Consider the following 54,542-nt stretch of genomic DNA (forward strand, 5'->3'; position numbering starts at 1 on the left):
TCGGCCATGCCCCCACACTCACGTGGTGGTCGAACCCAATATCTGGAGAAAGAACATGGCTTACGACACCGCTAACACCTACGAGACCATCGAGCTTTTCGGGCTTACGGAAAAAGGCGCACAGCTTCCGATCCCGGAGGATCACATCCTGACCGACCGCATCATCCGCGAAAGCTTCGAGGCTCTCCTCGGTCCGCTGCGTGGGACCGGGCTCGAAGCGGAAATCGAACCGTTGGCCCATGGGCTCGCGACAATCCTGCAGCGCCGCAAGGTAGCGCTTGGCAAGGAGGTTGACCGCACCGCCGACAAGATCGGTGCCCTGGCAAAATCTCACGACGGATCGGAGATCGCCGAGACCGCCATTGAGGAGGCGCAGGCGCGCTTTGTGCAACTGCGCGAGATTGTCAGCGCCATCGAGGTGATGAGCGAGGCAGCGGCGGAATGCTACGAGGTCAAGACGGGCCACGCCTTTATCCCGGCAGCCGGGTCGCGCGCAAGCGTCCGGGCGCAAGAGACCGGGGCGGTCTTCGAAGCGCGGCAACTGCTGGAGCAGCATGACCGTGAAACCGCCGAGAAGTCAAAAGTCGAGGGGGTTCCCCTGATCGTCTCGGGCGCCACCGACTGGACTGATGTCGATGTGATCTTCAACACGCTCGACAAGGTTCGCGAACGGATCAAGCAGAACCGCAACCAGGAGATCTTCCTCTGCCACAAGGGTGGCAAGCACGGGGCGGAGATGATTGCGGCTCGGTGGGCCCGGGCACGCGGGATAGCGCAGGCGCGCTTCGATCCGCGCTGGTCCGCGCACGGGCGGGCGGCACCGTTCAAGTGCAACGACGAAATGCTGGACGACAAGTTCGCGGCGACGGGGGTTGTCCTCTTCGGCGGCAACGGGGTCGCGCTGAACCTCGGGCAGAAGGCGGAAGCGAAAGGCCTGACGGTCATGCGGGTTGCGGACCCGGCGAAGAAGGCGTCGCAGGATTGAAGAGAGGGGGTCGCGCTTCGCGCGGCCCTTTCGTCATGTCTCATGGCGCGTGCGGTCGGTCACGCGTGATCGGCAGCTCGCGGCGGCCAGCACCGTTATCGCTCTACCTGGTCCGTCAGAGTGCGGCCCATCCGCATCGGTATGGGCTCGGGATGGTGCGCATCTCACGCACATCGTCAGCAGCGCAAGACGTGTGGGGTCGAGACGTCGCACATGAGGCTGAAGACCTGCACGTCCCTCGGGGCGTGTTTCGGAACATCGCATCCACGCGGGCGGGCTCCGTCCGCACCTCGGCCAGGATCGGCGGGACGAGGACGCGGAGGATGGCGCCGGCGTGATGGCAGGGGTCATTTGGGTTACTCCTTTTTGCTCATAGATGTGGATCGCACGGGGTCGGCCCGTTCGTGCCCTGCGCTGACGCTCCGGCAAGCACAAATACGGCTTCCACGGCGGGCCGCGGACCCTCCGCATTTGCGCTTGCGACTGGGCCTCTTGCCCCCGTGCCGGGTGATCCCCATCGCAACAAGGAGTAACCCAAATGACCAACCACTACGTCGCCACCGTCCCCGTCAAGTTCACCGATACCGATGGCCAGGAGCGCACCCGTTTTCAGCGCGTGGGTGCGATGTTCCGCAACACCCGCAATGGGGATGGCTCAGAGTTCTTCAGCCTCAAGCTCGACTTCCCGGTCGCGGTATCGGAGCTGGTGATGTTCCCGCCGAGCGCAAAGGACCCCCAGGACTGAATCCTCTGACGCGGCTCTGCGGGCTGCTGGGGAAGCGGACACCAAGGCTGCCTGAGACTGAGTGCGACGTAAGTATATAATTGACATCTAGGTATATTATCGTAAGTTGGGGGCAGCCTTGGTGGAAGGTGGCAGGAAATAGGGGGTCTTTCTTCGCATGTCTCGCTCGAAACGTCTCACCAGTGCGCAACGCATGGAGATCGTTCGCGAAGCTGCGGAAGGCGTTTCCACTTCAGTGCTGGCGGAACGGTTTGGCGTGTCGGTGCGGGCGATCCAGTACACGCTCAAAGCCGATGCCGAGCGCCAGACGGATACCGCAATTCCGGTCTCAGCGATCAGTGTGAAGGTCACGGCTGCGGAGCTTGCGGCGTTCGACGAGGTGCTGGCCGAGGCCGGGATCGAGAGCCGTGCCGAGGGGTTGCGGCGGCTCATTCAGGCGGCGGGTGGGGTGTTTGTCCCGGACGCGCAGATGGCGGCCGAGATGGCGCGTTACCGCGCCTCTCTGCACGAGGTCGGCAATGGGGTCGCGCAAATCGCCAAGCAGATGACGCGGGCCAACCGGATGGGGCAGGGGGCCGTGGGGGGCACGAGTGCCGAGTTCACCGAATTGCGCCTCGCCCAGATGCGTGGGCTGGCGCGGTTCATTCTGGATTCTGCTGACGAGATCGATCTGCTTCTGCGCCGCCGTCGTGACACGATGCAGCTCGAGGCTACGGCCGCTTTGAGGGAGTTTGCCCATGCGGCTGAATGATGCTGTCCATGCCGTCACGGGCGAGGTCTTCCGGGATGGCTGGAGCCGCGTCCGGGGCTCGATGCAGGGGTTGCATGTGGCCAAGCAGACCCAGCTTGTGCGCGCGGCAGCAGGGCACCGGCCAGCAGTCTTCAAGGCGATCCGGGGCGGGGGCACGCATACCAAATCGCAGCTCGCAAACCAGCTCGATTACCTCACCACCAAGTCCACGCATATCGTCGACTCGAGCGGGTTCTTGGATGGCAAGGCGAAGCTCGAGGCGGGTGACATCAAGGACCTGACCGAGCGCTTTGCCAAGCGGTGGGATGCGGGCTTCAAGCCCAAGCTCGGACAGACCACCCACATGCTCATGTCCTTCCCCATCGGCACGCGCGGCGAGGATGTGCGCGATATCGCGGCGGATGTGGCTGAGCGGTTCTTCCAGACCGATGAGGGGCATTTCGACTACATCATCGCGGTGCATGAGGACCGCGATCACCCGCATGCGCATCTGGTGCTGAACCGCCGCTCGCAGGAAGGCGAGTTCTTCTTCCTCGGCCGCAATCATCGCTTCAACTATGACGACTTCCGCCTCGCCATGGTCGAGGAGGCCGAGAAATACGGCGTGCGCTTGGAGGCCACACGGCGGGTGGAGCGCGGCGTCGTGCATTACCCAGCCCGCACCAGCGAGGTTTATGCGGCGAAAGAAGAGGGCCGCGCGCCCCGCGAGCGGGAACGCGTTGGGCAGGACCTCACGCGGACGCTGGCGGAGATCGCCAATACCAGAACCGTCTACCATTCGCTTGCCGCGGAGGCTTCGCGTGAAGCCCGCGAGGATATTGCCGCGGCACTCTTCCGCGCGGGCGAGGTGCTGGCGCATGGCGGACAGGTGGACCGAACAGGAGATGTGTATATGGCCGAGGATCAAAGCTTCGAGGATCTGAGAAGCCTCTATGCGGAAAAGCTCGCGCGGGTGCAGGGTATGATCGCTGAGAAGTCCGATGCGGAACGTCCCGTGCTGGAAAAACGCCTTATCGAGATCCAGACGCAGGTCCAGCACATGCAGCCGCTCGGATTGCGTTCGAGCACGTTGTCCGAGGCGCCGTCGGAAGGTGGGGTCTACTCAGAGGCGAACATACAGGAGGACCAATTGGAGCGCCTCACTGAGCCGCGCCTCCGGTCGCGGATCGACGCAGCCCTGCGCGGAACCGGGGTCAGCACATCGGAAGTGGTGGCCCGAATCGAGACGGGCGCCTCCAATGCAGCGCTCGAGCATCAGTGGATCGCCGATGATCTCTCCAAGGTGGCCGAGGCGCGCGATCTGAACCTCGAACGCCGCGCCGATCTGGAACAGGCGCGCGACATTCTCAACGATGTGCACGTTGAACTCGGCACGCTTCTGGAACGGGAAAACGTGCTGCGCCGGGATGGCGTCGTGGAAGCGGAACCGGTCAGCGAGTGGTTCCATTATCAGGATGACGCAGTGCGGGCGATGGAAGGGACAATCCGTCAGGAGATGCGCGCCGAGGGTCTGACAGCACAGCAGATCGAGGACCGGGATTGGGAGGTGGTCTCAAAGGCAGAGCGCCGGATCGAGGCGGAGCAGCGCGCGTATCTCGAGGCCCATCCGGACCTGCTCGCCCGTCCGGACGATGTGATCGACCGGTCTGAACCCTACAGGGAGACCATCACCGATGTAGCCCGCGCCAGTGCGATCACCCGCGAAGTCGACCGCATCATGGAGGGACGCGACCTCCGTACGCCCGTTGCGGATGCTGTCGCAGATGACTTCAGAGAGCGCTATCCGGACATGCCGACCCACCTCGCCCGTGGGCTCGGCGCGACCTATGCGGCCGTCGTCGAGATACGCGACACGGAGGCCATCAATCAGGTCCGCCGCGAAACCGAGATGCGCGATGGGCTTGGGTCTGGAACGCGCGACGCATTCCTCGCAGCCCGCGGTGAAACTGCGCTGCAGTTTGACCGTGCCGACCGCCTTGCAGACGAGATTACGCGTGTTCTGGAGCATGAGCGGGCGGGGGAGTTGTCCGCGCCCTTCGAGACCGAGGCGGAGCGGGACGCATTTCGCGACGAGATCGCGCGGGTGCTGGACGTGCGCCAAATCGACCGGCTCACATCTGGCGATGCCGATGCGCTGGACAAGGTTCTCGAGGACCGCCTCGACCGGCTCTATGTCGCCAAGGTCTATCTGCAATCCGATGCTGCGACGGCCAACACGGAGGCCTTGCGCCAGGTGGTCGATGATCTTGCCGACACCGAATACGAAAAACACCGCGCGACAGTCGTGGATGGAGAGACCGAGCGGGGACAAATCCATTGAGCGCCTCCATGGGAAAAGCGCGGATCGCCACGGGCGTCTTGCTTGTGACGCTGGTGACCGGGGCCATGGGCTATACCATCGCCTCGGCGGTACTGACCTACCAGGATCTCGGCTTCGGGGCTGAGATCGACTTTGCCTACATCGCGCAGAACTATCTGGCGATCCTCGATCGCCGCCCCGATGATGCCCAACTTATTCACCTGATCATCGGCAGCTTCGCCGCCGCCGGCCTGATGCTGAGCCTCGCTCTCTCAGGGTCCGCCCTCACACGCTTTGGCCAGACCCATTGGCAGACCGCGCGCGAGATGAAGGCCAATGGGTTCTTCGGGGCGCCCGGCACCGGGTTCATCCTCGGCAAGCTGGGGCCGCCGGGCTCCCGCACGAAATACATCTGCTCGAAGGTTTTCCCCCACGCGCTGATCGTGGCCCCCACCGGGCGCGGCAAGACCACGGGTTTCGTCATTCCGAACCTGCTGACCTGGCAGGGCTCCGCCGTCACGCTCGATGTGAAGGGCGAATGCTTTGAGGCCACGGCCCGGCACCGCACTGCCCAGGGCGACAAGGTCTATCGTTTTGCCCCCACCGATTGGGAGGGCAAGCGCACACATCGCTACAACCCGCTCCTGCGCATCTATCAACTGAAAGACCCCGCGCGCCAGCAGATGGAATTGCAGCTCCTGGCGACGCTCTTCCTGCAGAGCGACAACGACCGAGTGCAGGGCCTCCTCAAGGGCGGGATCGATCTCTTCGTGGCGGCAGGCCTGCTGGCCTTCCAGCGCAAGCGCCCCACCTTGGGCGAAATCTACCGCATCGCCGCCTCGGGTGGGAACAAGCAGAAGGAGTATTTCGCACGCGGCCATGAGGTCGACAACCGGGCCGCCAAGCTGATCTTCACGCGGCTGGCCTCGACCAACAACGACACGCTGACCTCCTATGTCTCGCTCCTGATGACCTCGGGGCTCGATCAATGGCAGAACCCGGCCATCGATGAGGCGACGGCGGTGTCAGACTTTGATTTCCGGACGATCCGCAAGAAGCCCTTTTCGGTCTATCTCGTGGTCCAGCCCTTGATGGTGAAGCCGCTCGCGCCGCTGATCCGCCTCTTCTTCTCCGATCTCCTCTCTGCCATGCAGGAAAAGGATCCCGGGCCAGACGAGCCTTGGCCGGTGATGATCATGCTCGACGAGTTCAATCGCCTCGGCAAGATGCCCATCGTGGTCGAGAGCATCGAGACCCTGCGGACCTATCGCGGCCATTTGGCCGTGGTCACCCAAACCATCCCCGCCCTCGATGAAATCTACGGCGAGAACACCCGCCGCGCCCTGCAGGGGAATGCGGGCGTGAAGCTCTACCTGACGCCCTCCGATGAAAAGACCGTCGAGGAGCTGAGCAAGGCTGTCGGCAAGACCACCAAGACTGTCGTCACGCGCTCCCAGTCCATCGGCAAGAACCCCTTTGAGGGACGCAGCCAATCCACACGGACCGAAGAGAGCTCTCTGCTCCCTGAAGACGAAGCGCGCCGCCTGCCGCTCGACGAGATCGTCATGGTCATCGATGCGCAAATGCCTGTCCGTGCTAAACGGATCCAGTATTTTAACGATCGGCTGTTTAAGGCGATTCACGATGCGCAATCAGGCGAATTGCCGTTTCCGGAACTGGGGGGAGGGGGACTGCAAGGCACGCTGCCGCTGAGCATGCGCGCGATGCCGATGACACCGCCGCCGGACGGGCCCAGTGGATCTGAAGCCGATGTGGTGGCCGGACGCCAGGCTGCTGGTGGCAATTCTTCAGGGCAAACCGATGTCGCCAAAAAGAAGACAGCACCTGTAGTTCAAGCTGTCGTCGCAAAGGAACAGCGGCAGATGGAGATGGAGTTTGGGGGCCACGTCGCGGATGCGGAGGCTGCGAGCGCCGCGGGTGAGGCGCAAATGCGCTCTGCAGTCGATGGCTTGGACGACATGGAAGCGATGTTGCGAGAGGGGGATGGCGAAAAGCTGGTTGCTCGATAGGGTGGCGAGGATGGTATGTCTGTAGGGCAGGCGGTAAAGTGTGAATTCGCTGCAAGTGCGAAAGCAAGCGCACCTTTGCAGCAAAGAAGACCCTTAGAAAACTTGGGCGCTTCGATCTCAGCTCGTTGGCCAGCTGCGCAGGAGCAAAACAATAAGTGACATGGCTATCGTCTGAAAGGCTCAGACAACTTATCGAATGCGTCTTCTTCGATCTCATCTGCGTGATGAACAGGTTCTTTGCGCGGAAGATGTAGCAGCGTCATCTCTTGTTCGTACCGTTTTGAAGTAATGCACATCTCCACCACTGGTTCATCAAACCACACACCTGCGGGTTGGCTAATTCCATCGGCTGTCTCTTGTCGAAAGTCTTGAGTTACAGCGGATGCAGAAGCCGGGAGCTCGTACATGGTGTTTCGTGTCTTGATGAAGTGGCCGGTCTTCAACGCTGCCTTACTGGTCTTTGCCCAATGTGCATATCCCTCATTTGAAACAACAAGCAGGGCCCGAGTCTCCGTGTATTCAAGCCACCGAAGTGTCGCAGCAGTGAGAGAAACGCCATATCTTTTTGCGATTGTGCTCAAATCGTCGAAACTCGGGACCGTCTTTGCTGAAATCTGCCTGCGAAAATCATGAAGCGGCATCAATAGATTAGCCGCGAATTCATCTGCTTCTTGCTCAATGTCTACGCCTTCGCGACGCAAGACACTGCTCTCGTCGCACCAGATTCCCCCATCGAAACTTTCGTCCTCATCGATCAGCTTTCTATGGAGAACGTAGTGACCAAATTCATGACCAAGGGTATAGGCCTTGCGTCCGTCAGATTGGCCAGTATGGGATACAATCGTCCATTGGCGCGGTTTGCTCTCGCCGTAGACAAGCGCGCCCATACAGCCTGGGATGTCCAACTCCAAAACCTCACGGATTGGCGACTCTGGCGCGGTGTGAGACGAGAACTCTAGTGCAAGGTTTGCGATGTCGACTGGCCCACGATCAAATCTGTCACTTCCAAGCACCTGGTCCAACATCAGAGTGATTTGGTTGGATTGTTTTATTGCCTGAGACAGCTTTTTTTGCGGCACAATCATTCTTTCTTTGCTGTCAGTGTTTTCGCGATGGCACGCAACTGAATACGCGTCTGCTCAGGCATCTCAGAATATTCTCTAAAGAAGGCCACGTCCTCAGCTTCGGCCTTTGTCTGTTCATCGGCACCGAACAGGTAGTCAACGGTCACGCCAAGCGCCTTTGCGATGGCTGATAGCTTTTCTGCTGATGGTCGCGGTGGGTTCTTGTTTTCGAGTTCCCAAATGTAGCTCTTGGAGGACTCTGTCGCAGCAGCTAACTGGTCCAATGTCATTTTCTTTTCTGTGCGCAATTCTTTGATTCTCGAACCAAATTTGGCTTTGGGGGGCATGGCTCATCCACTCAAAAGGTCTTGTTCGGTGTAGGCGAACCGTAGCACCCTTGACTCTGGATCGCAAGATTGTATATGTTCGGAGTAGCGATATTCGGTATAAATCTATCGTGAATAAACCTAGGGAGGACAACATGAAAATCCGCAGCTCAACTGCCCTTGAATCCGACATGGAGAAGAAAATTGAATATGATGAACCCGCCGCTTGGCATCGACCCCTTTAACGATCCAGTAGATCGTCTTCTTGCTGAGATTGCTTTCAGCATCCAACTTCCACCAAGCCTGCATCAAAAGGCAGTCGACCGCTACGAAGCGGTACGCAATCACCTTGAATCGACGTCCAGCGTCTTCAAGGACCAAATCGAACACTTCTACCCACAAGGTTCGATGTCCATCGACGCCACGATTTCGACCAAAGGCACTGATGACGAATACGACCTCGACATCGTTGCACAGTTAGGTGGTCGATTTCGTTTCATGTCGCCCTTGCAGATCTTGATAGAGTTGGAAGAGGCTCTCAAAGGATATCGAGGACTGAAAGTCGTCCGCCAGACGCGCTGCGTCACGCTGTACTATCAAGATGGCATGCATTTGGACATTTCGCCGTCGATCCGAGAGATAGGCACCTGCGACCGCCAAAGCCATATTTGTCATGCAAAGGGCCCAGTGGCTTCAATTGACGACCACATGGTGCCTATGAACGCTTACGGCTTTGCAGATCACTACCGCGATCGAACACCCATTGAGCAGCGCGTCGTGGACAGCTTTGCCAAGCGTTGGGAAGTATTGAACAAGAGCAACTATCGTGCTGACGCGGATGTCGACGATGTCCCAGAACCAACTGAGTTCGTCGTCAAGAATACCGCTACCCTGGCACTTCAACTCCACAAGCGATTTCGCAACATTCAGTTTGCGGACTATGAAGGACGCGTCGCGCCCTCGATCTTATTGTCGTTCTACGCCGCAGCGGCGGCACGACCGAATACGTCATTGACAGATATGGTCATCCGCCAAGCAAGTTTCATGATCGTTGAGATCGAAAACGCATCCCTTTATGGGCAACTAATCAAAGTGAACAATCCCTGCCATGAGTTGGATGTCTTCACAGATCGCTGGCCCGAGAGCGTCAGTCAGCAAGATGACTATGCCAAAAAACTCAAAGAGTTGGTTGCTGGATTGGAGCAGCTAAAGCGCGGTCAGATGTCGCCTCCGCACATGATGGAATGGATGCGAAGTCAATTTGGGGATCAGGTCGTAACACGCGCCGCCGATGCTATCGCCGATGAGATCGGGTACTCGATCAAAAGCAGTTCTCAGCAATACACACGCACCGGCAAGCTCATCATTCCTGCTGCGGCCACTAGCGCGGCGGTTGTGAGATCTTCAAAAGTAATTGCTTCTGGGCGTGATCATACCTTCTTCGGAAAGAAGATCTGATGGAGCCGCGCCCGATCCTCATCAAGGACCAGATTGCCGCCATGAAGGTAACCTGGCCCTCACTCAAACCACGTCAGCAGTGCTTTGAAAGTGTCCGATGGGTCGGGCAACTTCGCCCACAGTTTCAGCGGTATAAAGTTAGTATCGAATATTGCCTTTTTGACGTACCGAATGTCAGAGTTCTTACTCCTGAGTTGATCCGTCTTCCCGATAATGAAGAGGGACAACTTCCACATGTTTACCCACCTGCCAGCGATCCAACCCTGTGTCTCTACGACCCAAGAACCGATGAGTGGGATGGCTCAATGTTGATCTCACAAACCATCGTGCTTTGGACCTTGGACTGGCTTAGTTGCTACGAACTTTGGCTGATGACGGGGCGTTGGACTGGCGGAGGTCGACACCCAACACCCCCCTCAGAAGGAATTGATCTGGAGGAAGCCCAATGAACCAAATCAAACCGCGCCGCTCAGACGGTACCATTCAACAAAGGCGCATTAAACAGCCATGGCCGCAAGATCGTCTATTCAAGATACTGTCCATCGATGGAGGTGGTATCCGCGGGGTTTTTCCAGCCGCGTACCTTGCAGAACTTGAAAATCGGTTCCTGTCAGGCAGTTCTATCGCGAGCCACTTCGATATGGTTGCAGGCACATCGACAGGCGGGATCATTGCGCTTGCCTTAGCCAAGGGACTGACTGCACAGAATGCACTTCGCATATATCTCGACAAAGGTGAGGAAATCTTTCCACCCTTGATCGGCACCGACAGACTGATCCGCCTGGTCAAATCCGTCAGCAAACCAAAGCATGACCAAGAAATACTGCGTTCTGCGCTCAGCGAGGAATTTGGTGACGAGTTATTTGGCGCAGCGCAGATCCGATGTGTCATACCCTGCTTTGAAGGGCTGCACGGAGAGCCGTTTATCTACAAAACACCGCATCACCCTGATTACACATTGGATCAGCACAAGCGAATGGTAGAAATCGCACTGCATACCAGCGCAGCACCTACAGTGTTTCCCGCGGTTCAAAATGACGGCTATATCATGGTCGATGGTGGTCTCTTTGCAAACAATCCGATCATGAATGCCTTAGTTGATGCAGTTGCTTGCTTTGACGTTCCTTTCGAAAACATACGCATCTTGTCCATTGGAACTGGTGAGGAGACATTTTCCCTGAGTGAGCGTGCGCAGAACGGTGGGCTCAAAGACTGGGCCATTGCGCTTCCATTTCTCGCTGCATTCAGAGCGCAGTCCAAGAACGCACTTGGGCAAGCTTATTTGCTAGCTGGAAAGGAAAACGTTGTCCGCATTGATGTGCCCGAAAGCGCTCAGCAGATCGGGCTGGATGATGTCACCCGTGCTACACAAGAGCTGCCCTTAACGGCCCGCGCTCTCGTCGAAGGATCTGGGCACTATGTGAAAAGTGTTTTCCTAGCTTAGTGATGGCACCCAGAGAACGCTGCTTCACTTCGAAGATACTTCTATTTGGGCTTCTGTCGCACGACCGTCATGACACGTGAATATGGCTTGATCCACTTGGCTTTGTCAGGGCTGAGCCAAGTGATTAGTTCCATGATTTGGCTGTATTCTTTGGTGATGTTGCGATGCAATATCGGCTCATGATGAAACACACGATTGCGGAATTCGCGGACAGCATCACATCTTCTGTAGAGGGCATCATAGGTGACAGCCGCCGGTAGATCAGGGAAGGCAACATGAAGATCTGGCCAAAACACAGGTTCGTGGCGAGGAAGAAGCATATTGACCCAAAAGCCAAAATTGAGTTCGGCTGTCATACCACCTGATGTGACAGCGCCTTGGGTTTTCAGCTTGTCGCGGGCTGTTTTGACAATCCTCGTACCGTTTTTCCTGATCTGGGCCAAAAAAACGGGATCGTCCCACCAAGTTTGCCCATAGAGGGCTACCATCTTCGCGGAGACGATGTTGCGCAGACAAACTTCAGATGCACCAAGCACCGGGAAAAAGGCTTCACTGACTTGAATGTTCCACCCATAGAGTGTCAGTGCTCGGCTTTGGTCGTGTCCGGCTGCCTTCAGGTATTTTGTTAGCCGTTCTTGCGAAATAATATTTGAAACCAATGCCTTACCGCTCCGTACGGTCCTTTTGAGATCTAGACCGTTTTTCTTGACATCTTGGCGTTTTTCGCCATATAAAGTGGCAATCGAAGACAAAGTTAGGTCTTCAACCTCTTAGATGCCCGCGACAGCCGTAAAAGGTCCTCGCGGGTTTTCGCTTTTCATAAACATATGCTTATAGATGCTGCCTGCGAAAGACGACCATATTCCGTAGGAATATCATGAAGTAAGACTGAATCTTAGTTGAACCTAACTTGCAGCGAATGTCTCCTATGCCGAGTTGCAATGCGACATCGAGACTGTAGAACGAACGGCAGCTCTGGTCCGATTGTGTTGAAAAACTCCAATTTTCGCGAAAAAGGATGTAAAACTTGTCCATAGAAGGCCCTCCCAAAAATTCATCGAGGGGGTCGGCCTGACGCCAGCTTTGGCAATGTCCGAGGCTCTCAGAGGCACCATTGGGTGCTCAGTCTAAAGTTGGCCGTCGCCACGGATTCTGGCAGAAAAATGCACGGGTTAGATTTTCGAGTTTTTCAACACAATCGGCCGCTACCGTTTCCCCAGACGACCCAACCTTGAAAGCTGCGCGAGCATTCGAGCGCCTGTTCCGGTTGTGTCGCCGGACGGGGCGGCGGTTGGCCCGCCCGCAGTATTGGGTCGGCTTGGCAACGCTTGCACACCAAAGAATTGACGCGCGCGCAGAGCTGCGTATTCGGCCCCGGTGGCGCCTCCGATGGCGTAGCGGTTGTAGACCTGTTGGCTGCCTGCAAGCCCTCGGGCAAAGGCATAGCTTCCTCCGAAGCCGGCTGAGAGTGCTGGCATCATGATGTTTCCCGAAATCGCCCGAACCAGGAAGGGCGTTGCTATGATGAAGCCCTTTGCCATGAGCACCATCATGAAGAAGGGAATGAGCGCGCCGATATTCGAGGCGCCCTCCGGGTCGCCCAACTCAGCAAGAAGCGCACGCGAGACACCCGTGATGGTTGCGAACACGCCGGCCACGACGATAGGGTACATCGCAAAGGAAATCAGCGCCGAAAGCCAACGCGCGAAGTAATCCTTGGTCACTTCAAAGAGGGTCAGGAAGATCATGATCGGTGCAATCCCGATCAGTAGAGCGATCATGAGCCTTGACGCAACGACGATGAACGCCGCCAAGCCGCCGAGGATCGAAAGCAGCAAAACCCCGAGGGTGTCCAGCAGGGCACCGGCCATCCAGTTCAGTTCAGATCCCGCGGCATTCAGATAGTCTCCGAGCGCTGCAATCAGGTCGTCGAACTCCTCGGCAAAGGTGCCGGATGGGCCCGGTGATCCGCCACCGACAGAGGCCACAAGCGATCCGGCAATGCTGTCGATCCCGCTCAGGATCGCCGCAGCAAGGATGTTGAACTGTACCCAGTTGGTTGCAAATGCGCCTATCAGTCCGATTTTCACAGCGAGCCAGAAGGCCGTGCGCCCGTCCATGGCGCGATACTGGTAGATCGTGTTGATGAAAACCAGAATGACGACGAGTGTGGTGCCGAGGACGAGCATCGTTCCGACTGTTGCGGCGACCGCGCCAAATTGCGTTTCGGCAGCGGCATTGAGATAGCCTTCAGCCGTTTCCACGAAGTAGGTGACGACACTCATGGAACCCTACCAGTTTCCAGCATCTTCGCAGATTGGCATGGCTTCGCGCCGAAGATCATTTGCCTGCCGTCGGTATTCTGACGTCGCTTCCACGATGTCCCAGTATTCAGTTGCGGCGAAATGCTCGACGAAGACGCCTTCAGCTGCCTCCCAAGACGGATATCGCGTCGAACATCCACAGCTTTGGGCTTCAACGATGCGTTGCATGCTCTGCGCCCGATAGATCTGTTGGATCAGGAGCCGTTTGTGGGACTCGCGTACATCGATGTCTTGCATCCACTGTGGCTCTGGAGGCTGGTCGGGACAGACATCCGGATGGTTTTCGAGGGTTGGGATCAGGTTCCGTTCAGCAACGCCAGCGGTCCCGCCGAAAACGACGAGAAAGCCTGCCGTCGCAACGACCCGCATCATTCTGAAGCCACCTTCGTCGCCAAAGATTCTCGCTTCAAGAACGTGGTGTAGCCGTAGTCACCGGCTTCAGCTGTAATGACTTCCCACCCCTCCGCGCCGCGCTCATTCAAGGCGCTTCGCATCGCGTCGTAGTCCTTTTGCTTCTTCACCTGGAAAAACAGGATGTCATATTCAAAAGTCTTCATTGGGAAGCTCCAATCTCGGTTGTGCCAGGGAGGTAGAATTCGGTGATGCCGCGTTTGCCGTCGTGGCGACCGGCCTGGATGATTACATCGATGGAGTTCTCGATGTACTGGATCATGTCGGCATAGGTCATCGGGATCTCAGTCTTGAGTGCCGCGATCGCTAAACGCTGCACGGCAAGTTGCGGGGTTTCGGCGTGCAGGGTGGTCATGGAACCGCCATGGCCGGTATTGATCGCCTCGAGGAAAGTCATCGCCTCCTTGCCGCGCACCTCGCCGAGGATGATCCGGTCCGGGCGCATCCGCAACGTTGCGGTGAGCAGCACATCGGCGGTCTGGAATTCCGCGTCGCGATTGGCGATGAGCGTCACGGCATTGGGCTGGGTCGGCAGAAGCTCGGCGGCTTCTTCGATGGTGATGATGCGTTCTTCGGCAGGCACATGAGAGAGGATCTTGCGCGCGGCGACGGTCTTGCCGGTGGACGTACCCCCGGAAACTATCATGTTGAGCTTGTTGTCGACGCAGAAGGCCAGCGCATCGTCGATGACGCCTGCAGCCACGACCTCTCGAAGTTCGCGGGTTTTCTCGAGGCGGAGTTCTTCTAGCTTGCGTTCCTTGCCATAGAGGAAATCCAGCGCGATCCCATCGAGCGGCAGGCTCGAGAAGAACCGCAGGCTGATCGACATGGCAGAGAGCACGGCGGGCGGGGTGATGACCTGCGCACGGATCGGGCGGCCCTTGTAGGTGATCGAGACCGAGACGATAGGGCGATCCTTGCTCATGGTGGTATTGGCGGAAGAGGCGATCTGGTTGCCCAGGTCTTTGACTTCTGTTGCGGTCAGCGCCTGGTCCAGCTTTCGCATGAAGTGATCGCCCTGGAATTCTCCCCAGCAGCTGCCGTCGGGGTTGATGCAGATCTCGATGACATCGTCGCGTGCGGCGGCGTCGATCCGGTCGAGAGAGGTCTGGAGATAGCTCAGCGACATGCGTTAGAAAATCTCCAGATCACGGTCGACCATTACGGTGACGCGGGCGCCCTGGTCGACATAGATAACGGGGCCGATGGAGAGATAGTCGCCAATCACGCTGTCCGTGGCATCGGCAAGATCATCGCCCACGTCTTCGAGCACATCCGCGGTGGTCTCGTCCTGAACATTTGCAGCGGCGGCGCTCGGCGCGGCGGAGATCAGAGAAATCAGCGCCGCAGAGCCGAAACGCTCATCAAATCGAGTGTCGACAAAGCCGGTGACACCTGAACGGCCAAGCTCGTCTCCCCCGAAGGAGCTGATCTGGATCGTCTGGTTGTCGGGCAGGATGATCCGGTCCCAGGCGATCGTAACGCGGCGCTGCGCGATATCTACGCCTGAGCGATACCGCCCGATCAGGCGTGAGCCGCGCGGGATCAGAAGGCGGGAACCATCGAAGCTGAACACGTCTTCGGAAACGACGGCCCGGGTCTGGCCGGGCAGGGAGCTGTCGAGGGCGGTTTCCATGACGGCCTGGATCATCGTGCCCTGGATGATGGTGTTGGACGGGTTGGCGATGACCTCGGCTTGCGTCACCGACGTGGGCAGTGCGCCGTTCAGCACAAAATCCGTCACCTCGCCGAAGGTGCGTTCGGTCAGCGCGGTTTCATTTGCACCCGAGGTGCCGCCAAAGGCGATGGTGGGCGATGTGATGCGGCGCTCCCGAAACGCACGTTCCTCGGCCGCGCGGCGTTCAAGTTCCGCGAGCCGTCTTGCTTCCTCCTCGCGGCGGAGCCGTTCTTCTTCCCGTGCACGCAACTCGTCCTCTGTGGGACCGATGGGTGCCGGAAGGGGCCGGTTTGCCTCAAGCTGCGCAAGTTCGAGGTCCATGCGGAGTTGCTCCAATTCCCGATCACGGGCTGTGAGTTCGTCTCGGAACTGCTGTTGCGCGGCTTGTGACGCGGCTTGCAGGGCGGCTATCTGCGCTGTCAGCGCATCGATGGCTTCGGCGGCAGCGGTATCTTCTTCGACGACGGGTTCGGGCGCATTGCGCAACTCTTCGATCTGGGCCTGAAGGGCGGCGAGCTGCGCCAGAAGCTCGGCGTTGGGTTCCGCCGGTTCGGGTGCGACCAGCACCACTTCGGGTTCGGGTGGGGGCAGAGTTTCGATGGCGCCAAACCCGTCGCCTTCGTTTTGGAACACGTCCGGTGTCGCCGTGGGCAGGGCTTCCTCTTCCTCGGGTTGGGACAGGACATAGAGCAATGTACCGCCCGCGCCGATCGCGAGGACAACGACCAAAGCGAGCAGCGGTGAGCGCCTTGGGGCAGGGGGCGAACCTGCGCCCTTGCCCTGCTCGAGGGCGGCGAGACGTTTCTCGAGGTCCGCGTTTCCGGTGTCGCTCATGATCCCACCCCCGTAGGTGGTGTGGCCTCGATGCAGACCACCTCTTCCCCGATCCGTAGAACCCATTGCCCGTTCACCCCGGAGACCCGGATCACGCCGTCCTCGGTCGCTTGCGTGTTGACCGTCCGCTCACGGCCATTGGCGTAACGGAATATCGCCGGCACCGGCGCGTTCCGCGGGAACTCGAAATACGTGAAGGTCCCATCATCCCAGACGCGGGTCGGGGTGAACTCGGTGCGTGCGCTGGCGCCGTAGTTGTAGTTTGGCGCTGGGGCCGCGATGGCACGCGTGGGCCGCGCATTGTCCTCGGGGTAGCGGAACTGCACGACGTAGAAGGTCGGGCTGCGGGTCTCCTGGACATTGAAATAGTAGCTGCGCCGGTTGGTATAGACGGTCACGTTGGTATGGACACCGCGCGCGACGGGCTTGATCGCAAAGGCCTGGCCACCCGGCACCCCGTCGATCTCGAAGCCTTCCGTGTCGCCCGCAATGATCGAGCGGATGCTCTCGCCTTCCCCGAACTCGACCGTGGTAACATGGGTGAGCGACACGCTGAGGCGGTAGACCTGGCCCTCTTGATAGGTGGCCAAGCGCACCCGGTTGTCATTGGGACCGCCGCGCGGGATGGCTTCGGCAAAGGCGAGGCCGGGCAGCAAGACAAGTAGGGCAGCAACAAAGAACTTACTGATCAAACTAGTTCTCCAATCTGTCGGAGCGGATGGAATATTCGAGGACGGTGAAGCCGAAAGGATTGGTCCAGACCTCATCGATGGAGCGGCGGGTCTCGGGGCGGAACTCGAAGAGAAGCGTGGCGGTGAAGAGCCCGGTCTGGGCGCCATTGATTGATGTCAGGCGCTTGCGCAGGCGGACCGTGGCGCGGTTGGTGCCGATGCGATTGATGCTGAGGATTTCGACATCAAGCCGCGCATTCGGGCCATAGACCGTGGGCGGGTAGTTCTCGTTGGCGCTGTTCCAGATCTGGCGCAACCCGCTCTCGGCCGCACCGTCCGAGCGGCGCAAGACGCTACGGATGCGCAGATCATTGTCGAGCTGATTGTAGACTTCTCGGTCGGTCACATAGCGGAAGACTTCCGCTTCGATGATAGCCTGGTTGGCTGTGACCGACGTCGCGCCCACAGACGCCTCGGGCAGGGCAAAGCCGGTGGCGGGATCGTAAGGGACGACGACGGGGGGAGGGTCGACGTCGAGGATCGCGACAGCCGCCGCGCTCAGGCATCCGAGGATGCCGAAAATCAAGCCGATGAGCCCTAGGCGTTGCCAGAGCCGTTCACGGCGCAGGGCTCCATAGACCAGTTCTTCCTCGATGATTTCCTGTTCAGTAGCCACCCCTCATTCCCTCACGATCAGTCAGCCCGCAGGTCCGGCAGGGTGAAATCCATGAAGCGCTGCTCCTCGGCGATTGTGGCGGCATCGATCACACCACCGGTGCCATCTCCCACCGTTTGCACGGCTTCGAGCTGCCACATCGCGACGAGAGCGATCGCCAGTTCCGCCGTCACGCGCGTGTTGAGATCGATGCTTTCCTTGAGTTCGTCCATGTCGTCGATGAGGCCGACGAGGCGGTCGACGCGTTCGAGTGATTGGCCTGCATCTTCATAGCTGTTCTGGGCCGCCGCTGAGACGAGGGCGCCAGTCGTGGCTTGCGTGGCCACGCGATTGGCGCCCGGATTGCCGCTCGTGGCCATTTCCGAAAGCGTGTCATCGTCAAATCCGAGATCGGCCAGGACCCGGTCCATTTGGGTTTCAATCTCGCCCGCGCCTGAGCCGGAGAGGCCTGAAAAGTCTCCAGTCTTGATGGCTTCGATGGTGGCGAGGATGTCGCCGAACTCCTGGTCGAGCAGACCGTTCAACTCGTCTTCCATCTCGGTGCGAATGATTTCTGGAAGCTCGGCAAGGCGGGTGAGCGCTTCATAGGTTCGTTGCAGCTCCGCGAGTTGATCCGTGAGTGTCGCAAGCTGTTCGCGGAGCTGCGTCAGCTGCTCGTTTTGCAGGATCTCGTCTTCGATCATCTGCCGGAGCTGCTGGATGTTTTGTGCGATGTTCTGGGTGTCGACGACGGGCACGCCTTGTGCAAAGGCAGGGGACAGGGTGCCAAGATGCAGACCGATCCCAAGCGTCGTGGCCAAGGCCGTTCTCATGAGTAAATGTCCCATCATTCAATCTCCCTGATCGTGAATTCCATGAATGCACCCTCGGCCATTCGAGCGCTGGCCTGTGCCAGCTCTTCGGCGGAAAGGACGCGGGTGCGCGCCGCCTGAAGCCGGATGCGGGCTGCGACGAGGCGCACGAGTTCGGCACGGGCATAGGTGTTGAGCGCGATGCTTTCCTGCACGTCTTCCGTCGTGGAAATCCGCTCGACGATATCCGTAATACGCAGGGCGGCTTGCCTGATCGCGGCGGGCGAGCTGTTGCCATAAAAGGCCGCGCCATGCCCCGTGATTGAGAGGTTCGCATTGGCGAGAAGCGCCGGATCGATGGTGCCGAGCGCTTCGATCCCGCCGATGCGGCTCAGATAGAGATTGTAGCGTTCGGGGATGACCTGGACGTAGTGCTGGGTCTCAGTGAAGGGTGGAACGCCACCATACTCAAATACCCGGCCGGGGCCGGCATTATAGGCCGCGAGCGCGTTGATGATGTTGCCATCGAAGGTGTTGAGCTGGGTGGCGAGATAACGCGCGCCGCCATGCACCTGAAGGTAGGGGCTGTCATAGTATTCCGGATTGATGCCGAGATCGCTGGCGGTTCCGGGCATGATCTGGGTGAGGCCAAAGGCGCCGACCGGCGAGCGGGCGCCAATCGTGAAGCGGCTTTCCTGCCAGATCAGCGCTTGGAGGAGCGCGCGCCACTGGACGGGGGACAGTCCGGCGCGCCCCACGCCCGCAAAGCCGCTGGTCTCCTGGGCGACGCGGATGATGAGCTGCTCTATGTTTTCTGCCGCATCCCCGAACATCTGCGCACCGCCGGGATTGGGATCGATTTCGTCCGTGCCATAGACCGCCTCGACGGAGCGGTCCGGATCGCCACTGCCGCTTTCCAGACCAGAGACCATGGCTGGCAAGCTCTGACCGCCAAAGCTGGTCTGGGCATCGAGGATACGCTGCAGGGTGGCTAATTGTTCGCGCTCGATCTCGGCAATGAGTTCGCGCACGGCAAGCTTGGCCACTTGAATGGCGAGGTCGGCCTCGCGATCGCCGGTCTCAATGATATCGCGTACGGTCAGCACACTGTCATTGGTCGGCACACCTTGGGATAAGGCGATGCTGGGCAGCAGGCAAAGGGCTAGGATATGAGGCAGCTTAGACTTCAATGTCGCCCACCGGTGCGCCGATCGGCGTGAAGGTACAATCCGGCGCGACGGGGGCCGTTGAGGCCAGGAAAGTAAAACAATTGACCTGCGGTTCCTGGTACTGGGCGCAGGAGGCCAGCGCGCCGAGGCTGGCGAGAAGCAACAAAATGCGGGTCATGATAGCCTCCAGAAGTCTGGGCGGTCGCGGTAATCGGCGCCGACGAGCGCCTCGCCTTTCTCCATGCCGCCGAGGATGGTGAGATTGGGTCCGAGGGCGCTGAGATCGGCATCTACGACAATGGAGCCCTGATCATCGCGGATGAGCGCGAGGCGGCTGTCGCTGCCGGTGTTGAGAAGCACGTCCAGCTCCTTCTCATAGAGGTTCAGCATCGCGTAATCGGCGGCATGTGCGCGGATGTTCGGAAGCAGGATTTGTGTGGGCACCGCTTCGACGATGGTCTTGCCGGTTCGGGTGCGCTCGAGCTGGCTGGCGTATTGCGTCATCATTACCGCAACGGTGTTCTGCTTGCGCGCGGTCACGAGCCAGTTCGACAGCCGCTCGGCGAAATAGGCATTGTCGAGCGCCTTCCATGCCTCATCGATGATGATGATCGTGGGGCGGCGGTCCTCTATTTCGCGTTCGACTCGGCGGAAGAGATAGGAGAGGACGGCCATGCGTTCTTTCTCGGCCTCGCTGTCGAGAATGCCGGTGAGATCGAAGCCTACCACATCGCCTTCCAGAGAGAAGGTGTCTTCCAGCGTCTGTCCGAAGATCCAGCCGTACCGGCCCTCTTCGGTCCATTCGAGAAGGCGCTGATGCAAATCGCCGCCATCATCGGTGGACACAAAGAGCGATGCGAAATCCCGCCAGTTCCGCAGGGCCGGGTTGGTGGCCTGCGCGTTCTGGCGGACGACTTCCTGGATGCGATTGGTCTGGGCCGGCGTGAGCGGCTTGTCGGCGCGATGCAGCAGGGTCGCAAGCCAGTCCGAGAGCCAGGCAGTGCCGCGTGCATCGGTTTCGGTCCAGAGCGGGTTGAGGCCCGTGGGTTGCCCGGCTTTCAAAGACGCGTAGCGCCCGCCATTGGCGCGGACCGCCATCTCCATACCGAGACGGTAATCGAAGACAAAGATCCGCGCCCCTGCTCGACGGGCCTGTGTCATGAGAAAGGCTGAGAGCACTGATTTACCCGATCCGGGCCGACCCATAATCAGGGTATGCCCGCTGGTCGGTTCTTTTTCGGGGCTGCCTTGCTCGTGATAGGAAAACCGGTAAGCGCTCTGCTCCGGCGTGGGCAGGTAGGTGATGACCTGGCCCCAGGGGGTTTTCTGGGTAGGCTTGCCGAGCTGAGTCCGATGGAAGGCCGCGAAATCCGCGTAGTTGCGATTGGTGATCGCGCTGGCGCGGACGCGCTTCGGCTGGTTGCCGGGATGCTGGCTCAGGTAATGCGCCTTGGCCGCGACCCGCTCGCCGATCATCTTCACGCCCTCGGCGGCGGCGGCGTTGACGATCTCGGCGCTCAGTGTCTGTAGCTCGTCCAGCGTATCGCAGAAGATCGTCACGACCATGTGGTGCTCGCCAAAGCTCTGACGCTTGGCTTCGAGATCATCGGCGGCGATATCGAGGGCTTCCATGAGCGACAGCGCCGCATCCTGGGAGGCTTGCATCTGGCGCTTTTGCCGCTTGATGCGGCCCGCCATGAGGTTCGAATTGATCGGCGTGAAAGAATGCGTGACGATCATGTCGACGGGCAGGTTCAGTATGTCGAACATGGTGCAGGAGGTGGCCTCGGAGTATTCCCCGATGGTGAAGCTCTTTCCAAAGCGACGACCCACCACGCCTTCGGAAAGCTCGAAGTGATCCCCTTGAAACGTCACGCGGGTATTGGCCACGTTGAAAGACAAAAAGCCGTAGGTATTGGCGGGATAGAGTGGCAACTCCTGGCCAGTGTTGAGCGCCCCCAGAAAGCCGATCAACTCGCCGCTTTTGGCCGTGAGCACGCGCGGATTCAGCTCCGTCAGGCCTGACACGAACACGCTCACAGCCTCGCCCAATCGGCGAAGGCGTTTCTCGGTCGCCTCCTTCAGCCGGTCCGGGGCGCTGCGATTAAGGAAGGGCAGGACGCTCTTGGGGGGCGGGCGGTGAATGACTGTAAGGGTAAGCGTCTTGTCCCGTAGCCCGCTGGTTTCAAGTTTTGTGCGCCACAGCCGGTCGACTTCTCCGGCAAAACTGTCTTCGCGCACGGGCTCGAGGTCCTGCGTGATCGCCTTGGAGACCTTGTGGACGTAGTAGCTGAACTCCGGCCCAAGCTGTGCGATGATCCGGGCAAAGAGCGCGGTCACCTTGTCGAGATAGGCATCATCGGTCGTATAACTGTTGACCCCATCGAGCCGGATGCACTGGAAAAGCTCGTTCACCCGGGTTCGTATGGTTTGGTCACCAACCAGGCTGACGTAAGGAAGCATGTGCGCGAGGCGGGTTTCGCGCGCATACCAGTCCGGCGTCATGGTCTGGAGATCGAGGGCGTCATCCGGTGCTGTATTAGGGCGCATAGCTGTCCCCGCCATGGATGCTGCGGTTTCGCGTGGGTGGCGTCTCTTGCATCGCGGTCATCATCACATCGATGAAACGCGGGTCCCAATCCGCGGCCTTCCAAAGCACGGGGTAGAGCACAGCGGCTACGCCCAGCACCACGATGTGCTGAACCCAGACAAAAAGCAGCACAGATCCGAAGAGCCAGACCATCGCGTACATGATGGGCAGGCCCAGAAGCTTGGGCGGGCGCACGAGGCCGAGAAAGAGGGGCGAACGCTCAGCCACCGGCAAAGACCGCGGCAACGATGGTGGGGGCGGCAGCAACACCGGCAATGCCGACAAGCACCCAGAGGGCTTGGCGCAGATCGATGATATTGAAGAACCAGCTCAAGAAAACGCCGAGCACGGCGAGTGTGGCGATGACGACGCCAAGCGGGCCGGTCAGCGCATCGACGATACCCTGCAACAGGCTCTGGATCGGGGAGAGATCGATGCTTTGTGCGAGGGCCGGTTCTGCAAAGAGCAGAATGAGCGCCAGTGAGGCGACGAATAGGTTTGAAATCCAACTTGTTTGGAAAATACGGTATCGCCAATGCACTACCGCACTACGCGTTCTCGTGACATTGCCGATGAGTGATTTGAGGAGTGATTTCCAAAAAGGTTGGTACATCATGAATTTGATCCTTCCAATCGGGCCACGACGGCCATGACACGGGCCACGTGGTTCTGAGTTTCTCTGTAGGGGGGGATGCCGCCATACTGGCGGACCGCATCGGGTCCGGCGTTGTAGCTGGCGAGCGCCAGGTGCGGATCGCCAAACGTCTCCAACATCATCGCAAGGTAGCGGGCGGAGCCGTCGAGGTTCTGCAGCGGATCACGCGGGTCGACACCGAGATTGCGCGCCGTCGCTGGCATCAATTGGCCGAGGCCGATGGCACCGGCGCTCGAGACCGCATCCTGCCGGTAGGCACTCTCGACCTCGATATTTGCTCGGTAGAGGGTTAGCCAATCGCGAACCGAGAGTTCCGCGCGGCGCAGCCCGGGATGACCTGCGTAGCGTAGTGCGGTGGCCTCAATGGCCGTGAGAACATCGGCGCGGGGCAGGGGTGCAGGCCGCGAGAGGGCTGCCGTCTGAACGTCTTCTGGTTCAGCGTACCAGTCATCAAAAATTATGAGATTATCTGAGGCCGAACCCTGTCCGATGCCGTCATTGTAATTTTGGGCAAAGCTGTTCTGGGAGCGGGACGGGGTCAGAGAGCCATCGCTCTCCATAACCAGCACCATTTGCGCGTCGGCCGAACCCGCGAGATACCAGAATAGGAGAAGGCTACTGGCTGCCGCCCTTATCGGTTGCCGCCAGTTTATGTGTCGTCCGCTGGCCCTCTTCGAGCGGGACATCGGCATGGGAGAAGCCGATACCGATGAGGAAGGAGACCACGCCCGTGATGGTTTTGAATTCGCGGATCTTAATGTCGTTATAGGTCGTCCGGGTACGGGCGGTGACCAGCAGCTTCTCCATGCCATCGTCAGAAATGACGCGCATGATCCAGACCCCGTAATAACTCGGGCCCTTCTTGTGTGCCGACTCCTGGCATAGGATTTCAGCGCTATAGCCACTTTCCACGAGTTCGCGGAAACGTGCTTCCGTAACCACATTTGGTGCTTCGATGTCCCAGTTCATGGCCCGGTTCACGCTTTCTTCAAACGCGCAACACCCGGGCATTTCTACTTGAAGCCCAGAGTTACGATAGTATATTATCAACCGCAAGATGTATTGCGAAGATTTGACTGTATTTTGGTCACTCAGACACTAGGCATGGGCGTTGGCGACTATCAAGAAAATATGTCAATACTTAAATCTTACGTTGCGGCAGCTTATTCGCATGCAATTCTGGGTTATTATTTCGCTCGCTCCGGCTGCAAGCCAAGCGGCATCTTGTCTCGCTCCGGTCCCGCCTTTCGTCCCAAGCGATTCGCAAGCGGCCAGGGATTATGCAAACATCATTCGGCGGGACTTTGAGATCTACATCACAGACGTTCAGGATTACTTACGCTGCCTCGACCAGGAGCGGGCGCGTGCCTTCGAAGAAGCGCGCGAAGTCAGTCAAGACTACGGGCGATTTCTGGAACGGGTGGGGGATTGATGGGCGATTGGGTGTGCATCAGCCTTGCACTCAATGAAAACCAGGCACCGACAACACCCTCGGATATCTACTTTTTAGATAACAGATTTCATCCGCTAGCGACGTCACAAAAGGTATGTGACGCGTGGCGAAAACAATCAGAAGCAAAGGACAGGAGGCTCTGTGCCAGGCGTTGGTCGACGCTCGTAATAATGCAGGACTCAGCCAGAAAGAACTGGCAGTCAAGCTCAGACACCACCAGTCATTCGTTGCCCGTGTTGAGAGCGGGGAACGCCGGATTGACGTCGTTGAGCTTATCGCATTGTCCCGTGCCGTTGGATTTGACCCTTTCGAGGTTCTGGCGATCGTCGAAGCCGCCACGGAGTCCGACCACAGGATTTAAGAGCAAAGAAATTTTGGGACGTACCGCATTGGACGTCCCCACGTGCAGTGAGCTCCCTCAAGGAAGAGTAGCCAGCCAACATCCACCAATTGCGTCATGCTGTGCAGGCGAGGCCTGGGAACACGTTGCCGCGATTGCAGCGCCAAAGTGCAGGAAGTTAGTAAACAGTGGACGATGATAATGGTGAAGGCGTCGCGATCGCCAATCTGATCGGAACCGATGGGCACAGCATTGTTGGTTGGGTATATTGCTGGACTACGGGCGCGCATGCGGTGATGTGGGACGTCCACGGGCCCCAGCCGGTGTCGGAAGCCTGGCCGGATATAGATGAAGAACAGAAGAAAGAAATCGACTTCGACGCACTCACGCGGATCCGAAGAAATGACATCGGATAGGTTTTGTTTGGTAGCAGCCAGCAAAGATTGATGGAGAGGGCCTGCTAGCAGACCGGACATTGGAGTTGATGGTAGCGAAGGTCTCGAGGGAGCCTATTTTGTTGAAGAAGTCGCCGTGACTTGGGAGGTTGGCGGCCTCGCAGCGGCGGTCGCGGGCTTATTGTTCCGCCCGTTGTACTGGGCGGCTTGTTGGTCTGTTGTTTTGCCGGTTCGATCATATCGCGATCCTTGTTTCGGCGATCTTGGGTCTTAGCTTTGCAAGTTTTCGAAGGTTCTGGGCGATCGCTGCGAGCGTAAACTCGTCCCTCACACCGCAGGGCCCTCGAAGCCGGAGCCGGCCCAGCCCGAGAATGTGTTTGAGATGAGCGAAGAGCATTTCGGCCTTCTTGCTGGATTTCTGCAGTGCAGCTAATGTCTGCATCTCTTAGAGTATAGAATTAGCTGGCAAAGCAGGCACGGAATGACCAAAGTAAAATCTCCTTCGATTAATGTTCTTGTTATCGGGGCCTATGGACTTATCGGGCAAGGCATTACAGAGAGATTAATCGCGGAAGGCTATCAAGTCACAGGCCTTGGGAGAGATCTTAAAACAGCGAAACGGGTTCTGCCGAATATCCCTTGGATCAAACATGATATCAGAGATCTCGCTGATGCCACTGCATGGCAGGCAGTTTTGGGTGAATTTAGGACAGTAGTGAACTGTTCGGGCGCTTTGCAAGACGGCCCTGATGATGATCTGGAGGCACTTCACAATCATGCTGTTTCGGCGCTTGCCGCCGCCTGTGTTGCGGAGGATGTCGCCTTAATCCAGATTTCGGCAGTTGGGGCAAGAGCTGATGCCTCGACGCCCTTTTTGGCATCCAAAGGTCGGGGTGATGCGGCGATTCGTGCAGCAGGCGGGAAATGGCACATATTTCGTCCTGGCTTGATCCTAGCATCAAATGCCTATGGTGGCACAACCATGCTCAGGATGTTGGCGGCTTTTCCTTGGGTTCAACCGATTGCCAAGCCGGACGCGAAGATACAGACAATTTCGCGTGACGACGTTGCTGTCGTGGTAGCAGCCGCAGCGAACGGGACGATCCCTTATGGGTTCGAAGCCGATCTGGTGGAAGAAGAGGCGCATTCCTTGCGCGAGGTTGTTAAACAAATGCGCCATAGACTTGGATTTAACTCTGCAAGGTTTGAAATCGTCTTACCTGATTTTGCCGTTACTGCTGTTTCAAAGCTGGCGGACTTGTTGTCATGGTTTGGCTGGCGCTCTCCCCTACGCTCAACGGCTGTGAAAGTGCTGACCGAAGGAGTTCAAGGCACGCCAGAGGACTTAAGCAGGTTTGAAGTGCCTTCAGCAACCTCACTCAGCCAAACGCTGAGCCGAACATCTGTGGGCGCGCAAGATCGCTTATTTGCGCGTATGGCTCTACTGGTGCCGGTTATTTTCACCTGCCTAAGCCTGTTTTGGGTCGCGTCGGGCGTGATCGGCATCGTCAAAGTAAGCGAGGCTTCCGAAGTTCTGCAAAATGTGGGCTGGTCCAAACGATTGGCCGTGGCCAGCGTTCTCTTTTGGGCTGTGATTGATATTGTGATAGGGATTGCATTCTCACTTCGCAAGTATGCCTACGCGGCGTGTTGGACAGCAGTCGGCGTGAGTGTCTTCTATCTGGCCGCTTCGACATTGACCGTTCCATCACTCTGGATCGATCCACTTGGCCCATTGGTCAAGGTGGTACCAACAATTGTCTTGGCTCTTGTGGCACGCGCCGTGCTGGAAACACGATAATGGAATGGGCTGACTTCATTCGGGTAGCGCATGCTCTTGGTGCCTGTATCTTGATTGGCACCGGCACGGGGATTGCATTCTTTATGTTGATGGCGCACCGCACGGCGGACCCCGCCTTTGTCGCTAAGACTGCATCCGTGGTCGTTGTTGCCGATATGATATTCACCGCGACAGCAGCCATCGCGCAACCGATCACTGGCTATCTCTTGATGCGGCATCTGGGGTGGAGCATTTTCGATGGGTGGTTGGCTCTTTCTCTGGCGCTTTACGTTCTTATCGGGCTGTTCTGGCTGCCGGTTGTCTGGATACAGGCCAAAATGCGAGATGAGGCCCAGATGTCTGTACAGCTAGGTATTGCCCTGACACCACGCTATGATCGTCTGTATCGAATATGGTTTGCATGCGGCGTTCCGGCGTTCTCCGCAATTGTTGTTTTGCTCTGGCTAATGGTGATCCGCCCGTCAGTCATCATCTGACGACACTGGCCTGTAATGAACTGGCAGCGCTAACTTCTGAACAGCTTCCCTTCAAAGCAAACATTCGCGCAACTGCAGCGAAATCACCCTTTGTCCCGCGATGCAGTCGTCTGACATCCAGAAATGCCGCGATTCCTTGATATGAAAGCTGCACGAAAGAGGGACCTGACATCGCCAGAAATGCTGCGCGGATCGGTGATCCAGCACGGGCAAAAATGCTGACGGTCTTGATGAGAGGAAAGGCTCTGAGCGCTGCCGAACTGGCAGCGGAGGCGGGTGTTACCCCACAGACTGCCAGTGTGCATCTGGGCAAGATGACAGAGGTACATATTCTTCAATAGAGAAGGCAGGGCCGCCACAGATACTACGCGATACGCGACGAGAACGTGGCCGATGTTATTGCTGGTTTGATGGGCCTTGCTGAAAAAGCTGGCCTAACACGTACGCTAGCCTCGACAAATCTGGAATGCTCTAGAGAGGATCTTACTGGGTGCCTCGCGGCTCGGGCGGCTCAAGCAAAAGGAGCCGGACTCCGATAGCGACAATCAGCAGGCCAGCCGTACGCTCCAACATAGTGCGCGCGCGACGTGAACGGCGGAGGACAGCTCCGATTGTGCCTGAGAAGGTGGCCAGCGTCACCTCCACTACGAGAGCAACAGCGCGCATTACAATACCAAGGATGACAAACTGAGAAGCGACCGAACCTGCTGAAGGGTCGACGAACTGCGGCAAAAAGGCCAGCATGAAAGCGTGGCCCTTCGGGTTCACAAGGCTCGCCACGAACCCTTCGCGCAGCGCCTCGCCTCGCGAGACTACCACGCAACCCTCGCCTGAAGGATCAGGCACCGGGCCAAAGAGCATCTTCGCGCCCCGCCAGATAAGATATGCCCCGCCCGCATAACGGATCAGGTCGAAGAGGAAGGGATTCTCGGAGATCAGGGTCGCGAGGCCCAGAGCAAGGAGCGGCACTTGAACGGTGCCAGCGAGAAAAAAGCCTAGTGCCGTATAGATCGCTGCCGCGCGTCCCTGCGCCAGCCCCCGTCCAACGATCAGGAAGAGATCGGGGCCTGGCGTCAGTGCCAAGACGATGACGGCGAGCGAGAAGGCGAAGAGGGTAATTGGATCAATTAGCATGAGGTTAGAAAAGCACATCCCGTTTGGCTTGGCGAGCCAGAAATACAGAGCATTATGGTAGAATCAATGGTTGAGGCAGCCATTGGCGTAACCGCAGAGAACGGCAGCAAAGTCCCGCATGATGCCAGTTGGTCCGCAGTGCAGCGAAAGGCGATGTTTCCAGAACCGGTCACTGATGATCAGCGCAGCAAAGGCTCTGGGAGAGCCCATACTTCCGACTTTCTGCAGAGCGGCAAATGGCAGCTCTCGGGGCGAGAACTTTCGGTTTTAAGGAGACCTTGTTGATCGAGTGGGCCAGGCTATTGCCTTTGCAAGTAAGGACAGCTGACTTTCTCCGCGAGGTTTTCCTTCGGTGTGCCATTCATCAAGAGCGCGTTAGTGGTCACTATTGCGCCCGCGTTGACGAACGGGTTGGGTGGGTTCCCACGTCGCATTTCAAGTTCTTGTCCCGAATTGAAAACGTGTGTGGAGGGCTCGCGCCCAACACGCTGCCAGATCGTCTCGCCGAACCGACCCAAAGCGATCGCGAGCGTGAAAACCTTTGAGATACTCTGGACCGAAAAAGGGATCTTAGCATCTCCAACAGAAATTTACGCGCCATTGGCCAGACAAGCTGACATTTCAAATCGTTCTGGATTCACGCGAGCCAGCTGTGGAATATAACTTACTAATTGTCCCCGTGCTTCACACTTGCGCATCTTGCGCTCGATTTTTTGCAGGGTCGTCTGGATGCACTCGAGATCATCCATGCGCCTCAGATTGCTCCATAAATTTTTTGATGCGGCTGTCGGGGGCAGCTGCAAACAGTTCTTCCTTCGTCACTTTGGCCACCATTTGCCCGTCTTCCATCATGACAATGCGGTCACTGATCCGAGTTGCAAAGCGCATCTCATGGGTCACGATCACCATGGTCATGCCCTCAGAGGCGAGAAGTTCAATTGCTTGAAGCACTTCGCCCACAAGCTCTGGGTCGAGAGCAGATGTTGGTTCATCGAAAAGCATCACCTTGGGTTCCATCGCTAGGGCACGCGCAATCGCAACGCGTTGTTTTTGACCGCCTGAGAGTTGATGTGGATATTTTCTCGCGTGTACGGACATCCCAACTTTGGCAAGTGTGTCGAGCGCTTTCTGTTCAAGCTCTGCGGTAGATCCCATGCCATGATAGCTCGGTGCCATCACAATGTTTTCCAGAACGGTCTTATGGGGGAAAAGGTTGAATGACTGAAATACCATTCCAAGATGGACAACGTCTTGGTGGAAAGACTGAACCAGCCTGTAGCCACGCTCCGTGTCGATCCAGTCGTCTCCGTGGAAGCGAATTGAACCGGAATCAATATCCTGAAGTGCGTTGATTGTTCGGATAAGCGTCGTTTTCCCTGAACCAGATGGCCCAATAACACTCACCACTTCGCCCGACATCACGTCCAAAGAAATGTCATCCAAAACGGTTTTTTGACCAAACGCTTTGGTTACGTTTTTCAATTCTATGACAGCATCCGCGCCAACCAAACGGGTTGATGTTGCAGCAGTCGCAGCCTTCTTAGGCGCTTGGATTTCAATCTCACCTGGTGTTCGGCGCGCTACATCCATCCGGCGCTCGATCCAGCCAAGGACCCACGTAAAGATCGTCACAATCAAAACGTAATAGAATGAAACTGCGACAAGCGTTTCAATGACGAGGAAATTTCGCGTATAGAGACGCTGCCCGATCAGGAGGATTTCAGCCAACGAAATGACCGAGACCAACGAGGTCAGCTTAACGATAGTGATAAACTGGTTCCCAAGAGTTGGAAGCGCCACGCGGAAAGCCTGAGGTACGATGATCTTCTGGTATTTTCCAAACGAACGAATCCCAAGGGCATGCGCGGCTTCATCCTGACCTTTGTCGATGGACAAAAGACCACCGCGATGGATCTCGGCAATATAGGCTGTTTCGCTCACGACGAGGGCGATCAACCCTGCCCAGAAAGGGTTAGACAGGATAGGGCGCAAGGCTGGCACCAATTGGGGCAGGTTGTAGACGAAGATCAGCAGGACAAGCAGGGGAAGGCTACGAAAGAACCAGATATACGTGCCCGCCAATTGGCGAAGCCAAAACGGGCCATACATTCTTGCCAAAGCCACAAAAAATCCTGCCCCAACACCGATTGTCCAAGTTAGGATGCTCAGCCATGCTACCAAAAGCGATGCTGTCCAAAAATCCTCGAAACTGGCGAGACTGAAAAGGTAGCTCCAGTTGAATTCCATGATTGTGCCTTTCTAAAAAGATGCCGCGCCATCCTAGGCGCGGCACTGTCGCATTGGTCCGATAGGGAGGTGTTATTGACCAACGGCCTGCATGAATTCTGCTTCAGTCGGGCGATCGACATGGTATTTGTCCAAGAGCGCCTGATACGAGCCGTCGACATCCATCTCAGAAATTGCTGCTCGAATGCTATCGGCTAAAGCGGTATTATCCCGACGGACGCCAAGCCCCACGATTACCGAATAAAACTGCTCTTCGGAGGAAACTGTAATCCGCCCGTCCAGCGCGTTGACGGCGTTCCCGAGCACGGCAGAATCTTCGACCTGTGCCTGGATAGCGCCTGACAGAAGTGCCTGCGTCACTTCCGGCGACGTTGGGAATTCACGCGAGTCGATGGGTTTATCCGCACAAACGCCTTCGTTCATGGCGGCGAATTCTTCTAACCAAGCAGCTCCTTTGATAGAGCCGACCACCGCACCGCAAAGGTCTTCTGGAGAAGAATAAGAGTTCCCGCTGTCAGCCGCCACCGCGATTGAAACACCGGTCTTCATATAAGGAATATAGTCTATAACTTCCGCGCGCTCAGGCTTCACATATAGTGTCGATGCAATCACATCGAACTGACTCCCGTTCACGCCTAGAATGAGGTTCTCGAAACGGGTATCGAGGAATTCAGCCTCGATGCCTGCCTTCTTGGCGATGGCTGACATAAACTCGACGTCAAACCCGGCCGGCTCGCCCCCGTCGTTGAAATAGTTGTAGGGCGGATACGTCAGGTCAGTCCCTACCTGAATAGTGCCATCCTCCAAGGTGCCCTGAGCCGCGACTTGCGTTGCGCTCAAAAGCAAGGCTCCAATAACGCCTTTCTTGATCACATGTGTCATGTGTTACTCCCTTTTGATGTTTGTAATGCCGCTTATTCACACGGCGTTTTGCAATGGTGTCAGTAGGCCGACCCAGAGGGATCGTTCAGATTATGACGCTCCGTGCCCGTGAGTGGTGGGTTGAAAACGCTCACCAAAACCAAGTCCGTTTTTTTGCCGCCGCGCAAAAAGTGCCGATCGTTTTCGTCCAGCACATAGATGTCGCCCTTACGAATGGGGAATACCCTGCCATTCATGTCCTCAACTTCACCTTCGCCGTCAATACAGTAGCAAGCTTCAAGGTGGTTACGGTAATGCAGTTCAGACTGAGTCCCGGCACGAACTACCGTATGACAAACGGTAAAGCCCATTTGGTCCTTCTCAGTCAGCAGTCGATGGCTCGTGCCATTGCCCCAATGAACGAAGTTTTCCGTCGTTTCGACTTCCTTTAGTGTTCTGACGAACATGCGCGCTCCATTTGTAAGTATTTCTTTCTCATGAATCCGCGTCTAATGTTGACCTGTCGAGTCAGGCTTGATTTTGACTTAGAAAGCAGAGATTAATACAGCATCACCAATAAGTTCAGCCCAATCAAATGATCAAATCTCACACCTGATGTAGAAAAAAATAACAATGAAAACGCCCCCTCTGACATCGTTGCGCGCGTTTGAGGCCACTGCGCGTCACTTATCATTTTCCGAAGCGGGTGATGAACTGTTCGTCACACATGCTGCGATCAGTCACCATGTGCGGCGATTGGAGGAATGGTTCGAATCTGAGCTGTTCATTCGAAAGGGACGAAGTATCGCTCTGACCCGGTCAGGTGAGACGCTGTTTCGACACCTTTCGCCTGCGCTTGCCGAGATTGCAGAAACATGTACCCGCGTAAAAGCACTTGGCGGGAAACAAGCGCTGACGGTAGGGTGTATTCCATCTATCGCCAGCAGATGGCTTGTCCCAAACCTGCAATTGTTCACAGCTGAGAATCCGGAGGTTGACCTCCGGGTCCTGTATGCGTCAGAAAATCAGAAATTTTCGCAAAGCGGGATCGATGTCCTCATTACACTTGGCAAAGAAGATGCCGACGGAGTCGTTTCCGAGCAACTTTTTTCGCGCCTTACCAAGCCGGTATGCAGCCCGAAATTCTTGGCAGAGCACGGCCCTTTCGACACGCCAGATGCCTTCATTTCAGTGCCCTTGCTACATGATGAAAGCCGAAAAGGATGGCGGGACTGGTTCGCAGCGGCACATGCACCATGGACAGGAGGAGACAACTGGCCTGTCTATCAAGACTTCAACCTATTGTTTACTGCCGCCATTGCTGGTCACGGGATAGCATTGTGCCCGGTGGATACGTTTAGGAACGAGATAGAAGCAGGTGACCTAATCGTTTTATCTGACATCGCGACCAACACAGAGTCCTACTATTTTGGAACCTATTCAAAGAATACGCCGCGGGCGGCATTGAATTTTGTCGAATGGTTCGTCGCACTGGCAAATTGGACAAAAACTAAATGACCACTTGCCTGAAACAGCGACTAACCCGTCTTTGGTTGCCCCTAATTTGTGAAAGTTTCAATAGCACCAAGAGCACGGCAGTCGTCAATCAACGATGGCAAACGTCTCATAGCTTAGCAAAGCGGTCTTTTCCTACACAGTGCCCAACGGCAGCTTCGTCCGCTCCTTACCAGTTCATGCGTGGCGCAGCGAATGGTCACTTTGCCGCGTGTTCTCCTTGTGTTCTTCATAACCCCCATCCATGCACGCTCGGGGCGGTTGAGCCAAAAACGACCTCTGCTGCCAAAACAGGTCTGGGCGATCCGGGCAAGGTTCGAACTTGCTGGCAATCTACGAGACTTGGCTTTGTTCAATGTCGCCATCGACAGCAAGTTGCGCGGCTGCGATCTGGTCAAACTCGCGATTTCAGATTTGGTCAAAGATGAGCGCGTGCGCGAGCGGGTTTCTGTTATCCAAACCAAGACAAATCGACCCGTACAGTTTGAACTAACGGAAAACACACGCGAAACTGTACTAAGCTGGATCAAAGCACCGGAGATGTTTGCTTGCCGATTCATGTTTCCAAGTCGATTTCACGATCGCCCACACATTTCGACACGACAGTATGGTCGAATTGTCCGCGATTGGGTGACGGCAATCGGGTTAGAGCCAAGTGGGTACGGCACACATTCGTTGCGCCGGACGAAAGCCGCGGAAATCTATCGGAAAACCGGTAATCTCCGCGCTGTCCAGTTGCTGCTTGGTCATACCAAGGTCGACAGCACAGTTCGATACCTTGGCGTCGAGCTCGAAGATGCTCTAAGCATTGCAGAGCGGATAGACATTTGACCTATCTTGGCGAGCGGTTCCGCCGTTCGCCATTACGCAGCGGTTGTTTGCCTTTCTTGCGTCGGAAGGCGGCAGAAAAGCCAAACTGTCGGATGCTGCAGCTCGCAGGAATGTCCATTTTTCCAGTCGAACAAGAAAATCCGCCAATAAAACAGAGGGTATTGGACTGGAGTTGTGTAAAAAGTCTTCTATGAGTTTCGGTAGCGGAGCGACGGACGACAAAAACGACTGTTTCAGTTCCGTCGCCGCGCCAGTTCCCGGTAAAGCGCAGGGGGCGAAACTCCGATCTGATCGGCAACTTCGATCCAGCCGCCTTTTTCCGGCTCTCCGTGGAGGTTCAGCCATGCGTCCAGCCTGTCCGCCACGCGGCGCAGGCGCAGTATCTCGATCCGCGCCCTCTGCGCTTGAACCTCTTTCGCGTGAGTTTCGATAAGGCTCAGGGCGGCATCCGGCTCGTTTCGAAGTGCCGCGAGAAAATCTGCCCTCGGCAAGCTGGCAATCGTGGCCGTCGATCTTGCAACCGCATTGCAATGATAGGCCGCCGCGAAGAGCGAGGCCTCAGCCAAGGCGGTGCCGGGGGTGGCAACATGCAACGTCAGTGGTGTTCCGTCCTCCAGCGGGCGTTCCAGGGCGACCGCACCTGATCGGACCAGGAACATGGATCGAACCGACTCTTCGCGCCGGAACAGATACGCGCCCGCCTCGATCTCGCGGACAGGCGCATCGTCAAAAATATGTTTCCAGCCCGACATGATAGATATCATACGCGCGTTGTTCTACTTTGGCTAGGGTGAGACGGCTGTGTAGATGGAGGGCGGGTATGCAGATGAAGGTTATTCTGGGAGTGGCGATCCTGATCGGGGGAGTGGCTTTCGCGGTCGCGCAAACCGATCATTCAGGTCATGGCGACGGCACAAACCATGCAGCACACGGTCAGGCAGACGGAACGGCTCTGACCGAGCCTGGCCAAGGCGCGTTCGCCGCGCTGTCCGAGGTTGTCACTCTTCTGGAAGCCGATCCCGCAACGGACTGGTCACAGGTCGATCTTCGTGGCCTGCGCGATCATCTGGTCGACATGGACCGGCTGGTGAGCTTCACCGAAGTGGAAGAGGAGCCTGTCGATGGCGGGCTGCGCATGATCGTGACTGGCGACGCACAGACGCTTGCAGCACTGCGGCGGATGGTTCCCGCCCATGCGGGCCAACTTGCGAACGATCCCCGCTGGACTGTCGATGTGACACAGAGCGTGTCGACTGTCGAACTGATCGTGACCAGCGATGATCCGGCGGTCGCGGCGAGGATCAGGGGCCTCGGGTTCTTTGGCCTGATGGCAAGCCAGGATCATCACAGCGCGCATCACCTGATGATGGCGCGCGGGGAAGATGCGCACGCCCACTGATCCGCGACAGGATGTGTTGCGACTTCAGCTTGCAAACACCCATATACCCCATGTAGGTATTTGGCATGGTTTTGTTCCGGGTTCTCCTTGTCGTTATGATAATGATCTCCGCTTCGGTTTCGGGCGGGATGGACGCAGGCTATATGGCTGCCGTGGAGCATAGCCACGCCTCGGTGGGCGAAGTGGCTGACGGTCAGCCAGTCTGCTGTTCGGAAAGTTCCGAGGGCGCGCAGACCTGTCACGCCTTGTCTGCACTGCTTCCCGGTGCTGATTTGAACGATACTGCGCCCGCTACCTGTGAGGACGTGTCCATTGTCGCGGATTTGCTTCTGATGGGAATCGAACCTTCCGGTCCTCTAGACCCTCCCCGCGCGGTGTGATGCGTTTCCCGTCCCTTTGGGCGCGGACTCTGAACTTGCAACCACACCTGAGCGGGCCTTGCCCGTGCGTATTTCAGTCGAGAGGAACTGACATGAAACCAATCAAGATAATATTCACCTTCGCCCCTGCCGCCGCCCTAGCACTCGGCCTCGCCTCTTTCGGTGCAGTTGGGATGGCTCATGCAGACAGCCATTCCGATATGGCCGATCACGGCACGATGCACGTGACCAAAAGCCCGACCTGCGGCTGCTGCGGCGCGTGGGTCGCTCTGGCCCGCGAAGAGGGCTATGATATAGAGGTCACGGATACCGCCGATGTCACCAGCGTCAAACTGGACAACGACGTGCCCGGAAAGATGTGGGCCTGCCATACCGCGATGATCGACGGCTACGTGGTCGAGGGCCACGTGCCGTTCGCGGCCCTTGCCAAGCTGTTGGAAGAGCGCCCGGACATCGCGGGGATCGCCGTGCCGGGAATGCCCGGCGGCTCTCCCGGCATGGGAAACGATCCAGCAGCGCGGTATGATGTGATGGCTTTCGGCGGCGATGCCGGTGAAGGCGAGGTCTTCTATCAGGCGGGCCTGTGAACAGGCTCGTTCTGATTGGCGGGATAGGGGCGGCCCTCATGGGGGTCGCCGTCCTCGCCTTCGGCAGTGGGTCGGCTGAAGCGGATCGGGTTACGTTGAGGCCCGACCACACGGAAACTGTCGCTCTCGGTGCCGAAGTCTACGCTGCGCAATGTGCGTCGTGCCACGGGGTCAACCTCGAAGGGCAACCAGACTGGCGTTCGCCGGGAGAGGATGGACGGCTGCCCGCGCCGCCGCATGACGCCAGCGGACATACCTGGCACCATGACGGCGACACACTGTTCCGCCTGACAAAATTCGGGACCGGCGCTCTGATCGGCGATCCCGACTATGAATCCAACATGCCCGTTTACGAGGGCGTTCTGACGGATGACGAGATCATCGCCGTCCTCAGCTACATCAAATCGACGTGGCCGGATGAAGTTCGCTCCCGTCACGATGAGATCGAAGAGCAATGATGTTTGGCCTGCCACTCGTGGCCGGAATAGTCCTTGGGGCCATGGTGCTGGCAATCGGTCTGGCAGTCCTGCTGCTTCGCGAAAAGACCCTCAATGATGTTCACCGGGACGCCTTTTGCAAAAGTCCGATCAGCTCGTCGAACTTGGCCCGCTGCTCTTCCGGGTCGCCGCTTTGAATTGCGGTTTCGACGCAATGCTCCGCGTGGTTTTCCAGAATGAGCTTTTCAACACCAAGAATTGCCGAACGAATCGCCGAGGTCTGCGCCAAAATATCCATGCAGTAGCGGTCGGCCTCAACCATGCCCGCCACGCCGCGCACCTGTCCTTCCAGTCTCGCAAGCCGGTCCAGTGTCTTGTCTTTATTCGCTTTCACGGTGGCAACTCTCGTTTGTTCGGAACCATGGGCTGACGTTCTGGTTATATACCCTATATGGGTATATTTGAGAGACAGACAATGGCACATCACAGCGACACTACAATGGATTCGACACACATGCATCACGATAGCCACTCCGGGAAAAGCGGCGGTTACGGCAGGTTCCTTGCCATGATCGGCACCTCGACCGTGGTGATGTATGGGCTGATGTATCTCAACACCTATGCGCTGGATCATGTCTTCTTCTCACAAACGCGCATGTGGATGGCGCTCTACATGGGCGGGATGATGGCGGTGATCATGCTGGCCTTCATGCTCGGCATGTATTCCAACGGACGCGCGAACATCGCCATCTTCGCCGGAGCCGTAATTGCATTCGCGGTGGGCCTCTACCTCGTCCGCTCTCAGGACACGGTTGGCGATATCGCCTGGATGAAGGCGATGATCCCGCACCATTCCATCGCGATCCTGACCAGCGAACGGGCGAACATTTCCGACTCGCGCGTGCGCGCGCTGGCCGATGCGATCATCGAAGCGCAGCGCGGCGAGATTGCTGAAATGCAGCGATACATCGCCGACATCGAAGCCAACGGGGATGCAGCACCCGGCACTCCCCGAACAGAACCCTGATACAAAGGAGACCCATCATGCCCAAGGACACCCGCGATGTCGCTGATGTGACGAGCGACCCCTCCACAGCCGCCACGGGAAAGACAGCCGTTCTCTACCGCATGGCGCTGCCGAACCATCTGTGTCCGGCAGGACAAAAGGCGCGCTGGCTTTTGGAAAGGAAGGGGTTTGAGGTCGATGATCGCCTGTTCCGGGAACGGCCAGAAGTGGATGCCTTCAAGAAGGAATACGACGTCCCGACCACACCGCAGATATGGATCGAGGGCGAGCGGGTCGGCGGCTACGACGCTTTGCGCCAAAAGCTTACCGACTACGACCCGGATGCCACAACCTACAAGCCGGTGATCTATCTCTTTGCCGTGGCTGCCGCGACGGCGCTTGTACTGTCCATCGGCTTCCTCGGCGCGATTACATGGCAAACGCTGGGTTGGTTCATCTCGGTTTCGATGATCCTGTTGGGGATGCAGAAGCTTCGCGATATCGAGAGCTTTACGACGATGTTTCTTAACTACGACCTGCTGGCGCGGAAATGGGTGCCCTATGCCTATGTCTATCCATGGGTCGAGACCGGGGCGGGCATTCTGATGACGGGCATGTTGCTGACCCCGCTTGCGGCCCCTGCGGCGCTCTTTATCGCGACGATTGGCGCGATCAGCGTGTTCAAGGCTGTCTATGTCGATAAACGGGAGTTGAAATGCGCCTGTGTCGGTGGCGGATCGAATGTGCCTCTTGGCTTTGTCAGCCTGACGGAAAACCTGATGATGATGGGGATGGCCATTGTGATGCTCGGAATGTGGCTAACCGGCTGATCACCGGTCCACAGGACGTCGTTTATCAGCTAGTTTTCTGCTGTGGGCGTCGGCGGCGCAACCATGACCTTCACGATCCGGACTGTGGTGTTTCCGTCGGCACCATCCGTCGATCCAGTCCATGCGACATATACACCCCCCGCCCATCGCGTTAACCTAGGAAAGCCGACAGACTCCCGGCCGCGGTTGATGTGCAAGGCCTGAGGCGATGTGCATCCGGTATCGCGGGACACGCGGCACAGGACAATCGCCTCGCCATTCCGGGCATACTCCATCCAAAGCGCGAGTGCCGTTCCGTCAGACATTTGCACGACATCCACACGCCCGCCGGGCGCTCCCAGATCCAGTTGCAGCGGGTCATCGAAATGTGCGCCACCGTCGCCCGAAAACGCGATCCGCACTTTTGCCTCGTTGTTGGCTCCGGTAAACCACACCGTTGAAACATCCAGCCCCAAAGCATCAACCGCAGGCCCATTGACAGGACAGCCGGCAATTTCCCAGCCGTCATCATGTACCGTCGCGGGGTCGCTCCATCCTTGGTCGCTCAGCCGGACGACAGAAATATCGCGAATTTCCTCTGCGGTTCGGTCGCGGTAGACAGCAATGATGTCACCCGTGCCAATTCGAACTGCAGAGGTTTGGCAACATGTACAGGCGCGTGCGTCGAGCAAGCTCTCCGGGCCCATGGTACCGTCAGGATCAATCTGCCGCGACCGAACCTGCATGGCGTTTTCAAAGCGGTCGCCCTCCGCCGCGCTGTCGTATGCGCGCCCGTCCAGCCAAATTGCCGTCAGGCCGCCGGTCGCGTCAGGAACAAGCGACACGAAGCCGTGCTCGCGTTGCGATCCGTCGTCATGTGGAATGAGTGGCGCTGTCCAACTTCGTCCCTCATCGGACGAAAAGGCAATCTTGACACCGTATTGATAGCTGCCAGGCCCGTTGGACTCCAACCAATGCGCAGCCAGTGTGCCATCAGAGAGCGCCACAACCGACGGAAAATCGGCCCAGTTTACGAAGAGAGCCGCCGACTGGTGAATCGTCCGCGCCTCTGACCAGCCGGCTCCATCGAAGAGGGCCATCCGGACGGAATTGTCACGTTCGGTCCAACTCATGACAATTCGACCATCAGGCAGAGTTGAAAGCGAGGGTTCACGAGCTTGTGCCCCGACCGGGGCGGTCACTGACTGGATTGTAAACGCGGTCCCATTGTCAGCAGCGACAATGGAGACATCGAATAGCAATAGAACCGTGAAGGCGAAAAGGTGTTTAATCTGTAACTTCCTCCGGTCCAACGGAAACCAGATATGCCCAGACAGCTTTGGCATCTGCTTCCTTTTTAACTTGAATGACATGCCAGATTTCGCCTTGCCGTTGTCCAGAAAGTTAACGAGGAACTTTTTGGGATCGGCAACATAGGCGACAAAATCAGCCTCGTTCCAGACCAGACCCTTTTCTCCGGCTTCTCGAATAGAGTCGCGAAACTTCGTTCCAAACTCATCTTCGGTTCCTCCCGTCCGGTTGTAAACACCATAAAGGTTCGGCCCAACAGCGCCACCCTTTTGGATGACCTCCCCATCTGTACTGACAACGGAATGGCATGCTTTGCATCTGTTGAACAGTTTCTCACCAGCCGCTGCGTCGCCGCTAGCGTGTCCATCGGCGAATGCTCCTGTTCCAGCCAGTATCAACGCAGCCAGTGCGAAATTTTTGTACATCATTCGTTGTTCTCCCTGGTTGCGATCAAGTTCTTGTGCCCAATTGCTATCGTGTTGATGGAATGGGTGGGTGTGGTTCAGTGAATGCCATTCTCTCGTTGAAGGGCACGGACATATGCCACGATGTTCAACACCTCTGCCCTCGTGAGCCCCTCGACAGGTGGCATGTTCCCGAATTTCCAGTGATGCGCCCGAACCCCATTTTGTGCGGCCAGTACAAACGCCATGTCACCGTGGTGGCTCGGTTCATAGATCTTGTGCACCAGCGGCGGGGCCACCCCCACCTTTCCGCTGGCGTTGGTCCCATGGCACACGGCGCAGCTTGCTTCATACGCACGCGCGCCAATCTCTTCCTGTTCTGAAAAGCTGGATGGCAAGGTAACGGCAGCCAGCGCACCTTCCGGAAGGGCCGTTTCACCCGCGTCGCGACCGTTGTCGAGCGTGACGTACCAAGCCCCTGCGATCAACGCGACAAAGGCGAAAAATACCGCTATCGATTTCATTCTCTCAGATTCCCTCATACGTGATCCCCCGGAGCGTCGATGCTTGGGCAAAGTAAGAATGGTGGTTGCGATCACTGGATTGCGCCAGCGTCTGAACGCTTTTCACTGGTGGGCCAGGGTGCTGTCTGGGATCAGACAACAATTCGGTCTTGCTGAAAAAGGATGTGATTTCCTGGTAGCGGATCTTTGTGTCTTCAAGGGTCTGATAGTACCGAAAGAGTTCTTTCAGCGGTGCCGAGAAGTCCTTGTGCGCGGCCAGTACAGCCACCAAGGCACCCAAACTGATCCGACCTTCGATCACGAAATATCCACCCAGTGAATAGAACAGAAATGGCGTAAGTGCCGTCAGGAAATTGTTCAGTGCCTTGATAAAGAATTTCAGACGAAACAATCGACGCCGCACCCGCTCCAGTTCCCGAAAGCTTGCGCTTGCAGAGCACAATCCATTGGGGCTGGGTTGCCTTTCGCGCAGTTGGTTGCTCAACTGCCTACCAAGATGTCGTACCTCTTTGATCCTTATCCGTGACAGAACATTGACCCGTCGCTGAAGCTTGGGCAGCAAGACGAGCTGAATGGGAAGTACCGTCAACGCCGCAGCGCCCAGAACTGGGTCCTGAATGAACATAAACAGTAGAATCGTAAGGAGCGTGCCTCCTTGCAGGATTGGTAGTGTCAAAACTTCAGCGGCAAACCCTCCGACAGGTTCGACTTCCTGCGCAAGGATTGGGACAATCTCGCTTTGATCGGATGCGTTCGCGCCTTTTTGCCATTGCCGATAGATCAACAGTCGGAAACGGCGCAGAAATCGCTCCGCGACGTAGCCTTTGAAAACGTTCAAGGCATATTTGTTGAGCCCGTTCAGCAGTATCGCCAGTAGATAAAGCCCGCAGAGCAATAAAAGGAAGGTCACTTGATCGACCTCATAGCCAAAAATGTCGATCGGAAAGCGGGCTGCTTCCAACGCATTGTTCACAATCTGTTTTGGCAATTCCAAAGTCAGATACAGGATTGGCATGGCAATCAAACTAAGCATGATCATCTGGGATTGTTGTCGTCTGGAATATCGCAAAACAGTGCTGAAGAGACCAATATCAAGGCCTCGGATAGGCTCTGGTTGAGACGCCGGCACCTGCCGCCGCCAGAGCTTCAATAGGCCACGCAGAACGAGATAGGAGCCGACACTGATAAGCAGGGTTGGCGTCAGAACAAGAATGATGTGAATGAACGGGTGAACCCAATCGGGTGTCGCGTCGCTGTAGTCATAGCCAAAAGCGGCCGATACATCGTGCACAAACACATGATAATTGTTTAAGAGCGACACTGGAAAAACCTCACCCCTTGGATTTTGGGGCAAGATGATCGTGTACCATGATGACACCCCACATGCCTGCTTCGCGGTGACCAGGCAGTAGGCAGACGAATTCGAGGTTGGTCATGGCCGAGAATTGCCAAACCAACTCGTCACTTTGCCCACTTGCGATGGAAACTGCATTGGGGTCGTCATGCTGCATGTCGGGATGCTCGCGCATCCATTGCTTGTGTTCAGCAATTTCATCGAACGAGCCAAGAAAAAATTCATGATCCAACGCGCCCAGGTTGCTGATTGCAAACCGTACGACCGAACCCTTTTCGATATGGATCGCGTCCGGCTCGAACAGCATGTAGCCGCTCGCGGTTTCTTTGATCGAAATCTCAACCGTTCTTGTTATGGAAGCGACATCACCCGGTTTTCCAATCGGCTCGTGGTCCGGTAACGCGAAGGCTTTGGAATGAGGTTCTTGGCCCTTTCCAGAGCCGGCTTGCGCGACCGTGCCCATCGAGCTCATGGATAGACAGAGTGCAAGAATATATGTGGCTGTATTCATGATCTACTCCGCAACGCTTTGTTTATTTGTACTTGAATGCGCCAAACTGCTCGTCGTGGTGGAGGGGCCATGGGATATACCCAAGGCCCCTCCGGTCTGAGTTATTTCATTTGAGTGACGGTCAGCTTTCCCTTCACACGCTCGGCGACGAACTCGATGTCCTGACCTTCAGACATGTTAGCAATCGTTGCCTCATCAGCGCGGAAAACCATGGTCATGGCAGGCATGTCCAGGTTGACCAACGGGCCGTGAATGATGGTCACCTTCCCAACCTTCGCATCGATCTTCTTGATTTTGCCGGTGGTGTACTCGACATCCGCCTGTGCCATCTTTTCGCCGACCGTGATAGGACCGTGCATGCCGGATTCGTAGTGACCTGGGATCAGGCAAGCGAACTCAAAAGTGCCTTCATTTGCGAATTTCCAGATCACTTCGCCGGTCCCGCCTTCATCCAGGCGGACAGAATTTGGGTCGTCGTGCTCCATATCCATCTTGGCCATGGCTTCCTTGTGTTCTGCGTTGCCCTCGACGGTGTCGACGACGAACTCATGCTCAAGTTCGCCCTTGTTCATGACATTGAAACGGATGGTCTCGCCCTTCACAATTTCGAGCGATGCCGGTTCAAAAATCATGTCGCCGTCATCAGTTTCACGCATGGTGACGTCGATGGTGCGATCCACCTTTGCGGCATCTCCTGGCATGCCGATCATCATTTCCGAATGCTTGTCCGCGTGATCGTCGTCGTGGCCGCCATCATGCGTGCCAGCCGCGAATGCCGGTGCAGCCAAGGCGAAAGCGATAGTCGTCGTCAATAGTAGGTTTTTCATCGGTATTGTCCTGTAAGGTTAGTTGAAGGATTGATCGAAGGGCCAGTCAGCCTGTCGAGGTTGGTTTTGGTGTGAGGATAGTCTTGGGGCTGTTGTTGGACGCGAATTCGGGCAATTCGCCTGTCCATTCATACGCCTGCTCGCCCGGCGGGTTTTCGTACCAGCCGGGATCGGAGTAATCGTCCGCATCGATGCCGTCCCGCACCTTTACGACCGAAAACATGCCACCCATTTCGATTGGCCCATGTGGGCCCCATCCTGTCATCATCGGGATGGTATTGTCGGGCAACGGCATTTCCATCACGCCCATATCCGCCATGCCAGCCGTGCCCATTGGCATATATTCTGGCTGGAACTGTCTGATGGTTTGGGTGAGAGGTTTCTTGTTCACACCAATGAATGTAGGCACATCGTGGCCCATGGCGTTCATCGTGTGGTGTGACTTGTGACAATGGATCGCCCAGTCGCCCAGGTGATCCGCGACGAACTCGTAGGCGCGCATCGCACCCACTGGAATGTCTATGCTCACCTCGGGCCATTGTGCCTCGGGCGGCACCCAGCCGCCGTCGGTGCAGGTCACCTTGAAGTCATAGCCATGCATGTGAATCGGGTGGTTTGTCATCGTCAGGTTGCCGACGCGCACGCGCACCCTGTCACCTTTGTTAACTACCAGCGGATCAATGTCGGGGAAAATCCGACTGTTCCACGTCCACAGGTTGAAGTCCGTCATCGTCATGATCCGTGGTACGTAGGTGCCGGGATCAATGTCGAAGGCATTGAGCATGATCAAGAAATCACGGTCGACCGGCATAAAGGTTGGATCCTTGGGATGGATCACAAACATGCCCATCATTCCCATGGCCATCTGTACCATTTCGTCGGCGTGCGGGTGGTACATGAAGGTGCCTGACTTGACCAAATCGAACTCGTAGACAAAGGTTTTGCCGGGTGGGATGCCAGGATGGCTGAGACCGCCAACCCCGTCCATGCCGGAGGGCAGGATCAGCCCATGCCAATGCACGCTCGTGTGCTCAGGCAGCTTGTTGGTCACATAGATGCGCACGCGGTCGCCTTCGACTGCCTCGATCGTCGGACCTGTGGACTGGCCGTTATAGCCCCACAGATGTGCAATCATGCCATCGGCCAGTTCCCGTTCCACCGGTTCTGCAACGAGGTGAAATTCCTTCACCCCGTTGTTCATCCGGTGCGGCAGCGTCCAGCCGTTTAACGTGACAACGGGGTTGTAGTCCGGGCCTGATGACGGACGAGGTGTATAAGCGGTCGATGCACTGTCCATCTGGGCCGCTTCCGGCAGGCCCATGTTCGTGGTCTTGCCCCAGGCTTGTGATGACACCATCGCCGCACCTGCGGCACCGGCTCCGAGTAATTGACGTCTGTTCAACATGTCATTTCCTTTCAGTGTCCTGCGCCGCCACCGGCGGCAAGTGTTGCGCCTTCTCCACCGGCACCCGCGCTGCCTGCACCACCGCCATAGATCGCGGCAGTCAAGTTAGCCTGAGCCATAAAGAAGTCTCGTTTCGCGTTTGCTGCTTCCAGCGATGCGCTCAGCTTTTCGCGCACGTCTGTCAGCAACTCAAAAGTGTTGGTGATCATGCCGTTGTAGGACAGCAGACCTTCTTCCTCGACGGTCTTCCGCAACGGCACCAGAACGTCGCGATAGTGCCGCGCGATCTTGTAGGATGCGTGATAGGCGGTCTCGGCACCGCGCGCTTCCGAACGAACATTCACCGCCCGCTCGGCAAGCACATTTGCGGCTTGCAAATACATCAGCTCTGCTTTGCGCATTCGGGCCTTGCCGGTGTCATAGATCGGGATTGCGAACTCAAGCTCGACCTGTGGGGTCGTCTCGGTTTCCGTTTCTCCATCCTCTGCTTCACGCTCTGTCTCGAAACCCGCGATGATCTCGAGATCGGTCACCAGCCGCGTCTGGTCGTTCAGGCCAAACGCTGCCGCCTGTGCCTCAAGGCCCAGCTTCGCAACCCGCAAATCAACCCGATTGCGTAGCGCTTTACCTTCGACGTTCGTGACCCGACCAACAGAACGAGGCAACGCGGGCAACGCATCGGGGACATAGTAATCCACCTCCGTACCCCAAAGCCCCATCAGCCTGATCAGGTCTTCCTTCGCGCGGGTCGCATTGAGACGCGCCTGCGCAAGTTGTCCGGCCAACTCTGCATTGAATGCTTGCTCGCGCGCCTGACCCGCCTTGTTCAATGCGCCTGTCTCGCCCAGTTTGCGGGCAAGTTCGGACCCAGCATCCGACGTGGCCTTGGCGCGTTTGAGGTAGCTGACAGCCTCGAAAGCCGCGACTGCATTGATCCATGCCTGCCGCGTCTGATTGGCCAGTGTCAGCGTGTCATTCACCGCCGACAGTTGCGCCGAGCGGAAATTCACGTCCGCAAGCGCCACGCGCTGCCGACGTGTCTTCGCATCAAGAATATTGGTGGCAATCATGCCTTCGATTGCGCGGTATACGCCCAGTTCGGCGGCACCAATGCCCAACACACCGATTGAAACGATAGGGTTCTCGGGGGTTGCTTGCTGCCATGCTTCAGCGGCTGAAAGACCTACATTTGCATAGGATGCCTGCAGCCCCTTGTTGTTGAGCAGCGCAACCTGCACGGCCGTGTCCGCTGATATGGTTTTACGGTGCACCATGCTATGCACTTGCTTTTTCAGCTCGGCGTTCTCGGTCTGGGTTTGCGCGAAAGCGGTGCGCTTACCGATGGCGGCGGACGTCTGGTTCGCCACGTTAGCAAACCCAGCCTTGGGTTCTGTATAAACACCGGGTACCGCCGTGGCGCAGGCACCGAGAATAAGGGGAAAGCCCACCGCCAGCGGGATTCTGGTCATCCGCATCAGTTGCCCTCCGATTGTTCTTGATTGACGCTTCGCCAATCACGGGGGCCGGTCGGGCCACGGTATGTGTATCCCGCAAGCGGGTTTTGATACCTGATGGGCGAAGAGATCGCTGTGTTTGTGACGGCCTGTTGCGCAGTCACAGTTGGCAAAGGCGTTGGCTCGTAAGCACATGCGCTCAATGCAAGGGCGGATGCCCCTGTCGATAGAAGAATTTTCATGAGTATTACCTGACTGATGAACTTCGGGTTTGCGCACCAATGCACGCAAAGCGAAGACCCATTACGGGCCTTGGATCAGATCAGGAGTTGGGGAGGTCGTAAGAAACCGGAAGGCTCAATTGAATTGGTCTGAGCATGCAGGGTCAAGTATTTGCCACTGGTCGCTTGCTCAACAAAGATGCCGACTGTGTTGTCTAGCACAACTGACAAGCAGATGCCGCTACAGCACTGGCCAGAAGAGTCATCACCATTTTCTGCTTTTGAAATGGAACCGCAGCCATCATGTGCCGCAACCGATGACATTGAGCCATGCTCATGCCCACCGTTCTTGTGATCGGTTTGGGAACTAGAAGCGTGGTGACCACTATGCATGTCGGTCCCTGCATGGGATGCGGACGGCGGTGACATCACCAATGCCAATGCAAGAGCTAGACACGCAAGCGCATTCAAAAAAGCCGAGATGGTCCAGTTGGCATACATAGGGGGGGTATGATTGACGGCAGAACATTTGTCAATCCTTCGATGTGCCTATGGATGTTATCAACCTCATGCTGCGGCCCTTCGAGTCGATCTTGCTCATAACTCGCTCGACGTGGTTGGGGAAGAGGGCATCGACGACGCTGCCCGGAATGCGCTCTATGTCCGCGACATGTGAGGTCTTGCGCCGTGCGGCGAATGATCAGTTAAGTATCCGGCACGATTGACCAGTTTGAGCGGCTGCTTTGGAGCAAAATGCTACACTGCCATATGATCATCGCTGCGGGTGCAAGGAAATGCTGCGCCGCGAAGGTCTCCTATGGCCCCTGCCTCAGTCTCATTAATGAAAAATGCTAAGTGATTGCTTTCATTACTAGCGCAGTCTCAACATTGGAGAACTCCGACAGGATTCACAAACGAAGTGCAAATTTTGTACCAAGGTACTGAATTGCATGGAGTTAAATTATGGGCCGTTGTTACCCTCACCTGAGCTTGGACGAACGCCGCAAGATTGCCAACTGGCGATATGCGAAGACGCCGGTGTCAGAAATCGCTGATCGGTTGTGTCGAAACCCCTCGACGATCTACCGCGAGATCAAGCGGAACTCAGTGAGCTTTGATGAGCAACCAGAGCTGAATGGCTATCACGCGCTCTGCGCTCAGGACAAATACGAAGACCGCCGTGCCATCCATCGCAAGCTGATCATTTATCCCAAACTCATGGCCGCTGTGCGCAGCGGTTTTGACGCCGGATGGTCACCAGAACAGATCGCGGGACGGATGCGACTGGAGCGTCATCCAATGCGTGTCTCACATGAGACAATCTATCGGTATGCGTATTCGAAGGACGGACGCGCTGAGAAATTCTACCAGCATCTGCCGCGACATCGGCGCAATCGAAGACCGCGTGGGATGCGACGTCACCACGGTAGCCAGTTTCTTGAAGAATTGGCCATCAAGCACCGTCCTGATGCCATTGAAGAGCGCAATGAGTTTGGCCACTGGGAATGTGATCTGGTCATGTTCCGAAAGGAGTTTGGAAAGGCCAACGTCACTTCTCTTGTCGAGCGCGTCACGCGCTATACCGTCGTGCTCAAGAACCCAGACAGGCAGTCCAGACCCGTCATGGAGGGCCTCGTTGACAGCCTGTCATCCCTGCCATCGCACGCACGCCAATCCATCACCTTTGATCGCGGCACAGAGTTCAGCGCGTGGCAGCACATGAAGGACGGTCTTAGCGCTGATCCGTGGTTTTGTGATCCCCAAGCACCCTGGCAAAAAGGCACGGTCGAGAACACCAACAACCGTCTGCGCCGCTACCTGCCCCGCAAGTCCGATCCGACGGCATTCACAAATCGATACTTGAGGTCGATTTGCGACCGCCTCAACGCGACGCCCCGCAAATGTCTGGGGTATCAAACGCCCGCAGAAGTATTCCGCACAAAGCTCATGGAGGGAGCATCATCATCCTGATAAACTGTAGCTACAGAAATTGCGCTTCGCCGTGAGTTCACCTATCTAAGAGCCAGTTCGTAACCCTTTTGGTGAGATTGTCATCTTCGGCCACAGGAAATCACCTAACAAGTCGACCAATTGTCGTGTGTGCCACGCCCATATCTTTGGCAATAGCCCTGCAACTGTCACCCGCTGCAAGCCGTTCAAGAGCCACACTCCGCTGATGTTCAGTCAGCTTGGGTTTTGGGCCAAACTTCACTCCGCGAGCCTTCGCTGCTGCCCGGCCCTCATTTGCACGATGCGTGATCCGCTCTCTTTCATCCTCGGCCAATGCAGAAAGGAACGCGAGGATACCCTTGCCCATCGGGGTTGTCAGGTCGAGCCATGGCTTGTCTAGAACCTTCACCGCTGCGCCGCGATCAGCAATACGTTGAATGATCGTGATGCCATCCATCATTGAGCGGGTCGCCCGATCCCATTCGGCAATTACAAGCACATCACCTTTACCAAGCGCATCAATGGCTTTCTCTAGCTGCGGTCTACCCTTTACTGTCTTGGCGGTCGCCTTCTCGCGGAAGACGTGCTCCACCCCCGCCCCTTTTAACGCACCTATCTGGGGTCGTTTGCGGAAGAGTGTGGAATCCTACGCTAAGCGAAAGCCGCCGTTCGTTCGGGGCGCGGCGGATTCAACAAGAGAGCCCACTTGTATGTACCGGCTGCTGTTTGCAAGTGAGATATTGGCGTGGCTAGCGGTAGTCGCTGATATGTATCCGGCCTGTTTGTCGGCTCGCGGGCCGTGGCCATTTTGGGTTACGCACGCGCCTTGGTCTCATTACTGTCCAGACCGATGACGATCATTTGGGCTCTCAGACTCTGGGGGCGTATTGTCTCCGTTCCAAGCTTTTCTCCTTCGCAAACTTCTTTGTGACTTCGTGCGCTTCAAATCGCGCCTAAAGTCTCATCTCCGACGACCGTGTATTTCTTTCCATGGCGTAGAATGCTCCAGACAATGCGCGCCAGTTTGTTGGCCAGCGCAACAGCGGCCTTGTTGTGCGGCATCCGGCTCACAATCCCGCGCAACCACGGGCCAAGGCCGATCGCATCCCAGCGGTGGGGGCGCATCAAAATGACATTGGCGGCCTGTACCAAAAGCATCCTGAGATAGCTGTTGCCACGCTTGCTGATCCGGCCAAGGATTGTCCGCCCACCAGTGCTGAACTGACGCGGAACCAGACCGAGCCAAGCAGCAAAATCTCGGCCTCTGTCAAATACCTCGCCTTTGCCAATGGCGGCAACGATGGCGGTTGAGATAAGTGGACCGATCCCCGGAATGGTCATGACGTTGGCACTGTTCTCTTCAGATCGGCTGATCTCCTCAATCTCCGACGAGAGTGCTTTGATCCGTTCATCGACCCAGAGCCAATCGCCATATAGCCCAAGGAGCGTGCTGCGCATCCGTGATGAGATTTCATCGCGCCGATTTTCAAGGATTGCCTCAAACGAGCTCTGCAACCTATGCCGGCCCGCGCGCACCGTGATGCCTTGCTCGATCAGAAACGCCCGGATCTGATTGATCGTGGCGGTGCGGCGTGCCACCAGCCTCGACCGAACACGATGCATTGCCTGTAAATCCAACTGATCCTGGCTTTTTTCAGTCACCGTGCGGAGGTTTGGCCGCATTGCTGCTTCTGCAATAGCCTCCGCATCGTTGTAATCGTTCTTTTGCCCCTTGTTGAACGGCTTCACGTAGATCGCTGGAATGATCCGAGGCTCAAACCCGAGCTCTCGCAGCATGCGACTGACAAAATGCGCGCTCATGCAGGCCTCCATGCCAACAATGCAACGCGGCAGCGTTTCAAAAGTCGCCTTTAACGCCAACCGCTTGATCTTCTTTCGCAAAACGCGATGACCCGTGTGATCAAAGCCGACGAGGTGAAACGTGTCTTTTCCGATGTCGATGCCAATGACTCTAACCTCACCGACGTCTTCTGGCTTTCTTGATTTCATAGCTACTTCTCCTGTTTGCAGTATAGGCAAAGCCTAACCTGCTGGGTGAAGCAGCCGGTACATCCCATTAGTGACCGATGTTGCACTCTGCACGAAGGTCAGCTTTTCAAAATTCGCTATTGACTTAGAGTTGCTCTAACTCGCTACCCAAGGGTCAGAGGAGCACTTGCGAAGATGAGAATTGCTGAAGCGGCAAAAGCCTGTGGGTTATCTGCCCATACGATAAGATTCTACGAGAAGTCGGGAATGCTGCCAGAGATCGAGCGTGGTGCCGATGGGCACCGTAGGTTCACACCTCGTTTGATCGAATGGCTGACTCTGCTCTACTGGCTGCGCGAAACCGGCATGTCACTCAAGCAAATGCGTCGGTTCACGATTCTTGCCAAAGCAGGCGATGCTGATATCGAAGAACGCCGCCAAATCCTGTTGGATCACGCGGCAACGCTGAAGGCCAAACGCGCAACGCTCGAAAAATGCGAAAGCATCCTTGCCATTAAGATCGCCAGCTATGGCACGAACACCAAAGAGGATGCCCCATGAAGTTTGCCTACCTGATCGAACCGCCATTCAACTATGTCGATGCTTCAGGCGGCGTCACGGGTTGCGATGTTGAACTCGCCCGGTATGTGTTTGCGGAAATTGGCATTGCAGATTTTGAACCGGTAGAAACGGAGTTTGCAGAACTTCTGCCCGGTGTCGCGGATGGCCGATGGCGCATGACCACCGGTCTCTTCGGTACTGATGAGCGCAGGAAAAGCGCATTGTTTAGCCGCCCGATCTGGGCGCTACCCGATGGGCTATTGGTGGCAAAGGGCAATCCGTTGGGCTTGAGCGGGTATCAATCGGTTGCCGACAATTCTGCCGTCCGACTTGCGGTTATCCGCGACCAGTTTCAGCATCGCTCAGCGGTTGAATTTGGCGTCAGCACAGATCGGATTGTAATTTTCGAAACATATACCGAAGCTGCGCAAGCTGTTTGCGAAGGCTCTGCCAACGCCTATGCCAGTGTCGGTCGAGCGCACAGCGGCTTTATCGAGCAGAACTCGGAATGGGGATTGGAACTGATCCTTGTGCCAAACTCAGAAAAGCCGCCTGCATTCGGGTCGTTCGCTTTCGGTTTGAACGACGCAGACCTACTGAATGAAGTCGATGCAGTTCTTTCACAGTTTCTTGGGACCGATGCGCATCGAAACATGGTCGCTTCTTTTGGCTTCTCGTCTGAAGAAGTTGATATGGTGGCTGCCAGACACATCGAAAGCTGAAAAGATATGACGACATAATGAGGGATCAGGCATGAGAATAATCGTAGTAGGCGCAGGTGGTGATATTGGACAAGCCGCCTGCAAGGAGCTTCAGCAAAGGCATGAGATTGTCACGGTGGGACGTTCAAGTGGGGACCATCGGGTCGATGCAAGCGACATAAACGCGGTGAAATCACTGTATGAAAGCATCGGCAATTTCGATGCTGTGGTTTGCTGCGCAGGCGACGCGACCTTTGCGCCGTTGGCACGGATGACCCAAGAGACCTTCATGGTGGGTCTTCAGCAAAAGGTTATGGCGCAAGTGAACCTTGTCCTCGCTGGACTGGATGTCATTTCGGATGCCGGTTCCTTCACACTGACGAGCGGTGTTCTTGATCGTGATCCGATCAGAATGGGTTCGAATGCGGCGACCGCCAATGGGGCATTGGCAGGCTTCGTCAAGAGTGCTGCTATCGAGATGCCCCGCGGGTTGAGAATCAATGTTGTCAGTCCGGGCATGCTGGACGTGTCCGCGGCGCGTTACGGAGCATGGTTTCACGGCCACAAACCGGTTTCGTCCCATCATGTCGGATTGGCATACGCGAAATGCGTCGAGGGTGCGCTCACAGGACAGGTGGTGATCGTTGATTAAAGAGCCGTCGTGAGACCGGACCTTGGCGCAACCGGAGCGAAATAGCGCTCTGTCCGCACCTCGATGGTCGATCCCGCTTGCGGCGAAAAGACGGTTTGAATCTCGCGCCTCTGACTGGCTTTCAATGACCGCTCTGACGACATCCGTTGCAACGCAGCGGTGAGTGTGCCGCACCTGCAAGCGGATGCTGCGTCAGCAAACACCCGGAAGGCCAATGGCTGAAAAGTCCGCACACCAGGCCTTGGCATCGACAGGAGCGAACGACCGGTGATTGAGTAACTCAGAGCACCCGGGTCAACACGGATGAATGCCAACGCTGTCTTTGACGGCGCTAGTAGTTCACCTGCTCAAAGCCGTAGTGGCCTTCATAGTCACGCCAATCGACGAATACTGAGCGGTGATAGATGCCGGGGCAATTTTGACCCCATCTTTCGAGACCAGTATGAGCGGTGGGGAGGGCGGTGATGGAAGTTCTTTGCCAAGCGAACTCACCTCGCGTTCCATAAGTGCCAAGAGCAACGCTGGCGCTACGTTCGCAATCTCCTTCGTTTCCTGCTTGGTATTGTCTCGCATACTGGACATTAAAAACGCGGATAGACCGCACGAAATTGAATTCAGGTCCGCTGATGTCGATGTCTGCGCGGTTCTGAACGAGCCTGAGGGTACGGTCTGCGGGAACAAAGTGATCTGGTGCTTCTAGAGTGCGCCAGGCAACCCCAATTGGGTTAGTGGCATCGCGCGCCGGAAAGGATTGTCGCGGTTCAGTGCTGTTGTTCTGGAAAAACGCTTCAAAGATGCGGTCTACGCGGTTTGATGAAGGAGAAGTCTCGTAGGAAGCGCCCATAGGACAGCGCCAGATTTGGAGCGGAGGTTCCACTGGCCAAGGTGTAATTCGCCGGATGAATTCAGCGCGGGCCCGAGCGCAGGGGACGGAAGCGGGCCACCCGCCAGACAGGCACAAGAGGATCGCGCAATCGATCGGGTATGTCTGTGCTCGGGCGGGTAACGGCAGCGAAAAACTTGTCACGGTCAATGCGACCGCGACCGGGGGGAGGAGCTTCTTGAGTAAATGACGCATGCTGTGGAGCCTCCATGACAGGAGATCAGCATACATACGATAATATACTTTCGCAACACTAGGTGTTGTTGCAACCAAGTAGAAATGTCACCGGGTTTGCAAAGCAGTATCCGTGTTGATCAAGTGCAATTTTCGGACCATTTGCGGCCATCTCTGAGAAGTGCGTTTGCAACGACGACAAGCTTTCGCATGATGGCTGTGTTCGGGTTCTTCAGAAGAACGGTAAACCGGCTCACGCGTTCGACCAGTGATGTTACATTCGTCTGGCCAAGCTTCTGTTTGAACAGCAACAAATCGCCTTCCCAATGTCCGAACTGGCGACGGTGTGCGACATCGTCGGGTCGGAACAGAATGCTGACATCACGGTCAAATTTTGGGGACAGACGCTTTCTGGCGCGGCGTGGCCTGCGGGATTTGCGGTGTTCGGGCAGATACCACCACAGCTCCTGATCCATACCTTCCTTGGAATAGATGTAGCGATAGATTGTCTCTTGGCAAACGCGTGGTTTGGCACCGTCATAGATCATCCGGTTGCCGATCTGCTCAGGCGTCCATCCTTGTTTGATGTGCTCGATGACGCGCTTGCACAGATCTGGATGCCGGATCAGCTTGCGTTGCGTCGAACGGCGCCTCTGCGTGCGCCGGTGCGCCGCAATCCCGAAGTACCCAGCGTATTTCTTGGGCAAAGAGTCATCCGCCCAGAAGTTGCGTTTGATCTCTCGGAAGATCGTCGATTTGTGGCGCTTCAAAACGCGCGCCATCTCTGCAACAGGGACCTTTGCCAGCCACCAGTCTTCGATCCTACGGCGTTCCTGAAGTGAAAGTTGCGTGTAAACCGTTCCCATGCGATATTGCTCCTATTAGATAACTTATTGTTTTCTAATAGGAGTCGCACTTCAAAGTAGCGCGCACCCGCGTACAATATATGTAAATGCCATTCAGAAATGTCACTGGTTGCGCAAAGCAGGGATGTCACCACGAGCGCTGACGGTAGCAAGGCTTGGCAGCCCGGAGACGTCAAATATCGC

At 56.9% G+C, this 54,542-nt stretch carries 62 protein-coding genes and 2 pseudogenes; 26 read left to right on the forward strand and 38 right to left on the reverse strand.

What is annotated here, in order from left to right; genetic code table 11:
- Positions 1 to 55 precede the first annotated feature (55 nt).
- The 5 genes from QQL78_RS18470 to QQL78_RS18490 all read left to right on the forward strand — a co-directional run bounded on the left by QQL78_RS18470 (position 56) and on the right by QQL78_RS18490 (position 6,810).
- The gene (locus QQL78_RS18470) at positions 56 to 985 is read left to right on the forward strand and encodes a DUF2493 domain-containing protein (RefSeq protein ID WP_284376051.1); all 930 of its coding nucleotides are present in this window, start codon (positions 56 to 58) and stop codon (positions 983 to 985) included.
- 538 nt (positions 986 to 1,523) lie between these two features.
- Positions 1,524 to 1,730 carry a hypothetical protein gene (locus QQL78_RS18475; protein WP_007120662.1) on the forward strand — a complete coding sequence of 69 codons (207 nt, stop codon included), beginning with the start codon at positions 1,524 to 1,526 and terminating at the stop codon, positions 1,728 to 1,730.
- Positions 1,731 to 1,887: 157 nt separating this feature from the next.
- Entirely contained in the window at positions 1,888 to 2,481 is a 594-nt protein-coding gene (locus tag QQL78_RS18480; protein WP_284375925.1) for a helix-turn-helix domain-containing protein, read from the forward strand.
- The gene (locus QQL78_RS18485) at positions 2,468 to 4,801 is read left to right on the forward strand and encodes a relaxase/mobilization nuclease domain-containing protein (protein ID WP_284375926.1); all 2,334 of its coding nucleotides are present in this window, start codon (positions 2,468 to 2,470) and stop codon (positions 4,799 to 4,801) included. The genes QQL78_RS18480 and QQL78_RS18485 overlap by 14 nt, the downstream gene beginning before the upstream one ends.
- An 8-nt stretch (positions 4,802 to 4,809) precedes the next feature.
- Complete coding sequence (locus tag QQL78_RS18490) at positions 4,810 to 6,810, forward strand: type IV secretory system conjugative DNA transfer family protein (protein ID WP_284376052.1); 2,001 nt, start codon at positions 4,810 to 4,812, stop codon at positions 6,808 to 6,810.
- Between the two features lie 164 nt (positions 6,811 to 6,974).
- Here QQL78_RS18490 and QQL78_RS18495 read toward each other — a convergent pair whose 3' ends face one another.
- Together QQL78_RS18495 and QQL78_RS18500 are read right to left on the reverse strand one after the other, a co-directional pair.
- Positions 6,975 to 7,895 (reverse strand): ImmA/IrrE family metallo-endopeptidase, encoded by a 921-nt coding sequence (locus QQL78_RS18495; protein ID WP_284375928.1) that lies wholly within the window; start codon positions 7,893 to 7,895, stop codon positions 6,975 to 6,977.
- The gene (locus tag QQL78_RS18500) at positions 7,892 to 8,221 is read right to left on the reverse strand and encodes a helix-turn-helix domain-containing protein (protein WP_284375930.1); all 330 of its coding nucleotides are present in this window, start codon (positions 8,219 to 8,221) and stop codon (positions 7,892 to 7,894) included. The genes QQL78_RS18495 and QQL78_RS18500 overlap by 4 nt, the downstream gene beginning before the upstream one ends.
- 189 nt (positions 8,222 to 8,410) lie before the next feature.
- Here QQL78_RS18500 and QQL78_RS18505 point away from each other — a divergent pair, with 189 nt between their 5' ends.
- From QQL78_RS18505 to QQL78_RS18515, 3 genes are read left to right on the forward strand one after another with little or no spacing between them, the layout of a single operon-like run.
- Positions 8,411 to 9,658, forward strand: a complete 1,248-nt coding sequence (locus QQL78_RS18505) for a nucleotidyltransferase domain-containing protein (RefSeq protein ID WP_284376053.1) — start codon at positions 8,411 to 8,413, stop codon at positions 9,656 to 9,658.
- The gene (locus tag QQL78_RS18510) at positions 9,658 to 10,107 is read left to right on the forward strand and encodes a type II CBASS E2 protein (protein WP_284375932.1); all 450 of its coding nucleotides are present in this window, start codon (positions 9,658 to 9,660) and stop codon (positions 10,105 to 10,107) included. Before QQL78_RS18505 ends, QQL78_RS18510 begins: the two co-directional genes overlap by 1 nt.
- A complete protein-coding gene (locus QQL78_RS18515) occupies positions 10,104 to 11,102 on the forward strand; it encodes a CBASS cGAMP-activated phospholipase (protein ID WP_284375935.1) in 999 nt (332 codons plus the stop codon). The genes QQL78_RS18510 and QQL78_RS18515 overlap by 4 nt, the downstream gene beginning before the upstream one ends.
- A gap of 41 nt (positions 11,103 to 11,143) precedes the next feature.
- Here QQL78_RS18515 and QQL78_RS18520 read toward each other — a convergent pair whose 3' ends face one another.
- From QQL78_RS18520 to QQL78_RS18595, 16 genes are all read right to left on the reverse strand, one after another.
- Entirely contained in the window at positions 11,144 to 11,854 is a 711-nt protein-coding gene (locus QQL78_RS18520) for a hypothetical protein (RefSeq protein WP_284375936.1), read from the reverse strand.
- A gap of 453 nt (positions 11,855 to 12,307) precedes the next feature.
- The gene (locus tag QQL78_RS18525; protein WP_284375937.1) at positions 12,308 to 13,387 is read right to left on the reverse strand and encodes a TrbL/VirB6 family protein; all 1,080 of its coding nucleotides are present in this window, start codon (positions 13,385 to 13,387) and stop codon (positions 12,308 to 12,310) included.
- Between the two features lie 6 nt (positions 13,388 to 13,393).
- Positions 13,394 to 13,798, reverse strand: a complete 405-nt coding sequence (locus tag QQL78_RS18530) for a hypothetical protein (RefSeq protein WP_284375939.1) — start codon at positions 13,796 to 13,798, stop codon at positions 13,394 to 13,396.
- Positions 13,795 to 13,983 carry a hypothetical protein gene (locus QQL78_RS18535; RefSeq protein WP_095589381.1) on the reverse strand — a complete coding sequence of 63 codons (189 nt, stop codon included), beginning with the start codon at positions 13,981 to 13,983 and terminating at the stop codon, positions 13,795 to 13,797. The genes QQL78_RS18530 and QQL78_RS18535 overlap by 4 nt, the downstream gene beginning before the upstream one ends.
- On the reverse strand, positions 13,980 to 14,966 hold the full coding sequence (locus QQL78_RS18540) for an ATPase, T2SS/T4P/T4SS family (RefSeq protein ID WP_284375945.1): 987 nt from the start codon (positions 14,964 to 14,966) through the stop codon (positions 13,980 to 13,982). Before QQL78_RS18540 ends, QQL78_RS18535 begins: the two co-directional genes overlap by 4 nt.
- Before the next feature lie 3 nt (positions 14,967 to 14,969).
- Entirely contained in the window at positions 14,970 to 16,349 is a 1,380-nt protein-coding gene (locus QQL78_RS18545) for a TraB/TrbI/VirB10 family type IV secretion system protein (protein ID WP_284375947.1), read from the reverse strand.
- Entirely contained in the window at positions 16,346 to 17,041 is a 696-nt protein-coding gene (locus QQL78_RS18550) for a TrbG/VirB9 family P-type conjugative transfer protein (RefSeq protein WP_284375949.1), read from the reverse strand. Before QQL78_RS18550 ends, QQL78_RS18545 begins: the two co-directional genes overlap by 4 nt.
- Before the next feature lies 1 nt (position 17,042).
- Positions 17,043 to 17,696: a VirB8 family type IV secretion system protein gene (locus tag QQL78_RS18555; RefSeq protein ID WP_284375951.1), complete on the reverse strand. Its 654-nt coding sequence runs from the start codon at positions 17,694 to 17,696 to the stop codon at positions 17,043 to 17,045.
- 17 nt (positions 17,697 to 17,713) lie between these two features.
- Positions 17,714 to 18,523 (reverse strand): type IV secretion system protein, encoded by an 810-nt coding sequence (locus QQL78_RS18560; protein ID WP_284375953.1) that lies wholly within the window; start codon positions 18,521 to 18,523, stop codon positions 17,714 to 17,716.
- On the reverse strand, positions 18,523 to 19,677 hold the full coding sequence (locus QQL78_RS18565) for a lytic transglycosylase domain-containing protein (protein WP_284375955.1): 1,155 nt from the start codon (positions 19,675 to 19,677) through the stop codon (positions 18,523 to 18,525). Before QQL78_RS18565 ends, QQL78_RS18560 begins: the two co-directional genes overlap by 1 nt.
- Entirely contained in the window at positions 19,667 to 19,834 is a 168-nt protein-coding gene (locus tag QQL78_RS18570) for a hypothetical protein (protein WP_284375957.1), read from the reverse strand. The genes QQL78_RS18565 and QQL78_RS18570 overlap by 11 nt, the downstream gene beginning before the upstream one ends.
- Positions 19,831 to 22,206, reverse strand: coding sequence for a VirB4 family type IV secretion/conjugal transfer ATPase (locus QQL78_RS18575; protein ID WP_284375959.1), 2,376 nt, complete (start codon positions 22,204 to 22,206; stop codon positions 19,831 to 19,833). The genes QQL78_RS18570 and QQL78_RS18575 overlap by 4 nt, the downstream gene beginning before the upstream one ends.
- Entirely contained in the window at positions 22,196 to 22,474 is a 279-nt protein-coding gene (locus tag QQL78_RS18580; RefSeq protein ID WP_284375961.1) for a VirB3 family type IV secretion system protein, read from the reverse strand. The genes QQL78_RS18575 and QQL78_RS18580 overlap by 11 nt, the downstream gene beginning before the upstream one ends.
- The gene (locus QQL78_RS18585) at positions 22,467 to 22,751 is read right to left on the reverse strand and encodes a TrbC/VirB2 family protein (RefSeq protein ID WP_284376055.1); all 285 of its coding nucleotides are present in this window, start codon (positions 22,749 to 22,751) and stop codon (positions 22,467 to 22,469) included. The genes QQL78_RS18580 and QQL78_RS18585 overlap by 8 nt, the downstream gene beginning before the upstream one ends.
- A gap of 107 nt (positions 22,752 to 22,858) precedes the next feature.
- A complete protein-coding gene (locus QQL78_RS18590; RefSeq protein ID WP_284375963.1) occupies positions 22,859 to 23,473 on the reverse strand; it encodes a lytic transglycosylase domain-containing protein in 615 nt (204 codons plus the stop codon).
- A gap of 43 nt (positions 23,474 to 23,516) precedes the next feature.
- Entirely contained in the window at positions 23,517 to 23,870 is a 354-nt protein-coding gene (locus QQL78_RS18595) for a hypothetical protein (RefSeq protein ID WP_284375965.1), read from the reverse strand.
- A gap of 202 nt (positions 23,871 to 24,072) precedes the next feature.
- Here QQL78_RS18595 and QQL78_RS18600 point away from each other — a divergent pair, with 202 nt between their 5' ends.
- From QQL78_RS18600 to QQL78_RS18610, 3 genes are all read left to right on the forward strand, one after another.
- Complete coding sequence (locus QQL78_RS18600) at positions 24,073 to 24,333, forward strand: hypothetical protein (RefSeq protein ID WP_284376056.1); 261 nt, start codon at positions 24,073 to 24,075, stop codon at positions 24,331 to 24,333.
- 124 nt (positions 24,334 to 24,457) lie between these two features.
- Complete coding sequence (locus QQL78_RS18605; RefSeq protein WP_284375966.1) at positions 24,458 to 24,715, forward strand: helix-turn-helix domain-containing protein; 258 nt, start codon at positions 24,458 to 24,460, stop codon at positions 24,713 to 24,715.
- Between the two features lie 167 nt (positions 24,716 to 24,882).
- Positions 24,883 to 25,110, forward strand: a complete 228-nt coding sequence (locus QQL78_RS18610) for a hypothetical protein (RefSeq protein WP_284375968.1) — start codon at positions 24,883 to 24,885, stop codon at positions 25,108 to 25,110.
- A 214-nt stretch (positions 25,111 to 25,324) separates the two neighbouring features.
- Here QQL78_RS18610 and QQL78_RS18615 read toward each other — a convergent pair.
- Positions 25,325 to 25,507, reverse strand: a pseudogene (locus tag QQL78_RS18615) (transposase); the annotation flags it as partial.
- 63 nt (positions 25,508 to 25,570) lie between these two features.
- On the opposite strand from QQL78_RS18615, the gene QQL78_RS18620 reads away from it, so the two are divergent.
- The 3 genes from QQL78_RS18620 to QQL78_RS18630 all read left to right on the forward strand — a co-directional run bounded on the left by QQL78_RS18620 (position 25,571) and on the right by QQL78_RS18630 (position 27,707).
- Entirely contained in the window at positions 25,571 to 26,890 is a 1,320-nt protein-coding gene (locus tag QQL78_RS18620) for an SDR family oxidoreductase (protein ID WP_284375970.1), read from the forward strand.
- Positions 26,890 to 27,366 (forward strand): DUF2269 family protein, encoded by a 477-nt coding sequence (locus QQL78_RS18625; protein WP_284375971.1) that lies wholly within the window; start codon positions 26,890 to 26,892, stop codon positions 27,364 to 27,366. Before QQL78_RS18620 ends, QQL78_RS18625 begins: the two co-directional genes overlap by 1 nt.
- Before the next feature lie 191 nt (positions 27,367 to 27,557).
- A complete protein-coding gene (locus QQL78_RS18630) occupies positions 27,558 to 27,707 on the forward strand; it encodes a helix-turn-helix domain-containing protein (protein ID WP_284376058.1) in 150 nt (49 codons plus the stop codon).
- Between the two features lie 142 nt (positions 27,708 to 27,849).
- On the opposite strand, the gene QQL78_RS18635 is transcribed toward QQL78_RS18630, so the two are convergent.
- The 6 genes from QQL78_RS18635 to QQL78_RS18660 all read right to left on the reverse strand — a co-directional run bounded on the left by QQL78_RS18635 (position 27,850) and on the right by QQL78_RS18660 (position 32,075).
- Positions 27,850 to 28,518, reverse strand: a complete 669-nt coding sequence (locus tag QQL78_RS18635; RefSeq protein ID WP_284375973.1) for a LysE family translocator — start codon at positions 28,516 to 28,518, stop codon at positions 27,850 to 27,852.
- 281 nt (positions 28,519 to 28,799) lie between these two features.
- Positions 28,800 to 29,090, reverse strand: coding sequence for a glutaminase (locus tag QQL78_RS21715; protein ID WP_284376060.1), 291 nt, complete (start codon positions 29,088 to 29,090; stop codon positions 28,800 to 28,802).
- Positions 29,091 to 29,249 carry a hypothetical protein gene (locus QQL78_RS18645; RefSeq protein ID WP_284375975.1) on the reverse strand — a complete coding sequence of 53 codons (159 nt, stop codon included), beginning with the start codon at positions 29,247 to 29,249 and terminating at the stop codon, positions 29,091 to 29,093.
- Positions 29,242 to 30,747 carry an amino acid ABC transporter permease/ATP-binding protein gene (locus QQL78_RS18650; protein WP_284376002.1) on the reverse strand — a complete coding sequence of 502 codons (1,506 nt, stop codon included), beginning with the start codon at positions 30,745 to 30,747 and terminating at the stop codon, positions 29,242 to 29,244. The genes QQL78_RS18645 and QQL78_RS18650 overlap by 8 nt, the downstream gene beginning before the upstream one ends.
- Before the next feature lie 72 nt (positions 30,748 to 30,819).
- Positions 30,820 to 31,629, reverse strand: a complete 810-nt coding sequence (locus QQL78_RS18655; RefSeq protein ID WP_284376004.1) for an ABC transporter substrate-binding protein — start codon at positions 31,627 to 31,629, stop codon at positions 30,820 to 30,822.
- Positions 31,630 to 31,688: 59 nt separating this feature from the next.
- A complete protein-coding gene (locus QQL78_RS18660; RefSeq protein ID WP_284376006.1) occupies positions 31,689 to 32,075 on the reverse strand; it encodes an ectoine synthase in 387 nt (128 codons plus the stop codon).
- A 166-nt stretch (positions 32,076 to 32,241) separates the two neighbouring features.
- Between QQL78_RS18660 and QQL78_RS18665 the strand changes: the two genes are divergently transcribed.
- Both QQL78_RS18665 and QQL78_RS18670 read left to right on the forward strand, forming a co-directional pair.
- Positions 32,242 to 33,126 carry a LysR substrate-binding domain-containing protein gene (locus QQL78_RS18665; protein ID WP_284376008.1) on the forward strand — a complete coding sequence of 295 codons (885 nt, stop codon included), beginning with the start codon at positions 32,242 to 32,244 and terminating at the stop codon, positions 33,124 to 33,126.
- Between the two features lie 192 nt (positions 33,127 to 33,318).
- The gene (locus QQL78_RS18670) at positions 33,319 to 33,954 is read left to right on the forward strand and encodes a tyrosine-type recombinase/integrase (protein ID WP_284376010.1); all 636 of its coding nucleotides are present in this window, start codon (positions 33,319 to 33,321) and stop codon (positions 33,952 to 33,954) included.
- A 233-nt stretch (positions 33,955 to 34,187) separates the two neighbouring features.
- On the opposite strand, the gene QQL78_RS18675 is transcribed toward QQL78_RS18670, so the two are convergent.
- Entirely contained in the window at positions 34,188 to 34,706 is a 519-nt protein-coding gene (locus QQL78_RS18675) for a Crp/Fnr family transcriptional regulator (RefSeq protein WP_284376012.1), read from the reverse strand.
- A 68-nt stretch (positions 34,707 to 34,774) separates the two neighbouring features.
- Between QQL78_RS18675 and QQL78_RS18680 the strand changes: the two genes are divergently transcribed.
- From QQL78_RS18680 to QQL78_RS18695, 4 genes are all read left to right on the forward strand, one after another.
- On the forward strand, positions 34,775 to 35,353 hold the full coding sequence (locus tag QQL78_RS18680; RefSeq protein ID WP_284376014.1) for a hypothetical protein: 579 nt from the start codon (positions 34,775 to 34,777) through the stop codon (positions 35,351 to 35,353).
- A gap of 95 nt (positions 35,354 to 35,448) precedes the next feature.
- A complete protein-coding gene (locus QQL78_RS18685) occupies positions 35,449 to 35,733 on the forward strand; it encodes a hypothetical protein (RefSeq protein WP_284376015.1) in 285 nt (94 codons plus the stop codon).
- Between the two features lie 92 nt (positions 35,734 to 35,825).
- Positions 35,826 to 36,320, forward strand: a complete 495-nt coding sequence (locus tag QQL78_RS18690) for a DUF411 domain-containing protein (protein WP_284376016.1) — start codon at positions 35,826 to 35,828, stop codon at positions 36,318 to 36,320.
- The gene (locus QQL78_RS18695; RefSeq protein WP_386259383.1) at positions 36,317 to 36,778 is read left to right on the forward strand and encodes a c-type cytochrome; all 462 of its coding nucleotides are present in this window, start codon (positions 36,317 to 36,319) and stop codon (positions 36,776 to 36,778) included. The genes QQL78_RS18690 and QQL78_RS18695 overlap by 4 nt, the downstream gene beginning before the upstream one ends.
- A 100-nt stretch (positions 36,779 to 36,878) precedes the next feature.
- Here the strand turns inward: QQL78_RS18695 and QQL78_RS18700 are convergent, their stop codons facing one another.
- A complete protein-coding gene (locus tag QQL78_RS18700) occupies positions 36,879 to 37,151 on the reverse strand; it encodes a metal-sensitive transcriptional regulator (RefSeq protein WP_284376020.1) in 273 nt (90 codons plus the stop codon).
- A 120-nt stretch (positions 37,152 to 37,271) separates the two neighbouring features.
- On the opposite strand from QQL78_RS18700, the gene QQL78_RS18705 reads away from it, so the two are divergent.
- Positions 37,272 to 37,784, forward strand: coding sequence for a DUF305 domain-containing protein (locus tag QQL78_RS18705; protein WP_284376022.1), 513 nt, complete (start codon positions 37,272 to 37,274; stop codon positions 37,782 to 37,784).
- A gap of 17 nt (positions 37,785 to 37,801) precedes the next feature.
- Positions 37,802 to 38,593, forward strand: coding sequence for a glutaredoxin family protein (locus tag QQL78_RS18710; protein WP_284376024.1), 792 nt, complete (start codon positions 37,802 to 37,804; stop codon positions 38,591 to 38,593).
- Positions 38,594 to 38,622: 29 nt separating this feature from the next.
- Here QQL78_RS18710 and QQL78_RS21655 read toward each other — a convergent pair whose 3' ends face one another.
- The 7 genes from QQL78_RS21655 to QQL78_RS18750 form a co-directional block, all read right to left on the reverse strand.
- On the reverse strand, positions 38,623 to 40,311 hold the full coding sequence (locus QQL78_RS21655) for a hypothetical protein (protein WP_348540771.1): 1,689 nt from the start codon (positions 40,309 to 40,311) through the stop codon (positions 38,623 to 38,625).
- A 74-nt stretch (positions 40,312 to 40,385) separates the two neighbouring features.
- Complete coding sequence (locus QQL78_RS18725) at positions 40,386 to 40,811, reverse strand: c-type cytochrome (RefSeq protein WP_284376028.1); 426 nt, start codon at positions 40,809 to 40,811, stop codon at positions 40,386 to 40,388.
- A 4-nt stretch (positions 40,812 to 40,815) separates the two neighbouring features.
- Entirely contained in the window at positions 40,816 to 42,132 is a 1,317-nt protein-coding gene (locus QQL78_RS18730; protein WP_284376030.1) for an ABC transporter ATP-binding protein, read from the reverse strand.
- Positions 42,133 to 42,142: 10 nt separating this feature from the next.
- A complete protein-coding gene (locus QQL78_RS18735; protein ID WP_284376032.1) occupies positions 42,143 to 42,676 on the reverse strand; it encodes a cupredoxin domain-containing protein in 534 nt (177 codons plus the stop codon).
- Positions 42,677 to 42,777: 101 nt separating this feature from the next.
- Complete coding sequence (locus QQL78_RS18740) at positions 42,778 to 43,503, reverse strand: copper-binding protein (RefSeq protein WP_284376034.1); 726 nt, start codon at positions 43,501 to 43,503, stop codon at positions 42,778 to 42,780.
- A 46-nt stretch (positions 43,504 to 43,549) separates the two neighbouring features.
- Positions 43,550 to 44,908 carry a multicopper oxidase family protein gene (locus QQL78_RS18745; RefSeq protein WP_284376036.1) on the reverse strand — a complete coding sequence of 453 codons (1,359 nt, stop codon included), beginning with the start codon at positions 44,906 to 44,908 and terminating at the stop codon, positions 43,550 to 43,552.
- 11 nt (positions 44,909 to 44,919) lie between these two features.
- Positions 44,920 to 46,383 carry a TolC family protein gene (locus QQL78_RS18750; protein ID WP_284376038.1) on the reverse strand — a complete coding sequence of 488 codons (1,464 nt, stop codon included), beginning with the start codon at positions 46,381 to 46,383 and terminating at the stop codon, positions 44,920 to 44,922.
- A gap of 1,163 nt (positions 46,384 to 47,546) precedes the next feature.
- Between QQL78_RS18750 and QQL78_RS18755 the strand changes: the two genes are divergently transcribed.
- The gene (locus tag QQL78_RS18755; RefSeq protein ID WP_284376039.1) at positions 47,547 to 48,554 is read left to right on the forward strand and encodes an IS30 family transposase; all 1,008 of its coding nucleotides are present in this window, start codon (positions 47,547 to 47,549) and stop codon (positions 48,552 to 48,554) included.
- A 100-nt stretch (positions 48,555 to 48,654) separates the two neighbouring features.
- On the opposite strand, the gene QQL78_RS18760 is transcribed toward QQL78_RS18755, so the two are convergent.
- Together QQL78_RS18760 and QQL78_RS18765 are read right to left on the reverse strand one after the other, a co-directional pair.
- A complete protein-coding gene (locus QQL78_RS18760; RefSeq protein ID WP_284376062.1) occupies positions 48,655 to 49,149 on the reverse strand; it encodes a recombinase family protein in 495 nt (164 codons plus the stop codon).
- A 326-nt stretch (positions 49,150 to 49,475) separates the two neighbouring features.
- Positions 49,476 to 50,543, reverse strand: coding sequence for an IS110 family RNA-guided transposase (locus QQL78_RS18765; RefSeq protein WP_284376041.1), 1,068 nt, complete (start codon positions 50,541 to 50,543; stop codon positions 49,476 to 49,478).
- 174 nt (positions 50,544 to 50,717) lie between these two features.
- Here QQL78_RS18765 and QQL78_RS18770 point away from each other — a divergent pair, with 174 nt between their 5' ends.
- From QQL78_RS18770 to QQL78_RS18780, 3 genes are read left to right on the forward strand one after another with little or no spacing between them, the layout of a single operon-like run.
- The gene (locus QQL78_RS18770) at positions 50,718 to 51,083 is read left to right on the forward strand and encodes a MerR family transcriptional regulator (protein WP_284376043.1); all 366 of its coding nucleotides are present in this window, start codon (positions 50,718 to 50,720) and stop codon (positions 51,081 to 51,083) included.
- The gene (locus QQL78_RS18775; protein ID WP_284376044.1) at positions 51,080 to 51,805 is read left to right on the forward strand and encodes a transporter substrate-binding domain-containing protein; all 726 of its coding nucleotides are present in this window, start codon (positions 51,080 to 51,082) and stop codon (positions 51,803 to 51,805) included. The genes QQL78_RS18770 and QQL78_RS18775 overlap by 4 nt, the downstream gene beginning before the upstream one ends.
- Positions 51,806 to 51,836: 31 nt before the next feature.
- Positions 51,837 to 52,436, forward strand: a complete 600-nt coding sequence (locus tag QQL78_RS18780) for a short chain dehydrogenase (protein WP_284376046.1) — start codon at positions 51,837 to 51,839, stop codon at positions 52,434 to 52,436.
- 331 nt (positions 52,437 to 52,767) lie between these two features.
- Here the strand turns inward: QQL78_RS18780 and QQL78_RS18785 are convergent, their stop codons facing one another.
- A complete protein-coding gene (locus QQL78_RS18785) occupies positions 52,768 to 53,514 on the reverse strand; it encodes a hypothetical protein (protein ID WP_284376048.1) in 747 nt (248 codons plus the stop codon).
- Positions 53,515 to 53,714: 200 nt separating this feature from the next.
- Positions 53,715 to 54,359, reverse strand: a pseudogene (locus QQL78_RS18790) (IS30 family transposase); the annotation flags it as partial.
- Positions 54,360 to 54,542 lie beyond the last annotated feature (183 nt).

This window comes from Sulfitobacter pacificus (assembly GCF_030159975.1).
Lineage (GTDB): Bacteria > Pseudomonadota > Alphaproteobacteria > Rhodobacterales > Rhodobacteraceae > Sulfitobacter > Sulfitobacter pacificus.

What these genes read in the sequence shown, in the direction of transcription:
- QQL78_RS18470 (WP_284376051.1), top strand. Translation starts at nt 56, where the DNA reads ATGGCTTACGACACCGCTAACACCTACGAGACCATCGAGCTTTTCGGG.
- QQL78_RS18475 (WP_007120662.1), top strand. Translation starts at nt 1,524, where the DNA reads ATGACCAACCACTACGTCGCCACCGTCCCCGTCAAGTTCACCGATACC.
- QQL78_RS18480 (WP_284375925.1), top strand. Translation starts at nt 1,888, where the DNA reads ATGTCTCGCTCGAAACGTCTCACCAGTGCGCAACGCATGGAGATCGTT.
- QQL78_RS18485 (WP_284375926.1), top strand. Translation starts at nt 2,468, where the DNA reads ATGCGGCTGAATGATGCTGTCCATGCCGTCACGGGCGAGGTCTTCCGG.
- QQL78_RS18490 (WP_284376052.1), top strand. Translation starts at nt 4,810, where the DNA reads ATGGGAAAAGCGCGGATCGCCACGGGCGTCTTGCTTGTGACGCTGGTG.
- QQL78_RS18495 (WP_284375928.1), bottom strand. Translation starts at nt 7,895, where the DNA reads ATGATTGTGCCGCAAAAAAAGCTGTCTCAGGCAATAAAACAATCCAAC.
- QQL78_RS18500 (WP_284375930.1), bottom strand. Translation starts at nt 8,221, where the DNA reads ATGCCCCCCAAAGCCAAATTTGGTTCGAGAATCAAAGAATTGCGCACA.
- QQL78_RS18505 (WP_284376053.1), top strand. Translation starts at nt 8,411, where the DNA reads ATGATGAACCCGCCGCTTGGCATCGACCCCTTTAACGATCCAGTAGAT.
- QQL78_RS18510 (WP_284375932.1), top strand. Translation starts at nt 9,658, where the DNA reads ATGGAGCCGCGCCCGATCCTCATCAAGGACCAGATTGCCGCCATGAAG.
- QQL78_RS18515 (WP_284375935.1), top strand. Translation starts at nt 10,104, where the DNA reads ATGAACCAAATCAAACCGCGCCGCTCAGACGGTACCATTCAACAAAGG.
- QQL78_RS18525 (WP_284375937.1), bottom strand. Translation starts at nt 13,387, where the DNA reads ATGAGTGTCGTCACCTACTTCGTGGAAACGGCTGAAGGCTATCTCAAT.
- QQL78_RS18530 (WP_284375939.1), bottom strand. Translation starts at nt 13,798, where the DNA reads ATGATGCGGGTCGTTGCGACGGCAGGCTTTCTCGTCGTTTTCGGCGGG.
- QQL78_RS18535 (WP_095589381.1), bottom strand. Translation starts at nt 13,983, where the DNA reads ATGAAGACTTTTGAATATGACATCCTGTTTTTCCAGGTGAAGAAGCAA.
- QQL78_RS18540 (WP_284375945.1), bottom strand. Translation starts at nt 14,966, where the DNA reads ATGTCGCTGAGCTATCTCCAGACCTCTCTCGACCGGATCGACGCCGCC.
- QQL78_RS18545 (WP_284375947.1), bottom strand. Translation starts at nt 16,349, where the DNA reads ATGAGCGACACCGGAAACGCGGACCTCGAGAAACGTCTCGCCGCCCTC.
- QQL78_RS18560 (WP_284375953.1), bottom strand. Translation starts at nt 18,523, where the DNA reads ATGGGACATTTACTCATGAGAACGGCCTTGGCCACGACGCTTGGGATC.
- QQL78_RS18570 (WP_284375957.1), bottom strand. Translation starts at nt 19,834, where the DNA reads ATGACCCGCATTTTGTTGCTTCTCGCCAGCCTCGGCGCGCTGGCCTCC.
- QQL78_RS18575 (WP_284375959.1), bottom strand. Translation starts at nt 22,206, where the DNA reads ATGCGCCCTAATACAGCACCGGATGACGCCCTCGATCTCCAGACCATG.
- QQL78_RS18590 (WP_284375963.1), bottom strand. Translation starts at nt 23,473, where the DNA reads ATGGTGCTGGTTATGGAGAGCGATGGCTCTCTGACCCCGTCCCGCTCC.
- QQL78_RS18595 (WP_284375965.1), bottom strand. Translation starts at nt 23,870, where the DNA reads ATGAACTGGGACATCGAAGCACCAAATGTGGTTACGGAAGCACGTTTC.
- QQL78_RS18600 (WP_284376056.1), top strand. Translation starts at nt 24,073, where the DNA reads ATGCAATTCTGGGTTATTATTTCGCTCGCTCCGGCTGCAAGCCAAGCG.
- QQL78_RS18620 (WP_284375970.1), top strand. Translation starts at nt 25,571, where the DNA reads ATGACCAAAGTAAAATCTCCTTCGATTAATGTTCTTGTTATCGGGGCC.
- QQL78_RS18625 (WP_284375971.1), top strand. Translation starts at nt 26,890, where the DNA reads ATGGAATGGGCTGACTTCATTCGGGTAGCGCATGCTCTTGGTGCCTGT.
- QQL78_RS18635 (WP_284375973.1), bottom strand. Translation starts at nt 28,518, where the DNA reads ATGTGCTTTTCTAACCTCATGCTAATTGATCCAATTACCCTCTTCGCC.
- QQL78_RS18645 (WP_284375975.1), bottom strand. Translation starts at nt 29,249, where the DNA reads ATGGATGATCTCGAGTGCATCCAGACGACCCTGCAAAAAATCGAGCGC.
- QQL78_RS18650 (WP_284376002.1), bottom strand. Translation starts at nt 30,747, where the DNA reads ATGGAATTCAACTGGAGCTACCTTTTCAGTCTCGCCAGTTTCGAGGAT.
- QQL78_RS18655 (WP_284376004.1), bottom strand. Translation starts at nt 31,629, where the DNA reads ATGACACATGTGATCAAGAAAGGCGTTATTGGAGCCTTGCTTTTGAGC.
- QQL78_RS18660 (WP_284376006.1), bottom strand. Translation starts at nt 32,075, where the DNA reads ATGTTCGTCAGAACACTAAAGGAAGTCGAAACGACGGAAAACTTCGTT.
- QQL78_RS18665 (WP_284376008.1), top strand. Translation starts at nt 32,242, where the DNA reads ATGAAAACGCCCCCTCTGACATCGTTGCGCGCGTTTGAGGCCACTGCG.
- QQL78_RS18670 (WP_284376010.1), top strand. Translation starts at nt 33,319, where the DNA reads ATGGTCACTTTGCCGCGTGTTCTCCTTGTGTTCTTCATAACCCCCATC.
- QQL78_RS18675 (WP_284376012.1), bottom strand. Translation starts at nt 34,706, where the DNA reads ATGTCGGGCTGGAAACATATTTTTGACGATGCGCCTGTCCGCGAGATC.
- QQL78_RS18680 (WP_284376014.1), top strand. Translation starts at nt 34,775, where the DNA reads ATGCAGATGAAGGTTATTCTGGGAGTGGCGATCCTGATCGGGGGAGTG.
- QQL78_RS18685 (WP_284376015.1), top strand. Translation starts at nt 35,449, where the DNA reads ATGATAATGATCTCCGCTTCGGTTTCGGGCGGGATGGACGCAGGCTAT.
- QQL78_RS18690 (WP_284376016.1), top strand. Translation starts at nt 35,826, where the DNA reads ATGAAACCAATCAAGATAATATTCACCTTCGCCCCTGCCGCCGCCCTA.
- QQL78_RS18705 (WP_284376022.1), top strand. Translation starts at nt 37,272, where the DNA reads ATGCATCACGATAGCCACTCCGGGAAAAGCGGCGGTTACGGCAGGTTC.
- QQL78_RS18710 (WP_284376024.1), top strand. Translation starts at nt 37,802, where the DNA reads ATGCCCAAGGACACCCGCGATGTCGCTGATGTGACGAGCGACCCCTCC.
- QQL78_RS21655 (WP_348540771.1), bottom strand. Translation starts at nt 40,311, where the DNA reads ATGATGTACAAAAATTTCGCACTGGCTGCGTTGATACTGGCTGGAACA.
- QQL78_RS18725 (WP_284376028.1), bottom strand. Translation starts at nt 40,811, where the DNA reads ATGAAATCGATAGCGGTATTTTTCGCCTTTGTCGCGTTGATCGCAGGG.
- QQL78_RS18735 (WP_284376032.1), bottom strand. Translation starts at nt 42,676, where the DNA reads ATGAATACAGCCACATATATTCTTGCACTCTGTCTATCCATGAGCTCG.
- QQL78_RS18740 (WP_284376034.1), bottom strand. Translation starts at nt 43,503, where the DNA reads ATGAAAAACCTACTATTGACGACGACTATCGCTTTCGCCTTGGCTGCA.
- QQL78_RS18745 (WP_284376036.1), bottom strand. Translation starts at nt 44,908, where the DNA reads ATGTTGAACAGACGTCAATTACTCGGAGCCGGTGCCGCAGGTGCGGCG.
- QQL78_RS18750 (WP_284376038.1), bottom strand. Translation starts at nt 46,383, where the DNA reads ATGCGGATGACCAGAATCCCGCTGGCGGTGGGCTTTCCCCTTATTCTC.
- QQL78_RS18755 (WP_284376039.1), top strand. Translation starts at nt 47,547, where the DNA reads ATGGGCCGTTGTTACCCTCACCTGAGCTTGGACGAACGCCGCAAGATT.
- QQL78_RS18765 (WP_284376041.1), bottom strand. Translation starts at nt 50,543, where the DNA reads ATGAAATCAAGAAAGCCAGAAGACGTCGGTGAGGTTAGAGTCATTGGC.
- QQL78_RS18770 (WP_284376043.1), top strand. Translation starts at nt 50,718, where the DNA reads ATGAGAATTGCTGAAGCGGCAAAAGCCTGTGGGTTATCTGCCCATACG.
- QQL78_RS18775 (WP_284376044.1), top strand. Translation starts at nt 51,080, where the DNA reads ATGAAGTTTGCCTACCTGATCGAACCGCCATTCAACTATGTCGATGCT.
- QQL78_RS18780 (WP_284376046.1), top strand. Translation starts at nt 51,837, where the DNA reads ATGAGAATAATCGTAGTAGGCGCAGGTGGTGATATTGGACAAGCCGCC.
- QQL78_RS18785 (WP_284376048.1), bottom strand. Translation starts at nt 53,514, where the DNA reads ATGCGTCATTTACTCAAGAAGCTCCTCCCCCCGGTCGCGGTCGCATTG.